Origin of the sequence: Shewanella atlantica (genome assembly GCF_003966265.1) — a bacterium.
GTDB lineage: Bacteria > Pseudomonadota > Gammaproteobacteria > Enterobacterales > Shewanellaceae > Shewanella > Shewanella atlantica.
Window position 1 is genome coordinate 57672 of the sequence record NZ_RXNV01000005.1, and the last position, 57671, is coordinate 115342.

Consider the following 57671-nt stretch of genomic DNA (forward strand, 5'->3'; position numbering starts at 1 on the left):
CCTTAGCATTCCAAAGCGAGTAGGTGTGTGAACCATAGCCATTCATCTGACGATAGTTAGCCGGGATGCCGCGATCTGACATGAGTACGGTAACTTGATGTAATGCCTCTGGGTTTAATGCCCAAAAGTCCCACATGGCTTGCGGATCTTTAAGGTTTGTCTGAGGATTGCGTTTCTGGGTATGGATAAAGTCAGGAAATTTAATTCCGTCACGAAGGAAAAAAGTTGGCGTGTTATTTCCCACTATGTCGTGATTACCCCGAGCGGTGTAGAAGCGCAGACCGAAGCCCCGGGGATCTCGCTCGGCATCGGCCGATCCCATCTCGCCACCTACGGTAGAGAAGCGCACGAAGGTCTCAGTCTGCTTACCCACTTCATTAAAGTGGTCGGCAATCGTGTACTCACTCAAATCTTTTGTCAGAGTGAAGGTGCCATAAACCCCAGTACCTTTCGCATGAACCACTCGCTCAGGAATACGTTCGCGGTTGAAGTGAGCAAGTTTTTCTAACAGGTGAAAATCTTGCAACAGTACTGGTCCACGCTCTCCCGCCGTCATTGAGTTTTGATCATCGGCAACCGGCGCACCATTTTGGCTGGTCAGATAGTTGGTTTGCTCTGTCATACTTTGACTATTCATGTTCTTCTCCAAAATCAAATTTGTTCGTTATGGCTTGTTTCAATCAACCAATTTTCAATCAGGTCGTAGATGGTAGGCATAGCCACAGCTCCGTAAATTAATCATTAGGGCCATAAACTTAAGAATCATTGCTGAAGCAGCGCTCTTAAGCCGTACCTATGTCGATGGAGTAATGATAGGCAAAACGACAAAAAGAACAAAACGATTAAAACAGATAAACCTAATCGATTTTACACAAAAAGATAACACAAAGTATGTGTGTGGAGCTTGAAGCGCACGAGGAGAAACAATGAATATACCGTCAATAGAGTCGTGGGAAATACCGCTAGGTGTTGCTGAGAATTAGAGTGAACACTAAAATTAAAGACTGGATGAAAAACTGGATGAAAACTGGATGAAAACTGGATGAAGAAATAAGATTAAGAGGCAGCCAAGGCCTGCGCAGACCTTGACTGTTATTAACAGCTATTAAAATTAAGCTAGTCCGATTTGTGCTCGTATTTGTACAGTCTTACTAAATAGTAAATATCGATAAGTACAATAAAGAAGTTGACCAAGGCTACGGGAATTGCACTGATCGCCATACCGTAGGCTACAAACAGCGCCGCACCGACAAGATTCCACCAACGCAATTTCTTAATATTCGACATCATGAGTGAGATGGCGACCACGACCGAAGCCAGATAACCCACCCATTCCCAAATTGCTGCGTTATCCATACGCTCTCCAGTGTTTTATTTAAATACTAGTGTTTCTATTATGAACAAAAGCCTGCAATTCCGACAGTTTATTTAAATAAAAATCTGACATAGGTAGCTGAGATTTAAAGCTGGCAAACCAGAGATGATGACTAACGCGCCACTACTGCGGCAGTCATCCTCGAAATACAGCACAACTGACCGGCACCATTATGGATTAACACCTCCCACACAGAGCTTCTCTTACCCAGGTGGACCGGTTTTGCCGTCGCCGTTAAGATACCATTACGGGAGGCTTTAAGGTGATTAGCGTTGATCTCCTGACCTACACAATAGAACTGCTCATAGTCGACAACAAAATTAGCCGCATAGCTGGCGACGGTTTCGGCGAGTACAACATTGGCTCCACCATGAACGATACCCAGAGGGTTATGAACGTCTGGAGATGCCGGCATCGTTGCCTTCATATAATCATCGCCAATCTCTGAAATCTGAATGCCCAGGGTCTTCATTAAGGTGCCTTTACCATGCATGCCCTCATCCATCTTCGCGCAATCTTCCAAGGTTACCGCTCTGAACCAAATCGACATTTTACATCCATCCCTTTTTAATAATGCTCCACAGTCTACTGTGTCATAAGCAAAATTTAAACAGGTGTTCGGGATTGAGGAAAAACGGTAAGTGGTAAGTGGTAAGTGGTAAGTGGTAAGTGGTAAGTCGTAAGTGGTAAGTGGTAAGTGGTAAGTGGTAAGTGGTAAGTGGTAAGTGGTAAGTGGTAAGTAAAGATAAAAGGAAATATTGTCTGCAATACTTATCCAATAGCTTTCTTCAACCTTGAGCTTACGAATAACTCACTATTTTAAGATGGCTCTCGAATACTCTTATTTTTTGCGCCGATTCGTTCGAGACGACCGACATTAGGTGAATATTCGAGAACCGTAGGGCAACTTTTATATTAGGGAGCTCTTGTCCGAAATGAGTACAGCCAACCGATCTGGCAGCATCGAAAACAAACTGATGAAAACTTCCATACATTTTTCATCGATGAAACTTTAAGATGGAGGCAGTGTATACAGACTTATATCAGGAGCAAGGGATCTGCATCACTTTGTCAGAGATAAATAACTTTTTTAAAGGGAATAACTATTTTTTCAACTCAAGTGTTCAAAAGAGGTTATCAAACGCAAAAACAACAAAACAAAACCATTTACAAAAAGACACATAAACAACAAAAACAAAAAGATGCACAAACAACTTTTACTTACATAAGCCTTTCAATAATTATCTTTTCTACCGGGAACACCCCACAAACAGATCAAAAAACCACAAAACAGTAATTAAATAACAAACGAAAACTCCCCATTCATCCTGATTTACAGGAATAGCCCTCATTCATACAAGTTTAAAAAACAAGGTGTGCTAATGCTAGCAATGAAAAAGGTGTTATTAAATTATGCTCACATAATGCAGTTGTGAACATAATTCCATTTATGTGTACGTCTGAATAAGCGTAAAAACTGGCTGTTTGCCAATATCGCAAAGGGGGCTCGTGCCAGTGCTATGCTGTACAGCATGATAGAAAGTGCTAAGGCCAATGGACTCACGCCATTTGATTATCTAATGCATTGTCTACAGCAGCTATCACTCAAGCCTGAGAGTCTAGAAAAGTTATTACCTTGGAATGTACAACTAGGCTAGGTGTAGTTTTCCGGACGCATACCTTAAAAAAATAAAGCCCAACCGAAAGGCTGGGCTCTGTTTCGAGAGCTAAGGTATCAGCTGATTAACCTTATTAAATGATTAGATTAACTGCCGCAGCCATCAGAACTTCTGGAGTTGATATAGCGAACATCTTTCGCTCTGTCATAGTTTACAGGATCGAGCGTGTCATGCTTTTTGATGAATTGATAAAGCATATCTGCATCAATAAAGCCTGTGTCTCTCGCCTTTTCCTTCAACTTGGGATACTTATTACCGCCCGCAGCGTTATAGCTAGGGAGGGTAAATCGATATTTATCCGTTAGCTTGAAGGGCTTGTCACCAACAACTCTGATATCGACATCTTTAGCTTTACAGTCAACGGTCATCTTGATACCGCTGAAGTGGGCAAAGCCTCCAGAACCTCGAGTCTTAAGCGCAACCCTAGACAAATACTTCTTCAGTTCGGCCCCATTCATCTCAGTCACAGTCACACTGTTGGAAAAAGGCTGCACCTTAAGCACATCACGATAGCGAATAGGCCCTTTCTTTATGGTGGCACGAATACCGCCAGAGTTCATGATGCCGAAATCTGCTGGCACAGGGAGCTGAGTCTGAGCATGGGCTATCATCATCCCTAGGGGCGTAGCTTGGTAACGAACAACCTTACGCTTACCAATGAAATCCGCCTTTGCAACACCAATCTGCTCTCTCAACTTCAGCTGCCCATTACGCTGATAAGGGCGAAGCAGTTCAAGAGTTTCCTTATCCTTAGGAGTCAGCATATGAGGCGGATAGTAGGAACCAAACTTGGTTTCTGTATTCACAGGTACCAACTCGTAGTTTGCCAAGTGTAGCTTACCACCATAGTATTCAAAATCGGCGCGACCAACAAACTTGCCCCACTCGTAGGCTTGCATGATCCAAGTGCCATTTTGACGATCCGGCTTACAAGGCTCGTCTCGACCATAATCTTCTACGTACTCACCAGTATCCCCTTCCATACAAACAGGCAACTGTGAATGTCCGCCAATGATTGCTTGGACCTGGCCAGGCTTTAGGCTTTTAGCAAGAGCAACATCACCGGGCGCATTACTACCATGTCTACCATTTTCATAGTGACCCATATGGGTGAGCCCAAACACAAGATCCGGTTGATGCTTCTCTTCAAGCTCTGCCAAAACATCTTTCGCCTCAGCTTGAGCTGAAGTGAATTTAAGATCTTCAACAAACTCTGGATTACCTATCTCAGCGGTATGTTCGGTAGTCAGGCCGACTACGGCTAGCTTCAAGCCCTGAACCTCGAATAGCTTGTAGGGCTCAAAATAGCGTTGCCATTCACCATCGACTTGGCGATAGATGTTGGCCGACAACCAAGGAAATTTTGACCAGCCTCTCTGCTTATCCATCACCGTCGATGGATTATCAAACTCATGGTTACCCACGGCCATGGCGTCATAGCCAAGGTGGTTCATGCCGATAAAATCTGGCTCGGCGTCTTGAAGATCAGACTCAGGAACACCAGTGTTAATATCGCCACCTGAGAGCAGTAAAGTCTCCCCACCTTGTTCGGTGACCTCTTTGCGGATTTGGTCAAGTATGGTTTTTCGTGCAGCCATACCATACTCGCCTCTTGAGCCTTGCCAAAAACGGCCGTGGTGATCATTGGTATGGAGCAAGGTGAAGCGCTTACAGTCATCACCAGCGGCTTGACAGGCGATAGATGCTGTCACCTTAGGCGCCTCTTCCACCTTTTTCTTACCACAACCGCTCAATGCTATCGCTAGAGCGATGGCTGAGCCAGTAAGAAGCAGGCAAGAAGGACGGAGTGAAGTATTCATAATAATCCTTCAATATTATTCAAATAAACGTTGTCACTTGCCTTAATGGCTGATTTCCCATGGAGAGAACAAAGCGCACAAGGCGAGGTTTAGACAACGTCTGTACAGTTAAAAAAAGCAGCACCCAGAGCGATCCCGGTGCTGCTTTTTATAGGCTTAACTGATGATTAGCCTTCGCGGCGACGCCACCACATTAGAGGTAGCAGCAGAGTCATAAGACCACCTAAACTACCAGCCCCATCAGGCTTAGTCCAACCAGCTTCTTCGGTGTTTGTCACCTCAATGCTAACAGACTTACTGAAGCTTTCTTCGCCAACAGTTGCCGTGAGTTCGAACACAAGAACTTGATCGATACTTACGCTAGGTGAAGTCACATCAAGTGTCAGACCTGTAGCGGTAAACACTGCCGTGTTTCCAGATACCTGCTTCCAGCTGTAGCTAGTACCTTCTGGAGCATCAGCAACAGTCGCTGTGATAGCAGTACTTTCGCCTTCGGTCAGCTTGGTGTTACCAGCAAACGTCACATCCAGAGTCAGAGGAACATTGGTCACAGGCAGGCTAACTGCTTTAGTGGTTTCCAGAGAGCCATCACTGATGGTCAGAGTGAAATTCAGAGTTGTGTCGGCTTTAACCATTGGCGCAGTCAAAGACAATACAGCCTCATTGCCAACAACCGTCTTCTCTTCACCAACAATCTGCTCCCACTTGTAAGTAAGAGTAACACCTTCGCCAGCTTTGATTGCAGAGGCATCTATGGTATATGCAGCCCCTTCAGTTACACTCTCAGGAGTAACAATATCACCTTCGACTTCCAAAGCAGGGTTTGGATCGTCACCACAGACTGCACCATACACTTCCTGTACTAACTCAGGGCGGTCAATGAAGGGGTTACGGTTGCCCTGGTATTTGTATACCTGGTTGTTACGATTCTGCTCATAGGTATCAACAGCATCTAACTTGTTCCACGCATACAGAGTACAAAGCGTACCAATTAACGGCTTGCTATCCTCGTCCGTAGTCGTTAGGCGATCAACTACAACTAGATCAGGCATATTAGTTGTAGCTGTATCAGTACCTTGATAACGAGTATCCATATACATGATCATACGGGCTACATCGCCTTTCACCTCATCGCGAGGCTCCCAGCAGTCTGTAGTTTTGTTCAGGTAGTTACCAGTACCAACACCGTTGAACTGAACCTCTTCACCTGTATCGCTACACGCACCAAAGTCATTGTTGCTTCGTGCAGTATTGATACCTGGATCTGCAGGACGCAGGTGATGGGCATCGGTATAGCCCCATTGAGAGTCGCTTGGGAAGCCATGGCTCTTGGCCCATACGTGCTCACGGTTCCACTTGCCCGCACCACTACCACTGGTTTGGTTGTCGTACTTGGAGATGGAAGCCCCCGTGTAGATCTCAATAACATTTTTATCGTTAGCGGGATCTTGGTCAGCGTGGGTCAGTGTGCTCCAAACCTGCTTATAGGTCAGATACTTGTGATCTTTGGCAATAATGGCTGATAAGGTATTCTTAAGCTCATCTGCATTGGCAAAATCGCCACTCAATACATCTGAATAATAGATATCACCATTGAACGTAGTAGGATCGGCAACCGGAGTCAGCGTCTCACAACCAGTACAAGGACCTGTTTCTGGCTCTGGTTCTGGAGGCGTTACTGAACCATCGCAGGCAGCTTCACCAGCACAACCAAGGCCATCAGAGGTATCGACATCGAGTACGACCCACTGGTTGTTGGTACCAGGGAAATCTGCTTCGGCAACTGTGTCACCAGCTGTGACACTGTCTTTACGACGAAGGGTCTTATTCGCGGTGGAGAAATTTGCGTCGTTTGGATCAGTCCAAGCGGAGCCCGGATCCTCACCACGCTTACCGAAGCGATCGATAACTACATCGTCTTTGGTCAATACCAGGGCATCGTCACCGTTGAAGTATGTTACGGTAGAAGCATTGCCTACTTTAAACTCATCAGCGGCACCAGCATTGTGGAAAACGAGGCTATTTCCAGGCTCCAGAGTGCCAGTCAGCGTCTCGGTATTACCAGGGTCCGTTTTACCATTGCCAAATAGAGTCAACTTATAAACGTTAGCATCCAGATCGATGGCAGTGCCACCTACGTTGGAAATCTCAATAGCTTTATTGTTGCTACTGCCTTCGATGTACTCGGTAAGCAACAGTAAGCCTGGAGTGGCTTCAGAGCTACAAGCGCTTTCACCTACGCAGCCAAGGCCATCAGAAGTGTCTGTATCAAACACTACCCACTGATCACCACTTGGGAAGGCTGCTGCAGCATCGGTATCACCAGTGGTAACACTGGCTTTGCGACGTAAAGTTTTATTAGCACTGGAGAAGTCTGCGTTATTGGGATCTGTCCAAGCAGAACCAGGGTCCTCGCCCAATTTACCAAAGCGGTCAATAACGACATCATCCTTGGTCAGTACCAGCGCGTCATCACCGTTGAAGTAGGTAATGGTAGACTCTATTCCCTTTTTAAATTCATCTGCTGCGCCGCCGTTGTGGAAGATAATGCTCTTGCCAACGGCTAGGGTGCCAGTCAGAGTTTCAGTTGCGCCAGCGTCTGTACCACCGTTGTTGTAACGGAGTAATTTGTAGTCAGCAGCATCTAGGTCGATGGAGCTGCTACCAACATTAGAAATCTCAAGGGCCTTGTTGTTGCTGCTACCTTCGATGTACTCAGTAATAACTAAATTAGCATTGGCGGCAGTGGACAGGGTGCCCAAAACCATAGCAGTAGCCGCAGCAACTGCGTTCATTTTAATTCTCATAATCGTATCTCTTTTGAATCTTTGATGGGAAGCGCACTGCCCGAAAGCAGGCGCTTCATTGTCGAGATCAACGCTTATTTGCGAAGACGACGGCGCATAGCTGCTAGTCCGAACAGGGATAACAAGCTGATAAAGCCGGCGCTACCAGCACTACCATCACCGCCAGTGTGATCGATTTCTTCTTCTACAATGTCAGCAATCAAGGTGTCGCGGTTAGATACCTTCGCCACGAACTTCTGCTGAGATCCTTCTACAAGTTGACCATCACGCTGTAGGCTTACGGTAACGTTGTAGATAGCAGATGGCGCACCAAATACCTCGAAATTCACCATAGCTGTCGTGTCATTAGAAATGACAACATTAGGAAGCACCATTTGAGTCAAATCTAAACGCTGTTCATCATCCTCAGGACTCATACTTACGGTCGCTACATCCCCAACTTGAGCAGAAATACCCGTTGGGATCTGGTAAGGAACCTTGATCAGCTTTCTCAGTTTTGGCAGGTTCAGAGGCACGTTAGCATCCGCATCACCAGGCTTATAGCTAAGGGTTATTAGTGCAGGATCGTGATCCGACGCGCGATAGATGTCTCCTTTGTAGAACTTATGCGTTCCAGTACCGTCGATGTTACCTTTAAAGCGGTTTTGGTAATCATACAAACCAGTCTCTGCAGCATTAACATGCCAGTCAGTGGCATCAATCACGCGATCTTTTAGAGACGGTGAGATCAAGATGTGATCAAGCGAACCGATTTCGTCACTGAACGAGTAACTCCAAGGTGTTTTGCCCTTCTCCTTGAACTTTTCACCGACGATATCGATGTAGCCATAAGTCTTAGTGATGATGGCTGGAGAGCCATCTTCGTTAAACTGAGGCTTAGGTCCAAGGAAAGTGTGGCTAGCGGTAACGATCGTCTTGTTGCGTGGGTTCTCGGTAAGAACCAGCACAGGATCTTCTTTACCATAGGCGTTCAAATCACCAAGGATGATCTTATCCCCAAGAACGTCTTCCATCTCTTCACCTAAGTGCACTGCACCGGCTACGCGGAACTCGGCACAAGACCCTTGGTAGTCCAGATCTGGTGCTGTACGGTTGTTCCAAGTCGTAGCTTCACCAAACTCAACACCTTGCCATTCTTCCCAACAAGTAGAGCCTTTTGACTTAAGGTGATTTACAGCTAGCGTCAAGCGCTTGCCTGTTTGGTTAACGATAAAGGTTACAACCAAGGCGTCACGATGGTAGTTCTGACCGTTCTCTAGAATTTCCTGGTTCTGATCTTTGATCACCTCACCTAAGTCGTTCACAGTGGTAGGTGCTTTCTGCTGAGGCATTGGGATAACGCGAGTGCGCTCAATGCTCATCTTGCTTGGGCGATATATGATACCTGTAGCAATGGCGTCAGAACCAATGGCATCTAGGTTATCCAACATTTGATTGCCGTTGTTGTCAAAACCAACAAACACATAACGGTTTTCAGTGGAGTTAGGGCCATTGTAATCTTGGGCTCGCTCATCCACATACTGGATATTGACCTGGTTCACAATCTCAGCAATAGCACTGTCATCGCCAAAACCGTTGTTTTCAATCTCCATCAGGGCCATTACATCGGCATCCTGAGCACGAATAATTTCTACCAGCTTGGTTCTCTGGTTAATGTATTCATCGTAGCTATCAGCGCCTCGGCTCTGACCAAAGTTGTTGTTGTCGCCACCGAAAGGAGAGTTAAAGAAGTTAAACAGGTTCTGACTAGAAATGCGGATAGCAAAATCATCGTCTGCCACTGTGTCTTTCAGATCTGGCTTATCAGTACGCGGCAAGTTATGAATAAAGTTATCGCTAGTCAACTGGTTGGTTATAGTCAGGCTGTAGTCCTGATCAAACTTATCAGTTCCTGGGATCAACTCAGTTTCATATTGACTGATCACACCTTGCGCATTAACGAGACTATCGTCGATACGGATATAGTTAGTGTGTGGGTCACTGTTAAAACCAGCGTAATACGGCAACTCGGTGCCGTTAGATCTAGGTGAGCTTTCAATCACTAAACGATAATCATTGTTTTGCTCATAAGCCGCTTTAGACTCCGGGCTTCCAGCAACATACAAGTGGTTCGGCTGTAAATTAGGACGCTTATAAGCCGCAACCATGTTGTTACGATTATGACCTTTGCTACTTAACAGGTAGTTGTAGCTGAAGCTGCGAGTAATACGCATATCTTCTTTGGCTTCATCGCTAGGAGTACTAGGATCTAAATCCTCAGGCAGGTTAACCAACATACCTTCGTAGCGCTCTAGGGTCTTATCAAAAGAACCATTATCAGAGCTCAATACCTGAATATCAGTTGGCTCGGTTACGATATTAGTATCAGTAACGTTCCAGCTAAATGCAGTATCGGCTGACAGCTGTGTCTGACCTTCAAACTCAGCCACTTTACTACCGATACAGACCGTTTGACCAACCTTAAGACCACCAGCTGCACTTGAGCTAACGAAGATGCCATCGGAAGTTTCAGGGTCGTTGTCAGAGGCAAAATTGCGAAGATAGAACCCCTCATTAGGGATAGACACCTTGGCTGAAATGATACCTTCTACGGCAACTTTTTCAGCTGATTCGGTTTCACCAGCAGCAACCAGAGGCGAGGTAAAGCCCGAGCCCTGAACTTCGCTAGGAGACATGATTTCATTCTTATCAGTTGGACAAGTGAAGATGTCCATGATGTCTTCAGCATCAGCAGCGGGTAGCTCTGATTTACCTAAATCATCAAATCTCATTGGCAAGATGTTCTGCCACTTCGTCGCGTCGAAGGTGCCTGACTGGGCAGGATTGTTGCCATCCGCGGCTTTCTTACGACGCAAAGTAGTATTGGGAGCCCACTTGCTAGTGTCATTCGCGGCTCCAACACGATCGATAACGGTATCACCATTTTTCAGGAAGAAGCCGTCATCGCTGGTCATAAACAAGTTGTTGTACTTGTTACTGCTGTCATATGTTGAGATAACAACTGTGCCACCTTGAGTCGCAATAGCATCACGAAACTCTTCAGAAGCTCTGCTATTTACAACCACGATAGAAGCACTAGGAGCAAGCGTATAACCACTTAACAGCGGCTTAGCTTCGGCATTTAGCAATTGGTTGTCGTACTTACCACCTGAGCGCTGATATGCAGCAACCTCATCGGTGAAGGTGAAGGCATCAGGGCCTGTATTAGTGATCTCAACCGTGCCCACATTGGCATCGGAACTTTGGGTCATTTCGGTGATCAGCAGGTCTTCAACGCCAGCGAAGGCGCCCATGCTGATGGTGCTGGCAATGGCCAGCGATAAGAAACTTTTCTTCATAGTAAACTCTATAAAAGTTGAATTCAATTCGGACTAAAAGTACATACGCGCGTAAGCGTAGGCAGCTTCAGGTGCTTCGCCTACTCGGCCTTCTAGAGACAGCACGATGTCACGGGCAGGACGATAGTTGAAACCTAAACTGGCCCAACGACGCTCTTTTCCGTACTCAGCGGGTAGCTCAGAGTAGTCGTAGTTAGGACCGATCAGATCCCAGCCCTCGTATTCTTCGTGGTTTACGGAGCTGATTAATTCCCAACGTTCAGTTAGATCATACTTAGCGCTAACAGTCATACCTATGTTGCGGAAGGTCTGATAATCTAGGTGTACGTCACCGCTCTTACGTGTAGACAAGTCTTCATCTTCTAAAAAGCCATTGAAACCAATAGATAATTCTGGCATCAGTTTCAGGCGAACGCCCAAACCTATCTGTTCCTGCTCACCATATTTACTGACGCCGTTAGAGCCGCCGCGAGTTTCTAAGCCAACCACAACAGATAGCAGATCTGACATCCAGCCTACATATCCGTTAATGATGTCACCTTGTAGTGCACCACTCTTGTGCTCACCGTCATATGAGTAGGAAGTACCAAAGATAAGATTTTCAAACTCGGCTTGGTACTTAACTGTGTTCTCTTGGTCGCCCGCTTCACCGGTTTCAACAGACTTGTTGAAAGTGAAGTCACCAAAGTGGTCGTAATCGTCGAATGCAGTATCGGTCAAGCCTAGCTCGATCCACTGCTGATCGGTTAAGCGATAACCTACATACAATTTGTCGATAGCCAGCTCAAACTCACCGTCGCCGCCAAGCCAGTTACGACGTTGGTAGTCTAGCTCTAGACGATAAGTGAACTGTTCACGTTGACCCTCTACGCCCATAGTCGCAAAGCTATCATCTACATAGCCCTTGGTATCGTAGAACTCATCGTGGTTGTAATCTGGATGAGTATCAAAATGCCCACCTACGCCCACTTCGCCATATAAGCGAACGTGGTCACCTTGACTGTCACCATCTAGCATTACAGCACTCACTGAACCAGCACTAAACATAGTGACGATAGCGATTGCAATTGTTGATTTATTTAACATTGCCGTTACTTCCGATTAGTAATTTGTCAGCCTATAATTGAAGGCCAAACTCAAAATTAAAAATGTTTATTAGTAATATCTTAAACTGCTAGCTGCTCAGGTCGGTGGAGAGTTCGATGGCGAAATCGCCGGTAATTTTATTACATATTTCATATATTCAACCCCATTTTTATAATAATCCCGCTAATTTCTATTAACGTGCGTTACTGATTGTTGCAGAGTTTCATGACAAAAAAAAGAAGGGTTAATCACATTTGGCAAGCATAAGCACTTGTTAAAAAACGAAAAACAGAGCAGGACTGACCACGTGAGAGAACAGGCTGCCAGCTCGATAATTTTAGGTAGTACAAATCATGCACTTAAGCAAGAACAGAGATATGTTTTTTCCGTGTGAAATGATGTGATCATCCTGGAGATTTTTTTACGAAAAACTAAATTTAAATCACTAATCTGCTACTACAGGCTGAAAATAGTCTCCCCCCCCTATTAAAAAGCTTTAAAAAGGCTTTTTCAGATATAAAAGTCGGCCGTTGATTGGCATAACAGAGAAAGATTAGGAGCCCTTTCTAGTAACATAGCTCGAACTACCTTATGGGCGAGAGTCTGGTAAGTTTGTGCCCTCAATACAGCCGACACGTGTGTTGATGATTGAGTCTTTCTGAAGACGCCAGGCTAAGAACAGAGTTCAAAATGACTCTGATAGGTTTGTACCCATTGCAGCTCTTCAATACAGCCGAGACGAGTATTGCTGATTGAGTCTTTCAAGAGACGGTTTCCATAAGCACCGTGCTAAAAGCTCCACCTCTTTTCTACGAACACGTTTCTATGAACACTGTTCAAAATGGCTCTGGTAGGTTTGAGCTCAGCGCAGCTCTTCAATACAGCCGACACGCGTGTTGATGATTGAGTCTTTCTGAAGGCGCCAGGCTAAGAACAGAGTTCAAAATGACTCTGGTAGGTTTGTGCCCATCGCAGCTCTTCAATACAGCCGACACGCGTGTTGATGATTGAGTCTTTCTGAAGGCGCCAGGCTAAGAATAGAGTTCAAAATGACTCTGGTAGGTTTGTGCCCATCGAAGCAACTCTACACGCGTGTTGATGATTGAGTCTTTCTGAAGACGCTAGGCTAAGAACAGAGTTCAAAATGACTCTGGTAGGTTTGAGCCCAGCGAAGCAGTTCTACACGAGTATTGCTGATTGAGTCTTTCAAGAGACGCTAGGCTAAGAACAAAGTTCAAAATGACTCTGGTAGGTTTGAGCCCAGCGGAGTAATTCTACACGGTTACGTGATTGAGTCTTTCTGAAGATAGATGAGATATGTGCCTTCACCGTATGCTCACTGATGCAAAGGTTATCGGCGATCTCTTTATTGCGGGCTCCACTGGAGACTAACTGAATAATGGTACGTTCTCTTTTCGTGAGCATCTCCAGCATAGCCACCGTCTCTTGAGAATAGTCGTTGGCACTGTCTAATCGCTTCACAAGGTGACGAAACATCTTGCTGATCAAGGTCCTGTCATACCATAACTCATCGGCGACCATCTTCCTCAAACCCGTTAAGAGCAGATCCATACGCTGATCAGCATAGAGGAGTCCACGGATCCCGAGCAGCAGCGCAGTTTCGGGCTCCAGCTTATCGCGATCGACTTGATATAGAGCGACGGGGACATGAGACACCAGACGAGAAGCCAGTAAAGGGATCCCTTTACTGTCGAGTGCTGCACCTTCTTGTGAAATAAGGTAGAAACTATTACCATCTCTTTCAGGCTCTAGATCAGACACCTGCTTTACGATACGAGTCTTTAACCCGATAGATTCAGCCAGGATGGCTAGATGGCATGGGGCTGCAACCTGATGCAAAAACACTAACCCATCAATTTTACTCATTCACTTCTCTCCCTGAAAAGTTACCTCTGTACTGTGAAGTACGTTTCCCTACCAATCTCTATGGGAACCATTTTGAACAGTTTTAGTAAGTTTGACCAGCCCAACTTGTAACAAAAAAGCAAGAGTGGTTAAACTTTCGTTAATTCACATAAAAAACGCTATGAAGCTCTCTGTGTCAGTTGATTTATTTGTCTGTCGTGAAGGCGTGACAATAATAGAATACTCAAAATAGCGCCCAGTAGCGCCATTCCCATATCTGAATTTCGTATGTACCAGATATAACCACGTCTTCTTGAATATCTCTATAGAGTACTTTTTGTCAGTTGATTGATCTGTCTGTCGTGAAGGCGTGACAATAATAGAATACTCAAAGTAGCGCCCAGTAGCGCCATTCCCATATCAGATTGGGTATCCCATATATAACCCTGAGTACCAAGAAATGCTTCGGCATCTTCACCGGTCAGCAGTGCGACCCACCACTCGATCAGTTCATAGAAAGCCGAGAATGCGAGGGCGAAACAGACTGCTAAGAAGTTGCACCAGTGACCCGGTTTCACCACCGCCCTTCTGATAAATATCTCTCTGGCTAATATAACCGGAACAAAACCTTGAGCTAAGTGGCCTACTTTATCGTAATTATTTCTATCGCCATCAACAAGTTGTGATATTAAATCAAAAAGTGGAACCTCAGCATAGGTATAATGACCGCCTACCATCAGGATGACACAATGGATCAATATAAGCAGGTAAGCCAAAGGGCTCATCGGGAAGCGATTGCGGGTTAAAAAAAGCACAGGTAGAGCGATTAACGCCGGTAAGACCTCAAGGAACCAGGTGAACTGATCCTTCGGCCCTATAGCCGACCAGATCAGTACAGAGAAAAAAACGATTAGCCAAATAACGCGTTTATTCAAAATTGGAACCTCTTAGTACAAATTAATCATATTGTTTCACCATCAGAATAATGACTTTAGCCATCTAGCCCTCCACACTGAACAAAAAAAGTGCTATTTTGGTTGAGCATTGACAGATCATAGCCAAACTCCACCATTATGCAGGGTTCTGCAAGTGGACGTTGTTTGGTGAAAAACAAATAATATAATACCAATAACCGAAGAGGGTACCTAAATCATGGCGAAACATTCGCTGGACAAGGATAAGATCAAGATCCTGCTGTTGGAAGGCGTCCACCAATCTGCGGTAGATGTATTCGAACGTGCGGGCTATACCAACATTGAATACCACAAGGCATCCCTCGGGGAGGAGGCACTCATAGCCTCCATAAAGGATGCACACTTTGTCGGTCTTCGTTCCCGTACACAGCTTACGGAAGCGGTATTGAGTCAGGCAGACAAATTGGTCGGTATTGGTTGTTTCTGCATAGGCACCAATCAGGTAAACCTTAAGGTTGCAGAGAAGTTGGGCATACCAGTATTTAATGCACCGTTTTCTAACACCCGAAGTGTTGCAGAGTTGGTATTGGGCGAGATAATCATGCTCCTTCGTGGCATCCCTCAGCGTAATGCCATGGCACACAGAGGTGGATGGTTAAAGAGTGCCAGTGGTAGCTTCGAAGCACGTGGAAAAACCTTAGGCGTTATTGGCTACGGTCATATTGGTACCCAGCTTGGTATTTTGGCTGAAACCTTAGGCATGAGAGTGATCTTCTTCGATATCGAAGATAAATTGCCACTCGGTAATGCCCAACAGATCCACTCAATGCAGGAGTTGATTACTCTTGCTGACGTGGTTAGTTTGCATGTGCCTGAGACGCCACAAACGAAAAATATGATCGGCGAAGCCGAACTTGCCTGCATGAAGAGGGGCAGTATCTTGATCAATGCCTCTCGCGGAACCGTTGTCGATATAGAGGCTCTGGCATCTGTACTTGAAGCAGACAAGATTGCCGGTGCGGCAATCGATGTGTTCCCTGTCGAGCCGAAATCCAATAATGATGAGTTTATCAGCCCACTTCGCGGCTTAGACAATGTCATCTTGACGCCGCACGTCGGCGGGAGCACACAGGAAGCTCAGGAAAATATCGGCATCGAAGTGGCCGGGAAGCTGGCAAAATACTCAGATAATGGCTCGACCATGACTGCGGTTAACTTCCCCGAGGTATCACTGGCACAACATAGAGATACCTCCCGTCTGCTGCATATTCACCATAACCAACCAGGTGTGTTAATTCAGATTAACCAAGCCTTTGCAGAGAAAGGGATCAACATCGCAGCCCAGTACCTGCAGACGACTAACGAAATCGGTTATGTTGTGATGGAAGTTGACTCAGACCAAGCCGAGGAAGCTCTGGAGCAGATGAAGACCATCGATGGCACTATCCGTACTCGCTTGCTTCATTCGCACTAAGGGCTCCCTCACCAAGGGCTCCCCCAAAGCAGAGCTTTGGGTTTAATAAGACTGATATGGCGCGCTCAATTGAAAAATTGTGCGCGCCATTTATTTCCGTAGCCTCCTTTAGACGTTACAATCACCCTCTCTCAATGCCTAACATTCCAGGAAAATGATATGACGACTTCAGTTTCTCAGCTCGATTGGAACTTGAATGATCCGCTTCCATCGCTTATTTTTTCAGATCTGACTCACCTTGGTCTCATGAGCATTACCGGTGAGCAAGGCCGTAGCTTCATTCACGGGCAGGTAACAACAGATATCACGTCACTCGAAAAAGAGCAGTGGCGTTGGGGTGCTCATTGCGATCCTAAAGGCAAGATGTGGGCCAGCTTCAGAACGTTTGCTATCGAAGATACGCTCTTCATGATGATGCCCTCAGATACACTCGAGATTGACCTACCTCAGCTGGCTAAATATGCTGTATTCAGCAAGGCTGAGCTAACGAATGTCAGCGATGACTGGTTGATTCTTGGCGTCGCCGGCGAGCAGGCGCAAGAGTGGGTAAATAGCTACTTCGGTGAAATAGACAAGGCAGTGACTGAGATCCCAGGTGGCACCTTGCTGAAAGACGGCTCACGCTTCATCATCGTCATCGAGAAGACGCCATCTCAGGCACTACTCGGTTCGCTAAATGCCCCTATCTATGGCAACAAAGTCTGGCAGGCACTCGAGATCCAGTCGGGTTACCCTAACCTTGCCGCCGCCCATCAGGGACAGTTTGTACCTCAGATGTGTAACCTGCAGGCCATCGGTGGGATCAGTTTCGAAAAAGGCTGTTACATGGGCCAGGAAACCGTAGCCAGAATGAAGTACCGTGGCGGCAATAAACGCGCCCTCTATATCTTATCGGGCAACGCCTCTGACACTGTGGCTTTGGAGAGTAAATTAGAGCTGGCACTGGAAGATGGGTTCAAGACCACAGGTACTATCATAGAAGTGGTACAATCGGGCGAACAGGTACTGCTCACGGCAGTACTTCCAAACGATACCGAGAACTCGGCAAAGCTTAGACTTGCTGGCGATGAGAGCTCTTCACTAACCATTCAGCCTCTGCCCTATTCTCTTGAAGAAGAGGCGTAAGCTGTAGCGAGTTACAAGTTACGAGTTAATGAGTAAATGATAGGCGCACTAAATCATACTTAGTGCGCTTTTTTTATCCCGACTTAACAGCTCTTCTTAGCGTTCGATAACTTTACTTCCTTGATATGGCAGGCTAACTTAGTCATTCACGCATCCATGATGGACCGATACGATTTGAAGCAAACTGAGCTAACTCCCCCACAAAAACAACAGTTACGGACCCGACTCGAAAACCAGCTTACCGAACTTGAGCAGCAGGTCTGCGCAATTCACATTCGTGGCGTACCGGTACAACTGGATCAACAAGCCGTCGGGCGGGTGTCACGCATCGATGCCATACAGCAGCAACAGATGGCCCAAGCCAATGAGGCTCAGACGAGTCGGCAACTCCAGCGTATCAGGCAAATCCTTCTCGACCCCGATGAATATGGTTTTTGCCATGAATGTGGAGAGAGTATCGGCATAGGCAGACTCACTATTCATCCCACAGCAGAGCTCTGTATTCAATGCCAGGGGGAGCTGGAAAATCTTTAAGAGGTAAAACTTTCATCTCCAATAACCCTGTTCTGACCAAGGATTACCTGCCCTTTAACTCCTCCCATGACAAAGAGGTTTATTGTTCTCTTATGAGATTATTTTTCTTAATCATCAAGTAACTAGCTCCAAATATTAGACTTTATTCAGACCCACAACTATTCTCATATTAGTCAAGCAGAGAATCGGTTCTACAGATGCGCTTCCTTTATTTAGTTCTTGTCTTGTTGGTGACGACTCGAATATTTGCCGTGATCGCCAAACGCCTAAAGCTACCGCCCATCGTTGGTGAATTGGTGTCAGGGATAGCGCTTGGTTATTTTCTTTACCACTTTCAAGACGTGTTTCCACTGCTATGGGAGGTAACCCAAGGAGAAGCATTTGAGGCCCTTGCCGATCTCGGCATGTTTTTTCTGATGCTATTAGCGGGTGTACGCATGAGTCCGCTGGACTTTAAGAAGACCTCCAGCTCGGCGCCTGCTGTAGCCTTTGGGGGCATGCTGGTGCCCATCATCTCCGGTACATTAATAGGCTTGATGTTCTTCCCTGAATCCCCCTTTAAGATGGTTCAGAGCTGGTTTTTAGGCACAGCCTTGGCGATCACAGCAGTACCGGTAACGATTCGTATGCTGATGGAGTTTAACAAACTGGATACGGCTGAGGGTAAAACCATTGTCGCGGCAGCACTTTGGGACGATCTGTTAAGCCTGTTTATTCTGGCACTCCTGCTAGCCACCATTAACAATGGCGGCACTCTATCTTTTACTCCGGCTCTGTGGCTGCCATTGCTGGGCAAAGTGCTCCTCTTCTTCGCTATCACCATACCAGTCGGACACTACCTGTTCCCACTTATCGGTAGTCATCTCAAGGCCACAGAAATTCCTGACATCGATTTCAGTATGCTGTTGATCGCCGCACTGGCATATGCGGTACTCGCAGAGATGCTGGATCTACACTTTATTATCGGCGCGTTTGTCGCGGGCATGTTTTTCCACCCGGCAGTTGTGGAACAAAAAGTTTATGATCGTGTAGATAAGCAAACCTCCGGTATTACGTCCGGTTTCCTTGCGCCAATTTTTTTCGTGTCGATAGGCTTTCATCTGGACCTGACAGCACTGGCATCGATACCAGGCTTCGTTACCCTGCTCATCATAGTTGCCTTGCTAAGTAAGTTAGTCGGAGCCGGAGTATGTGCACGTGCCACCGGCCATGATACTCAAGAGTCACTGCGCATAGGAGTGGCAATGAGTGGCCGTGGTGCGGTCGAGATAGTATTGGCCGGCGTCGCCTTACGAGCCGGATTATTCAACCACCCAGACCCTACGCCATCGATTATCACCGGACTATTTTCCGCTATCGTCATCATGGCGATAGTGACCAGTATCGTGACTCCGCTGATATTAGCCTTTCTGATCCGCTATCAGGAGAGGAGTGAAGCATAACGGGCTGTGCTTTCACCTCAACCGAAGGATAAAGCCTATAAGCTGCTGGATTCCTGGTTCACCTTATTCAGCAGTTGCTTCATTTCATCACTTTCCCAGTCATATTCTCCCACAACTCGGGCGGCGATATATCCCTTCTGATCTATGATGTAGCTTATGGGGACAGCAAATACCCCCCAGTCATCACTGGCAGCTTTATCTTCATCGGCCAACATAGGAATATCGAAACCGGAAGTCTGCTGGAAGGCTTTTACATCATGCAGCGATTCTCCAACGGCAACAGCCACGACCTGAAGTCCATCTCCTTTAAACTCCTTGTGAAGACCGGATAAGGATGGCATCTCTTTAATACAGGGTCCGCACCAACTGGACCAAAAATTAACGATACGCACCTCCCCCTCATGACTATTCAGAGAGTAGGTTTCCCCCTGAAGATCATTGAGATGCAGCTTAGGCGCCATCTGTCTGGACTTGGGCTCATAGAGCTTTATCTTCTTTGTCGATGCCACTGCATGACCGGCATGTCCCATAGACATCATCATAAATGCTGCGGAAGCGATAAAAGGCCTGTTTTTGATAAACTTTTTAATACGTCGTCTCATAAACACACCTTATTCAGCCAACGCCAACATCGAGAATATTAACAAATCTACACACGCCGACCTCATCTTCAGAGTGGAGGCGGGTAGCTAATTTACCTGGGTCTAATTTTACCCGTCGGCGTTATGCATCGATTCCCATTCCCTAATGGCCTCATCAACCATAGCAGGAGACCAAATGACCTTACCATCGATCAGCAGCTCATCGACCAAAATGACTCTCAACTTGTTATTGACGTTGCCCTTCACCGTCGCCATCTGCAGGGCATAGCGAGCGGCTGTAATGCGGGGGACATTAGATAAGAAGTAATAGCTTCCATCTCGTTGTTGCAGTACAAATGCAGATTCTAATTGAAGGTGGGGGTCCAACTTGCTGAGCGGACAGGTATGTCCTGAATGTGCACATGTATGACCATTTATCTTTCCAGTAACAGTATCCATTTTTGCCATAGCAACTGCTGAAGCCGACGACAATGCTATGGCCAGCAAGCCTGTCATAAGCCCTTTAGTAATCGTGAACATAATATTTACCTCTGATTAAAAGAACCCGACTAAACAAGCAACTTAAACAGGCTCCCATACTTAAATGTAGCAGTGTAAATGATAATCAACCACATTTAGAGCTAAGACTATTCACCGCCAAACAGGCATATTAGCAATTGGATTATTAGCCTTTTATTGATTGACTGCTTCTATCTTTAAAGAATACTCAGCGACTCAATGACATATTACTTCGCCTAGCTTTTGAGACGATTTTCTGTGGTTAAAATAAGAGGAACCTGCCCCTTTAATTACAAGCCGAGAATGACACATCAAGGATTAACTTCCTCTCTCATAATAAATGATCCAAACTGTAAATAAATCAGTATAGATAGGACCTATAATCAAAAACTGAGTTATGCTAAACCAGCCTTAGTACAAGGGAATAAGAATGACCGAACAGATTGTTCAGCTCAAAAGGATCACTAAAGAGTTTATCGATGGCGGACAAAGTCATCGGGTGCTCGACGACTTGGACCTGGCGCTACATAGGGGAGAGACAGTCGCCCTAACGGGAGCCAGCGGCAGCGGCAAGAGCACCCTGCTCAACCTGATCGCAGGTTTCGAATATCCCAACTCGGGTGAGCTGTTCCTGCTTGGTGACAATACGACGACATGGAAAGACCATCGCTGGAGTCAGTTTCGTTACCAACAACTAGGGGTCGTATTCCAGCAATTCAACCTGCTGACGCCACTTAACGTTAAAGATAACATCGCCTTTCCCTTAAGGATGAACCGCAAACCCTGGAGTTCTTGGTGCGATACCCTCGTCGAGAGCATGGGGTTAAGCCCCCTGCTCAATCGCCACGTCGATGCCCTCTCTGGTGGACAACAGCAACGGGTTGCCATTGCCAGAGCTCTGGCCCACCAGCCCGCCCTACTGCTTGCCGATGAACCGACGGGGAATCTGGATCAAAGCGCCAGCTTAGAGGTCATGTCACTGTTAAAAACTTTAGCGGCCGAGCATCAGACCACAGTGCTTATGGTCACCCACTCTCTCGAGTCTGCAGGTTTCATGGACAGGCGCTGGCACCTGGAGCAAGGGCGTATCCATGAGTAGGCAACTACTATTGAGTTGCAGGCTGTGTTTATCTACTTTTGGGGCTCACTATCGTCAGTCCCCGCTACAGGCTGGTTCCATATTAATCGGCATTGTTCTCGCGGTTACGCTTCTCACTGGTGTTCGCGCCACCAATGAAAGTGCAATCGCCAGTTATGGCGATGTCACAGAGCTCCTGAGTCAACAGGCTCATTACTCCATCGTTCCTAGCGTTGGCAGTAAACGGCTCGATGAATCTCTCTATTTTGATCTGCGAACTCAGGGGCTCAATAATGCCCTTGCCGTCGTTCAGGGGATATTGACCGATCAGAATAATCGCCGCTGGCAGGTCCAAGGCAGCGATCTGATTGCGGCGCTGACGGCACTATCAACTAATGGTAACGCCAATAACACTGAGTCGACTCACACTGAAGCCAACCATCGACCTTCACTGTTGAAAAACGATATTCCACTTGCAGCCCTGATAAGCGGCGCCCCCATAGTGCTGATGAGTCAGAGCCAGGCTAAGCAATTCACCACTGGCAAGAGTTTTACGCTCAACGACGTGAAACTTGAGATCATTGGCGTCGACGATTCGATGAATTTGGGCAACCGCCTGCTGATGGATATCTCTCTGGCTCAAACGCTATTAGGCCGCCAGGGAAAGCTGAATTACATTGCACTGTTTGGTGATATATCCAAACAGAGAGCGTTGATAGAAACAATCATTGAAGACAGAGGGGAGTTGAACGAACGCGATGGAGGAGAAAGCATGACGGCCCTGACCGACAGCTTTCATCTTAACCTCAGTGCCATGAGTCTGTTAGCCTTTGTGGTTGGCCTGTTTATCGCCTATAACGGTGTACGTTACAGCCTGTTAAAAAGACAGAGACTGCTTACTCAGCTGCAGCAACAGGGCGTCGCCAAGACGCCGCTGATGCTGGCTCTCTGTTTCGAGCTGCTGCTACTGGTGATAGTGGGCTCGGTAGTGGGATTTATCTTGGGGCTACAGCTTAGCCACTGGTTACAACCTATGGTATCTGTCACCCTGGAGCAGCTATATGGCGCCAACATCTTACCGGGCAGGTGGCAATGGATCTGGCTACTGCAAGCTATGGTATTGACCTTTATCGCCGCTCTGCTCGCCTGTGCTTCATTACTTTTCGAGCTCATCAGGCAACCCTTGGGACGTAACAGCAACTCGCTCAGCCAGGTAAGAAGCGCCGAAAAGACGCGGAAGGTCCAGATCATCGCCGCACTCTTATTCGCTGTTTTTGCGGCGATATTTATGCCACTTAGCCAGAATTATCAATTGACCATGTCCCTGCTGGGCCTGGTGATTATCGCTATCCCTCTGGCGCTACCTTGGTGTTTATCAAGGCTGATCACTGGGCTTAACCTGATAGCCCCCAAGGGGCTTGTCGGCTATCAGATTGCCGAAACAAAAGAGCTACTTCCGCCGCTTTCCCTCGCCATGATGGCCATGTTGCTGGCCTTAACGGCCAACATTTCAATGAACACCTTAGTGGGTAGTTTCGAACTCACCCTCAAAAATTGGCTCGATGCCAGACTCCACGCCGAACTCTACCTACGTCCCGGCGATACACAGATGCAAGAGGTGGTCGCCAAGCTTGAAAACAATCCCAAAATCGACGCAGTCTACAAGCAATGGAACCTGATGAGTGAGGTATCAGACCATCCCACCTTCCTGCTGACCCGTGATCCGGTATCGATAAAAGCCACCACAGTGCTAAAAAGCACAATCGATGGTCTATGGCCGGAGTTTTTTGCCGGTAAACACCTGCTGATGAGCGAGCCTCTGGCACTCAAACTTGGGCTGGAATTAGGGGATTTAGTCACCATTAAAGCACTGAATAATGCCAGCTTAACTCTGGGAGGAGTCTATTTCGATTACGGCAACCCCTATGGCGAGATAATCCTGCCTCCACAGGTATGGCAAAGTTCAGATTTTAGCGACATTCCTACAAGCCTTGGGTTAGCGACCAGTGAAAATATCGATACGTTGAAACTCGAGCTACAGCAAAAGTTCTCCCTCAGTGATAGCCAGATCTACAGTCAAACGGGAATTAAACGGCAGGCGATCGCCATGTTCAAGCGCACCTTCTCCATCACTCAGGTGCTCAACACCCTCACCTTACTCGTTGCCGCCGTAGGCCTGTTCAGTGCCTGCTTCTTACTTACCCAGGCGCGCATGGCTCCAATGGCGAGACTGTACTGCCTGGGGGTGTCCAGACGCCAATTAGGTTTTATGGTCTTCAGCCAGATGTGGCTCATCGTGCTGCTAACTTGTCTGGTTGCCTTACCAACAGGAGCGATACTCGGTTATCTGCTTATTCATAAGGTCACTCTGCAGGCATTTGGTTGGACTATCCATATGGTGTGGGATTGGCATGCCTATGGCCAGGTGGTACTGCTGGCGCTATTGGCTACAACCATTGCCATCACCCTTCCACTCCTTAAGCTGATCCGTAAACCTCTGATCTCGAGCCTGCAGAGTGACCTCTTATGAAATATCTACATAAACGATCGATATTAACCATCTCGGCGATCCTCAGCTTGGCTCTTTTGCTGACGGCATGCTCAGAGTCAAAATTACCAGACAGAGAAGGGATCGATGCGGGGTCGATGGGAAAGCTGCTGGGCAACAAGAGTGGAGGGTTTACCCCTGTACTACCGGGCAAAAATATTACTTTCCCCGCCGATCATCAGGCCCACGAGGGATTCCGGCAGGAGTGGTGGTATCTGACCGCAAACCTGACCACAGAACAAGGGAACTCATTGGGACTGCAATGGACTCAATTCAGAATCGCGCTCAGTCCTGCCGATAATAGTTCAAAACAACGAGATGAGAACAGGGACTGGGCTACAGATCAGCTCTATATGGCTCATAGTGCCGTCACCACCGAATCAAGCCATCTCGCCAGTGAGCGCTGGTCCAGATCCCACCCGCAACTTGCAGGGGTGAATACCGCTCCCTTTAGCGTAAAGCTCGATAACTGGAAATGGCAGTCTCAGGGAGAAGCGCTCTTTCCTGCCAGTCTGACAGTAAGTGATAATCGCTTTGCTTATCAGCTCAATCTGTCCAGCGACTCCCCCTATCAGCTTCAGGGCGAAAAAGGTTTTAGTATCAAGAGCCTTGATGGTTCGGTGGCATCTTACTACTACAGCCAGCCGTTTATTGAGGTTGAAGGTTGGGTCACTCCCGAAAAGAGCCCTGATAACGGGGGAGTGAGTGAGAGGCAAAAAGTCAGTGGCAAGGCGTGGCTGGACAGGGAGTGGAGTTCACAGTTTCTCAATCGCTCTCAACAAGGTTGGGACTGGTTCTCCCTCAGACTAAACGATGGCTCGGCGTTAATGCTATTCCAACTCAGAGGTGAACAAAACTTTTATAGTGCCAGACGTATGTTCGCCGACGGAAGTGGCCATAATGTTGAGTCCGGGATGATACAGATGAGCGCCATCGACTGGCATCAGATTGGCGATAACCGTTACCCCGTTAGCTGGAAGATAGCGATCCCGTCCGAGCAGATTGAGATCACCACTCACTCGTTAAATCCCAATGCGAATATGGCCCTCAGCGTCAACTACTGGGAGGGACCCATTAACATTCAGGGTAGCCACAGTGGTGAGGGTTACATGGAGCTCACCGGCTATTAATCCCATGATTAAAATAGTGCCAGGCTGAAGGTAAAGATAGAAGATTCATCTTTATCGACTTCAAACTTATACCACAGTAGAGGTAGCGTGCCCAACACTCAAGTGAGAATCGTTATCAATACGTTTTATTCTTCCCTGCCAATGAGTTAATAGTCGTTACTGGTTATATATCCCAGCCTAAATAAGGCCTTTCTGAAACAAATGTCGATTATTAAATCTGTGATATCTATCACACATAAAAAGATGATCTCGATCTACTAATACTCCTAATACCTCTTGTTGGGTATACCCACATTTTTTATGAGGTCTAGACTCGATACTAACTTTGGCAGGTAGCTCTCCTAAAGCTTTCCCCCCCTAATAGCGCTACCTGCCACTTCTTCGATTGAGGTAAAGCAAGAGATGAATCAGGAATACCATGTCACCAGCTTAGTCGTGCATGCCGTACCGAAAGCGGTTTCACAGGTTGAAACCAATATTCGAGCGCTTGCCGGGGCCGATATCCATGCCGTTACCGATGAAGGTAAGTTTGTCGTTACTCTCGAAGGTGAAACACAAGCCGCTATACTGGATAACGTCGAAGCCATTAATGCCCTCGAAGGGATATTAAATACGAGTCTGATTTACCACCAAGTCGAGCCAACAGAAGAAAGTTAAAACAAGTACCGAGTACCTAAAATAAGATTGATTTATCAATAATTTGCAACAATATAAAAAAGAGTGAGGAACACCATGAGCATTAGCCGTCGCGAGTTTCTGAAAGCCAACGCTGCAGTTGCCGCTGCAACCACAGTTGGTGTCACTCTGCCAGTGAAGATAGTCGAAGCCGCTGAGCAGAAAGACAACATCAAGTGGGATAAAGCACCTTGCCGTTTTTGTGGCGTAGGGTGTAGCGTTCTGGTTGGCACCAATAATGGCAAAGTCGTTGCCACTAAAGGTGACCCGGAAAGCCCAGTCAACAAAGGCCTGAACTGTATTAAAGGCTACTTCCTGTCTAAAATTATGTACGGAAAGGATCGTCTGACGACTCCGCTTTTACGTATGAAAGATGGTAAGTACGATAAAGAAGGTGAGTTTACCCCAATCAGCTGGGATACCGCGTTCGATACCATGGCCGAAAAGTGGAAACACACACTAAAGACTAAAGGCCCGACAGCCGTTGGTATGTTTGGTTCAGGTCAATGGACAGTGTGGGAAGGCTACGCGGCATCTAAGCTACATAAAGCAGGTTTCCTTACTAACAACATAGATCCTAATGCTCGCCACTGTATGGCATCTGCCGTGGGTGGTTTCATGCGTACCTTCGGTATCGATGAGCCTATGGGTTGTTACGACGACTTAGAAGCAGCTGACCACTTTGTATTGTGGGGCGCGAATATGGCTGAGATGCACCCAATCCTATGGGCTCGCCTATCAGATCGCCGTTTGAGCAGCCCGGATAGCCGTGTACATGTGCTCTCTACCTTCGAGAACCGCAGCTTCGACCTGGCCGATAACCCAATGGTTTTCCGCCCGCAATCTGACTTAGTTATTCTTAACTACATTGCTAACTACATCATTGAAAACGATGCAGTTAACAAAGATTTTGTCAGCAAGCACACTAAATTTGTACTGGGTACGACAGATATCGGTTATGGTCTGCGTCCTGAGCATCCGTTAGAGCAAAAAGCGAAGAATCCGGGTAAGGGCTCATCCACGCCTATCAGCTTCGATGAATACGCTAAATTCGTCAGCACTTACACGCTTGAGTATGCCGCTAAGATGAGTGGTGTAGAGCCAGAAAAGCTTGAGCTGATGGCTAAGGCTTATGCCGATCCAAAGATCAAGGTGATGAGTCTATGGACCATGGGAATTAACCAGCACACTCGTGGTGTCTGGGCTAATAACATGCTCTATAACATCCACTTGCTCACAGGTAAGATTGCCACTCCGGGTAACAGCCCATTCTCATTGACGGGTCAGCCATCGGCTTGTGGTACCGCGCGTGAAGTAGGTACTTTCGCTCACCGTCTGCCTGCCGATATGGTTGTGAAGAATCCTAAGCACAGAGCTATCTCCGAAAAGCTGTGGCAACTTCCAGAAGGAACGATTCCACCTAAGCCTGGCTACCACGCCGTCCTACAGAGTCGTATGCTCAAAGATGGCAAGCTGAACTGTTACTGGACCATGTGTACCAACAATGTTCAGGCTGGTCCTAACATCAACGAAGAGATCTTACCTGGATTCCGAAATCCAGAGAACTTCATCGTGGTATCTGATCCATACCCAACGGTTTCAGCCATGGCTGCCGACCTTATTCTTCCAACAGCGATGTGGGTAGAAAAAGAGGGCGCTTACGGTAACGCCGAGCGTCGTACACATATGTGGCATCAGCAAGTGAAAGCCCCGCAAGGCGCTAAGTCTGACCTATGGCAACTGGTTGAATTTTCTAAACGCTTTAAGGTTGCTGATGTATGGCCTGCCGAGCTAATAGCTAAGAAACCTGAATACGCAGATAAGACACTTTATGATGTACTTTATGCCAACGGTGAGGTGAACAAGTTCCCGACATCTGATTGTAAAGGTGCCATGAATGAAGAATCCGAGCACTTCGGTTTCTACCTGCAAAAGGGACTGTTCGAAGAGTACGCGCAGTTTGGTCGTGGCCACGCTCACGATCTGGCTGACTTCGATACCTACCATGAGACTCGTGGCCTGCGCTGGCCGGTTGTCGATGGTAAGGAGACCCTACGTCGCTTCTCTGCCGGAGATCCCTACCTCAAGGCAGGTGAAGAGTTTAATTTCTACGGTAAGCCGGATGGCAAAGCGGTTATCTTCGCACTGCCATATGAGCCTGCTGCAGAAGAGCCAAATGCCGAATACGATCTCTGGTTATCGACCGGTCGTGTTCTTGAGCACTGGCATACAGGTTCGATGACGGCTCGTGTACCTGAGCTTTATCGCGCTTACCCTGATGCACAGATCTTCCTTCACCCTGAAGATGCTAAGGCCCGTGGCCTTAAGCGTGGTGATGAAGTCGTTGTCGCCTCACCTCGCGGTGAAGTGAAGACTCGTGTTGAAACCAAAGGCCGGAACAAGCCGCCAAGAGGCGTGGCATTTATGCCATTCTTCGACGCACGCCAACTGGTCAACAAGTTGTTACTGGACGCCACCGATCCTCTCTCGAAAGAGACAGATTTCAAGAAGTGCCCAGTCAAAGTAATGAAGGCTTAACTCTTTTAACTGAAAGATTATTAAGCAAAATTGCTTGAGCTAAGACATTGATAAGAAGGTTGTAAAAGGTCATGAGTAAGGTGAAGCACACTAAATCAAATCCACGGGACGTAAACCGTCGCCGGTTCTTAGCCTCTACGGCTAAGGCGGGTTGTGTGATGGGTTTAGTGGGGCTGGGGATCACAGCAACGGCGACACAATCGCGACAGCTGGATCCTTTAGCGATCCGACCTCCTGGCGCCTTAGGCGAGGATGATTTTCTCTCGGCTTGTGTTCGTTGTGGTTTATGTGTCGAGGCTTGCCCCTACGACACCCTGAAACTGGCGCGCTGGTTCGACGGTGCAGCAACGGGCACTCCCTATTTTACGGCTCGTAACATCCCCTGTGAGATGTGCGAAGACATTCCCTGTGTGAAGGTGTGCCCATCGGGCTCACTCGATCATGGTCTCGAGAAGATCGAAGAGGCCAGGATGGGAATTGCCGTATTAATCGATGAGAAAAACTGCCTTAACTTCAAAGGGCTTAGATGCGACGTCTGTTACCGGGTTTGTCCGTTAATTGACGATGCTATCACCCTGGAGCGGCAACATAACCAACGCAGCGACCATCACGCCATGTTTCTGCCCACGGTCAACAGTGACACCTGTACCGGCTGTGGTAAATGTGAACATGTGTGTGTACTCGAAGAATCTGCGATTAGGGTATTGCCGGCACATATCGCCTTAGGAAAAACGGCTGAACACGATACTTATATCAACACAGAAGAGACCACGCTCGAGATGTTAAACAAGGGCCTATCACTATGACCAAAAGCACAGTGAAGAAAGAGGCTATAACCGATGCAATGGACGACTCCTCTAAAACGGGATTCGCTCAGGCGGCGATTGATGAACTGGGATGGTGGCGTGCTCACAAATTCCTGTTTCTCAGACGTGCCAGCCAGCTGAGTGTATTGACCTTGTTTGCCATTGGCCCCTGGTTTGGCTTATGGCTCCTGAAAGGAAACCTCTCGTCCAGCGAGTTACTCGGTACTGTGCCATTGTCGGATCCACTTGTGACACTGCAAGTCTTGATGACGGGACATATTCCCGATTTAACCCTGATTCTCGGTGCCCTCTTTATCACAGTGTTTTATGTGATAGCGGGTGGCCGGGTGTTCTGTAGCTGGGTGTGCCCTGTCAATCTGGTCACCGACAGCGCGAGTTGGTTAAGACGTAAACTGAATTTGCCTCGCACCAGCGAGATGCCAAGAAATTTACGTTATTACCTGCTGGGTCTGGTTATTGTGTTACCTCTGCTGACAGGCATCACCGTTTGGGAATGGGTCAACCCAGTCCCGATACTCTACCGCGCAGTGTTATTCGGTGCCGGTAGCGGACTGTGGATCTTGTTGGCCATCTTCCTGCTCGACCTGTTTATCAGCGAGAGTGGATGGTGTGGGCACCTGTGCCCCACCGGCGCCCTGTTTGCCCTGTTTGGCAAACTCAGCCCGGTAAAAGTATCGGCCGTTAATGCCAAGGCCTGTGATAACTGTATGGATTGTTTTGTCGTTTGCCCCGAGAGACAGGTACTGAAACCTGCGCTTAAGGGAAAACAGAAGATGATCACCGACAGTGGTTGCACTCAATGTGGCCGCTGTATCGATGTCTGCGCCCAACGCGTTTTCCAGTATCAAAATCGAATTGCCCTAAAGGCGGAGAACAACCAATGAAGAAAGTACTCACTATAGCCGCGCTCGTCATGGCGCTTAGTGCCTGCTCTGGCCAGCAAGCAAACACTCAAGATGAGCCGGTAAATGTCAGCTCACTGGGTAAATCTGAGATCACCGATGTTCGAGTGGCCGATGCAATGCCTACCTATCCAAAGCGTGGTGCATCGATCGAACGTGGCTTTGTCCACCAGCCACCTCTGATCCCACATAAGGCTGAATACGCTATCACAACCAAGAAGAATAAGTGTTTAAGCTGTCACTTCCCGGCTAAGATGAAAGCGACACCAATCGATAAGTCGCACGTATTGGCTACGGGTAAGCTAAATAACATCTATTACAACTGCTCTCAGTGTCACGTACCACAAGCCGAGAACAAGCAGCAACTGGTTGAGAACGACTTCTCGAATAAGTAAGCCTTGAGCTTCTAGTTGCGAGTTAGAAGCCTTAAGCTATAAGAGAAGGCTGCAGAAGAAGTAAAACCACCTCAATCGAGGTGGTTTTTTATTAAGATGATTCAAACACTACACAGTTTCTTCCCCGTTCTTTCGCCTTATAAAGACAGCGATCGGCCGAGCGGTAAAGTGTCTGTATCAAGGTGCCGGACCCGGGCCACCGAGCAATACCTATACTGACCGTTGCCGATACCTCATGCTCATCCACATTCACAACAGAACCTTCGATTGCCTGCTGTAATCTCTGCGCGACGTCATGGGCAGATGCTTGATTGCTATCGGCCAGGAGTAGACAGAACTCCTCCCCTCCGACCCTAAAGCCCCAGTCATTCTCTCCAATCGTCTGCTTTATCAATTCGGCCACCAACACCAGTACCTTATCCCCTACTTCATGGCCATAGTTATCGTTGATACTCTTAAAATGATCCAGATCGATAAGCAACATAAACAGAGAGGAGTCGGAGCGACTTTCACTCTGGGTTACCTGCTCAAACACAGACTCTAAATGTAAACGGTTATAGAGCCCGGTTAAGGGATCTTTTGCGGCCATATTCTGCAGGCGCTCTACCACTTGCTCTCGTTTAGACTCATACACATGTGCCACGCCCCAGATGGCCGCGACACACATACCATAGTTAGCCATGGCTATGGTATGTACGTCAGGATCCTTTATCCACAATCGCCAGCCCAATATAGCGAGACCTAATGACACATAAGTAAAAGTGACAACTTGACCTGTACGCCTACCCAGCAGGAGATAGGAGAGGATCGGGAAAACAAAAATCCAGGCAAACAGGCCCGAACGAAAACTGGCGAATGAAATACCTAGTAAGATGACCCCATAGAAAACAAACAGAAATACCAGGGTCCAGTTGTGAAGATACTGAGTCCTTCGAACAAAACTTAATATCCCCAATGAAAGTAGCGCAAGCACTAACTCGATCAGAGCATAAGATTTCAGGCCGATAGACCAGTTAAAGACGGTAAAAACAGTGGCCGCAACAGCAATAACGATGAGTGTAAATCTAAATGCTGAACGTCGATATTCAACCTCTTCAGACCATAGTTTTAGCACTTCCATATACCCTTAATTCACGAATTTAATAACTCTATCAGAATGGTATCACTCAAGGTACATCGGTCGGTAAAATTATTTATCTAATAATTACTTACCTGATGACTCACTCGTCAGGAACAAGAAAAACCATCTAACCTTTGACGCGGGTCAATTATTATTCAAACCAGATATCTTTATCTATAATTATTGACTATAGATCAAGAGATAAAGGCTTAAACCAATCGGTAGCAATATATCTTTCTTATACCAATTGGTATCAAATCCAGTTCAAAGGGAGAGGATGTGACAGCGCAGGGACTCAGCAGTGAACAGGCACAAGCTCTATTGACAGAGTATGGCGAAAATTGTCTGCCAAAACCGTCAAGAAACAGCTTTATCCGACTCTTTATCATCCAGTTTCGTAGCGCGTTTATCTATGTCCTGCTGGTGGCTGTTGTCGTGTGCCTGATACTCGGCCAGCTTATCAATGCCTTTTTTATCTCTGTAGTGCTATTGCTCAACGCCCTTATTGGCACGATTCAGGAGTACTCTGCCCAACAAGCTGCCGATGCCCTCGCCAATATGGTGCCCCAACAGAGCCGGGTTATTCGCGATGGCCATCCGGTTATCGTCGATAGTCGCACTCTGGTGCCGGGCGATTGGGTTATGCTCAGTAGTGGAGACCGGATAGGGGCCGACATTGATCTGAGACAATCCAGCCAATTTCAAGTCGATGAATCAGCCCTCACGGGTGAGTCCATTTCAGTCAGTAATAAAGAGCAAGCCTTTGCCGGTACTCTGGTAACCCACGGTCGTGCAGAGGGTGAAGTGATCGCTACCGGAATCAATACTCAGATTGGACAGATAGCCAAATTAGTCCATCAGGGAGTAGATACTAAACCTCCGTTAATGCAGAGAATCGATCAGTTTACCCTGCGTATCGCCATTGCCATAGTGATCATCATAGCGCTGATATTCAGCCTGACACTCTTACGGGGCGCCGATCTGTCCGATGTGTTCTTGCTAGGGGTCGCATTAGCCGTCTCAGCCATTCCCGAAGGTTTACCTGCGGCGATTACCGTTGCACTAGCCATTGGCATGAAACGAATGGCCAAGGCCAACGTGATAGTACGAAAGCTGGTTGCCGTTGAATCTCTGGGGTCCTGCACATTTATCGCATCAGATAAAACCGGCACCTTGACGGTCAATGAGATGACCATAGGTCAGATCTGGCTTGCCAACGAACATAAATACCATGTGGCAGGAGAAGGCTTAGCCCAAAATGGCCTAGTGCATCGTCACGGACATGGAGTCCCTGTCACAATTGAGGAGGAGTTAGGGCTGAAGCAATTAGCCCTGGTAGGGCTGCTTGCCAATGAGGCACATCTGGCTTACGAAAATGATCAGGTTCACGCAGATGGAGATGGCGTAGATCTGGCCTTCCTGGTACTGGGCCACAAGCTCAAGCTAACAGCCGAAGTTGAAAATCATACACAGCTAGCCCTCTTTCCCTATGAATCTGAAAAAGGGTTTAGTGCCAGTGTCAACGACAGCCAACAAGGGCCATTCATTGCCGTCAAGGGGGCGGTTGAGAAGGTCATGACCATGTGTCACCTGACCGAAGAGATGGAGCAGAAGATCCTGGACCAGACTAACTGGATGGCCAGACATGGATACCGGGTACTCGCATTGGCTCAAGGGAGGGGGACCGCAGAAAGTGACGAGTTCTCCAAGCTCGAATTTCTAGGTCTGGTTGCCATGAGCGACCCTCTCAGACACGACGCCATAGAAGCCGTTGCATCGTGTCGGCAAGCACAAATTAAGGTCGCGATGATAACCGGCGATCACCCGGTCACAGCGCTGACTCTGTCACAACAACTTCAAATAGTCAGTGAACATGATAAGGCAGTAACGGGCAATGAACTCAGCCAGGCTATGGCCCTCAATGAAAGTGAATTCGATAGACTCGTGGCGAGTCACAGAGTGTTTGCCAGGGTCAAACCAGAACAGAAGATGGAGATCACTCAGTCACTTATCAGGCAAGGTGAATTTGTTGCCATGACCGGAGACGGAGTCAATGATGCCCCGGCATTGAAACATGCCCATGTCGGTATTTCGATGGGATTGAGGGGAACCGACGTGGCGAGAGAGAGTGCCTCACTCGTGCTCACCGATGATAACTTCAGTTCCATCGTTAAGGGAGTCATCGAAGGACGGGTGGTATACAACAACATCCGTAAGGTTATTTTCCTGCTGGTCAGTACCGGCGCTGCTGAGATCTTCCTCTTCATACTGAGCGTGCTATTTGCCCTGCCCATCCCCCTGTTTCCACTGCAAATCCTCTGGCTTAACCTAGTGACTAACGGGGTTCAGGATGTGGCGTTGGCCTTCGAGCCCGCCGAGGGAAATGAGTCTTCTCAGCCACCAAGGGCCCCCAAAGAGCCGATCTTCGATAGACTCATGCTGGAAAGGGTCTGCATCAGCGCACTGGTCATGGGATTGGTCGCCTTCGGCCTGTTTGCAATGTCACTGGAGGTGGGGATGAGTGAGGAGGCAGCACGCAACCTCACCTTAATGCTGATGGTGTTATTTGAAAATGTACATGCCCTCAACAGCCGCTCTGAACACAGGTCGCTACTGGTCGTCCCCTTCTTCAGCAACCCAATATTACTGGTTGGTATTTTAATCGCTCAGGGGATCCATATCGGTGCCATGTATATGCCCGGGCTAAGCGATGCGTTGCAACTCAGTCCCATCAGCTTTTCCCATTGGTTGATTTTATTGGCCACCGCCTCTGTACTCTTCATCGTAGATGAGGTGCACAAGAAGCGCTGGCGAATGAGAACTAATCTAAACTTAGGGGAGCCAATAACTGATCGTCGGCCGGAATAATCAAGACATTGCTCCGGGTTCGACAGAGTATAGACTCGGCCATATTACCGATAACATAGCCTAAAATGCCCTGACGCTGGCGTGCCCCAAGGACCAGATAACGAGCTTTCAGACGACAGGAGAGCTCATAAAGACAGATATCGGGGTCGCCGGCGATGATATGGATACAGTCCGGATCCATATTCAATTTGGACAACTGTTTCTGATGTTCCTGATAGGCGTCTTTAACTATTGTGCTGGTATTGATCAGGTCCATATCACGCAGCACTCTGGGAACTCTGATCACAAAAGCGAGGTGCAGTTTACTGCCTGTCGCTTTTGCCAGTGCCTTGCCATGACTGATAACGGCCTGATTGAGCTGCTGCTTAAGGACATTATCACTACCGAGATCGACGGCCATCAATACGGCATTTCCTCGATGAAGAGGGTTATCAGTCAGCAGCATGAGTGGAATTTTTACATGGCGGATCAAATTCCAATCGACAGGAAGATAGTGATCCGCATGGTGTACCGCTTTAACCATGAGATCGAAGCCATGACGAATAGAGTGATGACAGGCATGTTCATGCAGATCTTTACTCCATACTGTGTGTACGGGCACATCGGCTGCCTTGAGCTCCTTCAACTCTTCCTCAATTTTAGCCGCGCGGTCTTTCATTATTTTCTGCTGGGCTGCTGCACCGAGGCGTGGGTTATAATATTCCGCACCACTGAAATATTCGAAGCTGTATGCGAAAACTTCGGCGCACTTATCCATTGCCTTGGCCAGGTCGACACCCACTGCAACTGCATCCGTATGCGCTTCCTCTCTTTGCGAAATAATAAACACCTTATCCATTGCTATCTCCAGCCATTATTACCTAGTTTTAGCTTAGACAAGCAAGTGCATTTACGCCTTAGAATGGTCGTAAAAAATGATCGAGATCAAACGGGTTGGCCATTGAAAATGAGGAGAAAACATTGCCAATAGATAGCTTTGTCATCTCAATATTTATCATGCTCACTTTAGGGCGTTTGCTAAGTGAACTCTGCTGCCGTGTGGGAGTCCCTGGAGTGGTTGGCGAGATGTTGGCGGGGCTCATTATCGGCCCCTCGATTCTGGGATGGGTTCATCCCCACAACACCCTCTCTGTGTTGGCGGAGCTTGGAGTTATTCTGCTGCTGTTCGATATTGGCTGTGAAACCTCAGTAAAGCGCCTCTACCACGCCAGTGGCAGGTCTATCTGGGTTGCACTGGGTGGAATAATATTCCCCGTAGTCGTAGGAGGCGCTTCGGCCGCCTACTGGCTTAACTTACCTCCATTTACGGCCCTTTTCTTTGGCTGCGCCTTAACGGCAACCAGTATCGGCATCTCGATAAGGGTGATGACTCAGGCTAATCAAGGTCAAACACTTGCCGGCCAGGTTATTCTCGGTGCCGCGGTGGTCGATGATATTGTTGGTGTGGTATTGCTGAGCATACTATTAAACTTTAACGCTTCAGGAACCCTGAGCCTGGTATCAGTGTTGATACTGGTCTTGAAAGTCGTTGGCTTTATGTTTCTGGCACCTCCTATGGCCAGAGCCCTTATCTACCTATTCAGAAGCTGGTATCCTCACACTAAGGGGAGCGGCTTTGAGGTTTTTGTGGTGATAACCTTAATCTGCCTGTTTGCCTGGCTGGCACACTGGTTTGGTGCGCCGGCATTGCTCGGAGGCTTCGCTGCCGGAATGGCACTATCCCGCCAGTTTGTCTCCCCGACAAACCGATATTTGCCTAACCCCTTTCCCTTTACCCACAAGTTAGAAGTATCGGCCAAACCGCTCGTGGAGCTCTTCTCCCCCATATTTTTTGTTTACGTGGGGATCAGTGTCGACCTTAGCCAGTTGGATCTGACCCTATCGGGCCTGCTAGTGCTTCTTTGGCTGGCACTTATTGCCATCGTCACTAAGCTGGCCTCGGGGATGGCCGCAAAGGGTCCCTTACGGAGAAAAGTTATCATAGGCAGTGCGATGATCCCACGGGGAGAGGTCGGATTAGTATTTGCCGAAATGGGACTACAGTTGAACATCATTCAACCTAAGCTATTTACTGAGATGGTATTGATTATCGCCATAACGAGCATAGTCGGACCCTTGCTCCTTAAATGGTCACTCAAGGGGCAGACGGTATTACGTAAAAGGTGATTGAGTTAATGAGGTCTCAGCCCTATCAAAGCAATATATGTTTTATTAAAAAACTCAAGAAGCTATCACCGTTTTAATTTATGATGGGTTGGCACACAATCACGCCATATAGCGCCTCAGCTATAAGAGGTGTTTGTTTATACGGCTGAAGTTGTTTAACGTTTTTATTCAACCTGAGTTCAGCGACTGAGCATAGAAAAAAGTATAGGCCGCTGATTTCAGGCTCAAAGAGAGTGACCGATGAAACATCAAAAACATGAAGCACAGTTATTAAAGCTAGCAATGGAGATCGGCGTTGGTTACGCAAAGAAGCGTGGCTTTGCCGATTTTGATAAAGGGATATCACCCAAAGATAAAGTCGAGTGCATCTACCGTTTACTGGTTACCGATAAATTAATCCAACCTTTGGCAAAAGATAAGGAAGATGGGCCTAATATGAAGCACAAACTCATACTGTGGATTAGCCGCCAGCTTCCTGAAGACCATGAACTACTAAACTAATACTAATAGGTATAAATAAAAGTTTAATTACAGCCTCTTAATAAAAGCAGCTAAGCCTCCACTTGAGGATTAGCTGCTAAAATAAGGTTCACCAATTACAACCGGAATCAGATGACTTAAGTTACTTTTTCCAGCCTAGCTTCTTCTCGATAGAATCGATCATGGCTGCGGCGACATCGATTCCCGTTGCAGCTTCAATTCCTTCCAATCCCGGCGACGAGTTTATCTCTAATAGTAAGGGTCCCTTACCGGAACGAATAATATCGACACCCGCAACCTGCAGCCCCATGGTTTTAGCCGCCTTAATGGCCAACTTTTTCTCTTCCGGGGTTACCTGCACAATAGAAGCCGTTCCCCCCTGATGAATATTAGCTCTGAACTCACCCGGAGCAGCCGTACGCTCTATCGAAGCAACAATCTTACCGTCAATAACAAAACAGCGTAGGTCTTTGCCTTGCGCTTCCTTGATAAACTCCTGCACTAATAAGTTCGCTTTTAGCGACTTAAATGCATTGATCACACTCTCGGCGGCCTTTCTGGTTTCAGCCAGTACAACCCCCTTTCCCTGTGTCCCTTCAAGCAACTTAACAATCAGAGGCGCACCACCAACCATATCGATAAGATCGGTTGTATCGGCCGGTGAATTAGCAAAACCGCTCGTCGGAATATCCAGGTTATTCTTCTGCAATAACTGTAGAGAAAACAGCTTATCCCGGGATTGAGTGATCGCTTCCGAGTTATTGAGCGCCATCACCCCCAGGCTTTCAAAGTGGCGAGTCAGAGCGCAACCATAAAAGGTCATACTGGGACGAATTCTGGGGATCACGGCATCGAGATCATTCAAAATACGTCCACCACGGTAATGCACCTCAGGTTCAGACGCATCCAGCTTCATATAGCACTGTTTCACATTGAGAAAATACATCTCATGACCGCGCTGCTGACCCGCTTCCATAATGCGTTTATTACTATATAAGTCCGGGTTACTTGCCAGCAAACCTATCTTCAAGCCGCTACTCGGAACAACAAGCTTACCGTAGACTTGGTCCACCTCTTCAGCTGACATCTCACCTAAACAGCAAGTGGCAGAAGGATCCACTAAGATCTTTTGCCCCATAGCTTCACGGCCCAGCAGCATGCGATAACCCATGTTGGCGCGATTTGTCAGTGTCAGCTCAATCTCCCAGGATTGCTCCCCCAAATGGAGCACCTCACTCACAACAAAGCGCTTCTCGGTTTCGCCGTTAGAACTCTTGATCACTCGTCTGTCGATAAGCTTAGATTCACACTGCAGAGCCACTTTTCGGCTGCCTTGCAGCGGATGGACTTCATAGCTGACCCAAGTACCATCTTCACGTTTAAACGTAGAGATATTGATTGCGTGAAGCGATGATGTCTTGGCTCCTGAATCGACACGAGCCTTGACAGCCTTGATGCCTAAACCAGGTAAAACGCACCACTCTTCACTACCGACAATAATTTTGTTGCTCATTTTTTTGCTACATAAATAGGTTAATTAAAGCGCAAAAATACACCTCTTTTTTTACTTAGCAAAGATATAAAAACTAATATAACTATATTATTTAAAATCAAAAGGTTAAATAGGAATAAACAAAAACAATAGAAAGGATGCATTACTTTTTGTATTGCATAGGTTTCACAGTAGGAGTCGTATAAAAAAATACCCGTCACAAGTGACGGGTATTTTTACAATCAAGCCAAAGCGAGTTAATAGTTAAGTAACAACCTATTTTACTCATTCTTCATTTCGGCGTATCACTCAACTGGTGAAACAACAAACAGTAAGTCACCTTGAGAGACCTGCTGGCCATTGCTGTTTAGCACTCGCTCGATACGATACTTCTTATCTTCAGGATACAAGATTGCATCTTGACGGTTATACCCGGCTAAAGTTAGCTGAGAGAACATCTTCATAGCCTCTGTAAGCGCTAAAGTCTGATCTGCAGTAACTATGTCGCCTTCTTTAACAAAGTCGGCTTCACCAGGCGCTGGAGATGTATAGAAGATACCCGCTCCCTGTGCCATCACCTTAAGCTCGTTACTCTCGCCAACGCGCAGTGACGCAGTATCGACACCGACAGTTTCCGCAGCGGCTTCCATCTCGGCGATAAGCTCTGGTACATCAAGCTCTGCCATGAAGCGCGGTAGATAGTTAGTATCATAAACCCCTTCGTTGAAGGTACCGTCTTTCAGGATACGAGTCAGCAGTGGAATGTTGGTCGCAATACCTTTAATAACGACACTATCGGCAAGGTAATCATGTAGCTTGTTGATCACATCTTCACGGCTTTCACCACGACAGATAATCTGAGCAATCAGGCTGTCATAGTATGGCGATACCTCTTTACCTTCACCGGCAATAGAGATGATCTCGATATCATCACGTTCCGGCATCTTATACTCAGTGATCACGCCAGGATGTGGTAATAGTTGTAGAACGCCATTGCTATCTAATGCGGCTTTCTCGGCAGTAACACGCACTTCGATGGCATAACCGATTGACTGAGGCTCAAGCTTTTCAATTGAGCGACCCGCTGCGATATCAAAACCGGCACTCACAATATCGATACCCGATGTGGCTTCCGTTACCGGATGCTCTACCTGAAGACGTGTGTTCATCTCCATAAAGTAGACTTCATTAGCATCTAAGTTATAGATGAACTCAACCGTACCTGCACCCATATAATCGGTCGCATCACCAAGAGCACGAGTATACTCAAGTACCTTCTCTTGAAGTTCGGCCGGTAACATGGTCGAACCGGACTCTTCGACAACCTTCTGGTTGTTACGCTGCACCGAACAATCACGAAGACCCAGTACCTTAGTGTGGCCGAACTTATCACGCAGTAACTGCACTTCGATGTGACGCAGTGAAGTGACATATTTCTCGAGATAGAGATCACCATTACCAAATGCGGCAGCCGCTTCGGTAGACGTTTGCTGGAACAAGCTGATCATATCGGCAGAACGTTCAACGACCTGAATTCCCTTACCGCCACCACCTTGCACCGCTTTAAGCAGTACAGGGTAACCAATTTCGTTGGCAACGTTCACCGCTTGCTCAGCGTTGGTTAAGATACCGTGGCTGCCGGGAACGACAGGTACATTCTGCGCCTGAGAAGTCTTAATCGCGTTAGACTTATTACCCATAGTTGTCATGCTGTGTACGCTTGGTCCAACGAAGTTAACCCCGTTGTTGACACAAAGTGCAGCAAACTGCGGGCTTTCAGATAGGAAACCAATACCCGGGTGAAGTGCATCGACGTTTTCATACTCGGCAACTTTCAATACCGAGTAGGCATTGAGGTAACTTTCATCAGAAGTATTACCACCGATACAAACTAGTTTATCGTTGCCTTTCAACATGTCCGCGGGCACAGAGGTCATATCCGGGTCGGATGCAACCAATACCACATCAATATCATTGTCATGGGCCTTGCGGATCAATTTAACCGCAGTACAACCACGAGCATGAACCAAGACCTTATTGATCGGTTTCATCAACTCACGAGGATCGTCCTGAACGATCTCTTCGTCCGCGACCATCATCTCAGGTACTAAGGTAGACAGTGCATTGGCAATAACTTCCTCAATCTCGGCCGTTGGCTTAGGCATAAGTGGATCGATACTGCCTAACTGATCGTCGATGGTGTTACTGAATGGGTTCGTTACCAGTGCATTCATCGCACCCGGTACTTTCGACAGGTAGTTAGACAGCGTCGCCGTCGATGGCAAATATGCAGGCACAACCATTTGACCGGCAAACGGCATATTTGTACCCGACAGGTAGTAAGTCTGAACCAGAGGGTGAGTCACGAAACTAGCCTGAGCACCACCGGTACAGTCACCATAACCAAACATCAATACAGGTAGCTCATTATCACGGATGAAACGTGTTATACGGTCGTTCACTACCGCCATTGAGAATAATGCTGCAGCACCTTCTTTTGTCTGCATACCACCTGAACTGATGAAACAGATAACAGGAAGTTTACGCTTAGCACACTCGATTAATAGCGCGCTGAACTTCTCTGCACTCGCCATATCGAAGGCACCGGCCTGGAATGCGGTATTAGAAACGGCGACACCGACTCGCATCTGCTGACCAGCATGCTCGAAATCCGCCATACCAGTGATCAAGCCACAAGGACGGATGCCTTTATCCAGTGCATCTTCGATAGACAGACGGAAACCAGGGAAGTTAAGCAAGTTGGCAGACATCTTATCGCCGTTCACTTCCTCGAAGTCGGTAAAGAACTTCTCGGTAATATTTTCCCACGTCATCTTACCTGCACGCTTCTCATCACGAAGCACTTTCTGGATTAAGAGGTCCTGATAACCCATGGTGAGACGGTTCCAGAAGTCTTTGCGACGACCGATGCGTACAGGGTTGATAGAACCCGTATATTCACTGCTCTCTTCTTCACTATCGAAATACTCAGGTAGCAGACGCTCGAAGAAGTAAGTCAGGATAACGAAAAGACTGTCATTCAACTGAGGGAAACCGACACTCTTCCACTGCTCAGTTTTAGTCAGAAGTTCGGCGCGGTTTGACTGAGACATAAAGAACTTCAGCCACTTATAGAACTTGCTCTTATCATTCGCGGTATCTTGGGTCGAAATGGCGCGGTCGATAGAGTCATGCAACAGATTATCAACCGATGCACGAGACAGACTCTTAGACATCATGGCTTCTTTAGCAATAGAGGCTAAGTTACCCACTACATTGTCATACAGCGCATTGAAGATAAGAATGTTGTAGCACTGCCAGATGAAGTCTTCACGCAGTTCGTCGTGGATCACAACATCGAGAACGGTTAACTTGTTCAGCTCAGGCCAATCTGCTTGAGTCACTTCCGATGGGAGGGTCTCAAGGTAACGGATCAATCCCTTAAAGTTATTTTCGGCATTGCCTTTCCAGCGATGGTACAGAGACCAACCGATATTAAATAGCAGCGCCTTACGCGCTTTCTTATAATTTTCTTTTGGCTCACCTAAGATCAGACGAGTCAGCATGTTACGTTCGGTAGAAACATCATCACGTTTAGAGACGAAGTTGCCCCAAAGTTTATTGAGTTCTTCATCATAGACCAGCTTATCCGGGCTCGATAACCAGGACTGGAAGACTCTGTCTTGCTCTTGCTGAATACGAGCCAGCAGATCACCTTCCGGAACACTGACCTTAGAGAGGCGACCATATTGCTCTTGAGAGATAGAGTGAATACGGCTGCGAAGCGTCAAGTAACGCAAATAACGATAGGCACTACCAAACAGGTTAAGGTGCATCGTTGGGTTATTTGCAACCGCAAGCTCGGCATGATGCTCAAGGGCTGCCAGATTCTTAGACGGGTTAAGGAAACGGGTCAAACTGCGATCATAGTGCTCACGCAGATCACCGGATTCACGAACAAATTGAACTGCAGCTTGCTCGACCGCCTCGACGCTACTGATGATAGCGCGTCGCAGGTTATGCTGGCGCTCATCTTTATCAGATGGAGAGAAGTCGACTATGCCGTCGATACAACCTGAGGTGTATAGCTCTTCCGGCGATACACCCACAGATTTGGCACATTCCTGCCAAGACAGGTTGTACTTACGTGCGATGCTCTGCAGACCCTGAGGCTGAATGGTATTAAAAATACCATCACGCAGTGACAACAGGATGTTAGCCGCAGCTAATGGAATCGCGCCACCGGAGTAGCCGGCACCAATCACGATACCCACTGTAGGGACATCAACATTGGCACTCTCGGCAATCGCCTTAGAGATGGTGTGCGCCTGGTTCTGACTGTTTGCAATCTCACCGGCATCGGCACCGGGGGTGTCGATAAGATAGATAATAGGCATCGCCATTTCGGCGAACTTACGAATGGCTTTACATGCCTCAAGGTGATGCTCAGGCATCCAGGCACCATTACCGGTTGTACGCTCTTGAGCGATAAAGCCCAGACGACGGGTACGGGTACCGAAGTTGAGTTCGATCTCTGCGCTATAAAAAGCGCCTATGTGAGTTTCGGCAATTAACTTACCTTTAAGATCCGCGATGACGCGCTTTGCGCCCGGACGGTTTTTATCTAATGTAGGCTGAATAACCTTAGTGACGTAGCCATCTACGTCCAGCAGCTCTAACTCTTTCAAGTTCGACTGGATAGCGTCATCGTCTAAGAGACCTTTAATCTCTTCGGCCAGGCTCTGTTTACTGTGCTCAGGAAACAGTGAAAAATCTTGTGCCAAATGCTCTGCTTTTAAAAAAAGCGGATCGGCAGATTGAGCTTGAGTCATGTTTGTGGGCTTATTGTTGCTGGTCATCAATTGATCCTCTGCTTAGCCTCTAGAATTTTTTAGCCAGTAAATATAACTTTGTTATGGTGTCAAATACCATTAAACTGCATTAGACGCTTTGTTCCATTTTTGAGACAGTGATAAAAACATGCCTGATCTGAATGGTATGATGCTGTTTGCAGCGGTAGTCAGAGCCAAAGGGTTCTCACAAGCCGCACGCGAAATAGGCATGCCAAAATCAACCATAAGTCGTAAAGTCGCTCAGCTCGAAGAGCAACTTGGCGTACGGCTATTACAACGTGATACTCGAAATTTGAGCCTCACTCAGGTCGGTGCGCTTTTTTATCAGCACTGCACCAGTATTAGCGATGAAATCGAAGCTGCCAAGGCGACAATTGAAAATACTCATAATGATGTATCCGGCTCACTGCGTATAGCTATCCCCGTCTCTTTTAGCCAGGAGATCATCGCCAACCTTTGCAGCAGTTTCATGCGCCTCTACCCTAATGTTGAGCTGGACGTGCAATTTACCGATAGTGAAGTTGGCCTTGTCGGCGAAGGCTATGATATAGCCATAAAGTATGGGCCGTTACAATCATCCGATCTGGTTGCGCGTTTACTCTTCGAGCGTCAGCCAATCTTAGTCGCCAGCCCCGGCTACCTGAAAGCCAACGGGACCCCCGCGACCCCGCAAGATCTTATTAATCATAGCGGCATATTGCTCGGCACCTCCCGCTCTGCGCCAATATGGCCGCTGGGCAAAGGCGCCAGAAAGACTATGGTTAACTTTAAGCGTAAAGTCAGAGTCAATAGCGCTGTCATGGTCAAGCAACTGGTCCAGGATGACTTTGGCATCGCCATGTTATCTAATTCGGTATGTAAAAATGAGCTTGCCAGCGGCTCGCTGGTACCCATTCTGCAGGAGTGGCCGATAGAAGCCTTTAAGGTCTATGGTGTCTATTCGAGCAGAAGACAACTCGCCACCAATATCAGCGTCTTTCTGGACTTCTTCACCAAACGTTTCAGCAGCCATGAGTCACTGCAATCTTTAATGGTGTAAGTTTTTATATTCATTTTATAGACCATATCGATAAAACCTGACCTCGATCATATACCCGAGTAATTCACTCAAGTACTATCGAGCCTAGAAATTGTTCATTTATTGATTGAGGGTATAATTATGAGTTGTTGCGGCGCATGTGGCGGTCAAGATACAGAGAAAAAAACTGAAGAGTCGAAACAAGAGCAAAGCTCAGGTGTTCAGCAGCACACACCTGAAAAGAGTGAGACCGAATAAGAGTCAATATGATTGACATACCCGGTGGTGTTTAAACACCACCGTCCCCCTTTCCTCTCTCTTTAGAGTAAATAGCCTTTCCCCATCTTTTTCCTCTGTTTCACTACGAAGGTTACCCCTGTTCCTCAATACTTTATTTGCATATAGCACTCGTGCATACTGCTATAATAAACTCATGTAATAACAGCTGGTAGCGAACCTATTACGCGCCAAATCGATGGCGCTAATACTCAGTACCGAAACCAGACACCTTCACTAACAATAATTACGCTCCATAGAAAGGAATGAAGTCATGACTAAATCCGTGATGGCGATTGCAGCTGTAGGCGCTCTGGCCTTTAGCATCGCCTGTTCAGCCACCCCTGATGCTATGACCCCCCTGAATATTGAAGAGCTGAGACTCCAAGCTGCGAACCAGACGCTCCCCGATGTTGTCACTCGCTATCAGGCCTTAGTTGAAAGTCTTGACAGCAAGTACCGGCAGCAAACAGACGAGCTAGAGATGACCAAGATGGTCGCACGTCAAGGTGAAAGGTTATGGCAACAAGCCGTTAGAGACGTGCAATCAGGTAGTATCGATGACAGGCCGCTATACTGGAGTCGCCTCGCCATGCATCGTCAATTGAAGCGCAGTCGTCCCGCATTTAACATGGCCCCCTGGCAGCAAGGTATTCTATTGAACGCCGTTGAAAAATCATCCAGAGGGTTTAGCAATGTGCAGTTTGCTAATGACACTCAGGTCAAAATACTGCTGACAGGTTTCGATCCCTTCTTTCTCGATCGTAATATCGGCCAGAGTAACCCCTCGGGCCTGGTCGCCTTGTCCTTAGATGGTTTTACATTTTCCGCTAACGGCAAAAAAGCGCAGATTGAGACTGTGATGATACCGGTTCGTTTTGCCGATTTTGATAAGGGAATCGTAGAATCGCTGCTAACCCCTATATACCGTGAAAACAGTGTCGATATGATTATTACTGTCAGTATGGGCCGTGATGATTTCGATCTGGAGCGCTTCCCTGGTCGAAACCGAAGTGCTGCCGCTCCCGATAATTTGAATCTGCTCACTGGTGCAAATAAGCAAAAGCCAATGGCGCCCCTGTTTAATGGTAAAACATTAAATGGGCCTGAATTTGTTGAGTTTTCTCTCCCAGCGGCGGCGATGCAATCGGTAAGCGGTAATTGGAAGGTAAATGATAACCATAAGGTTACTTCGGTTGCTAAAGGTGAGTTTACCGCTTCATCCGTAGCTGAGCTTCATAGCGAAACTTCTGTTGAAGGGTCGGGAGGAGGCTACCTTTCCAATGAAATATCTTACCGCGCAGTGTTACTGGGACAACAGTTTAATAGCAGTATTGCAGTCGGACACATACATACCCCCAAAGTTGCCGGTCACGACCCGAAAGTAGAAGCTGAAATCATGACGCAGGTTAAAGCTATGGTCATAGCAGGCACAGCTGCTCTATAATAGCTCAGTGGTAATACACTTGTGGTGCTCGGTTGTCCACCGAGCACCTTTCAATATAGAGAATCGATGTTTAAGTTATTCAAATCTGTGACCAGTACCTGTCCGTCTCCCGATAGCGTTTCTACTCCCAAGTCGCAAACACCAGCTTGCTATGAATTTGATACTGAACTTCACACTCGTGTGGCCCAGCAAGTGCTTGAGTGCTATCAAATAGCCGAAAAGCACCTAAACCTTCATTTTCCGCGTCCGGAGATCAACTTCAAGCTAAGAGGAAGAAGCGCCGGAACGGCCCACCTGCAACTCAATAAACTCAGGTTTAATCCGGTTTTACTCGCTGAGAACTGTGATATCTTTCTTGAAGAGGTGATCCCACATGAGATCTGCCACCTGCTCGCATATCGACTCTATGGCAAGGTAAAACCCCATGGCAAGGAGTGGCAGTCTCTGATGATAAGTGTCTTCGGACTTGAGCCAAGCACAACCCATAGCTTAGATACTCAATCAGTCGACGGGAAAAAATTCGAATACCACTGTGGATGCGGCCCCGTAAAACTAAGTATCAGACGACACAACAAGGTCATGCGGGGCGAGACTCAATATAGGTGCAGGCGTTGTAAGAGAGAATTAACCAGGGCAGCTCAGTAGCACTGGTGACGAATAGCTCTGAATTGAACACCGACAACCGATAAACTACATTAACCGGATGACAAGTAACCATGCTCCAAAACAGAAGTTCGCGCTCCGCAATATTCTTTCATAGCCATCTTGCTTAGTCTCCCTTTCATCCCGTAAAATCCCGCCCAAGAGCAGAACACTGCCATCAATATGATAAAGCAACGCTTAATACCCATCGGTATATAGCGCATTAAGGGAAAGATAATTGAAATTGTTTGATAAATTTGGCTCAGCCTTTCTATTTGGCTTAGGGCTGACTCTACTATTTTCCACACCCTCAACAGCTTCTCCTTCTCACCCCAGCAGTTTCAGCCAAGCCAAGAGACTGGCAAAAGAGATCTATGCTGACTCTCTCCCTGCCACCAGCTTCTATTGTGGCTGCGATATCAAGATCTCAGGCAAGAAGTGGCAGACCGATTTCTCCCGTTGTGGCTATCAGGTGAGAAAGCAGCAAAAGCGCGCGGCGCGGATCGAGTGGGAACACATAGTGCCTGCATGGGAACTTGGACACCAGCGACAATGCTGGCAGCAAGGTGGTCGTAAAAACTGTGGTAAGAATGATAAACTGTTCAGGAAAATGGAGTCGGATCTACATAATCTGGTGCCCGCCATCGGCGAAGTCAATGGCGACCGAAGCAACTATCGATTTAGCCAATGGAACGGCCAGGCAGGTCAATGTGATATGGTTATCGACTTCAAGTCGAGAAAGGCTGAACCACCCGGCTATACGCGAGGAAAAATTGCCCGCACTTACCTCTATATGCAAAAGAGATATGGTTTCAGAATAGCCAAAAGCCAATTAAAACTGTTCAAGGCATGGGATAAAACTTATCCAGTTGATACTATCGAATGCAAAAGAGATAACGCCATAGCCATGACTCAGGGAAATCATAACCCCTTTGTTAAAAACCAATGTGACGCAATAGCCAAAGAACAGCGGGTTGCGGAGTAGGAAATAGATGAGAATCCCAAGAATATACCAAGCATCCACCTTTACGGTAGGTATGTCAGTTGCGCTCGACGATGAAGCAGCCTCTCATGTTGGTCGTGTACTGCGCATGTCCAACGGTGAACAGGTGAGCCTGTTTAATGGCGACGGTAATGAGTACCTTGCTCAAATTGAGTCCGCCAGTAAGAAAAATGTTCAAGTCACCATCCTTTCATCTGTAACTAATGATAGTGAGTCTCCGCTACACCTGCACTTAGGTCAGGTGATATCTCGTGGCGACCGTATGGACTTCACCATTCAAAAGTCTGTTGAGCTGGGAGTGAACACCATTACACCTCTCTTCTCTGAACGCTGCGGCGTAAAGCTATCGGGCGAGCGATTGGAAAAGAAAATTCATCAATGGCAAAAGATCGTTATTGGGGCCTGTGAGCAATCGGGTCGTAGTCTTGTTCCTCAGGTAAGGCCCGCGATGTCTTTAGAGGCCTGGAGCGCCGAACAGACAGACTCGCTTAAATTGAATCTTCACCCTAGAGCGGCACACGGTATTGGAGGATTAACCCTTTCGGAGCCAAGAGTCAGGCTGTTGATCGGGCCAGAAGGTGGCCTGTCTGAAACCGAAATATCGATGACAGAACAACATGCCTTTACCGATGTATTATTAGGCCCCCGGGTTTTGAGAACCGAAACGGCAGCCTTAACGGCAATAAGTGCACTGCAACTGAAATTTGGTGATCTGGGTTAACGCCCCCATATCCAATATTAACCTAATTTAAGACCATCAAAAATGGGTGGTACAAGGAAGCGACTTCATGATCAAGCTCGGCATAGTGATGGATCCCATCAGCGATATCAACATCAAGAAAGACTCAAGTTTCGCCATGTTATTGGCCGCTCAAAGCCGTGGCTATCAACTCTTCTACATGGAGATGCAAGATCTTGCCATGGTCAATGGTGAGGCGATGGCCAACATGCGTGAACTGTCGGTAAAGCAAGATCCCGACAATTGGTTCGAGTTAGGCGAGCCCGTCGATACCCCACTTTCGGCTCTCGATGTCGTCTTGATGCGTAAGGATCCTCCATTCGACACCGAGTTTATCTACGCGACCTATATGCTTGAAAGAGCTGAAGAAGAGGGAGTGCTTATTGTCAATAAGCCTCAGAGCCTGCGCGACGCCAACGAGAAACTTTTCACCGCCTGGTTCTCTGAATTCACTCCTGAGACTATGGTCACCCGCGATGCAAAGCGCATCCGTGAATTCTATAAGCAAAAAGGCGATATCATCCTCAAACCACTGGATGGAATGGGCGGCACACTGATTTTCAGAATTAAGGCCGGCGATCCCAATGTGGGCGTGATCATCGAAACCTTGACCGAATACGGCCAGCGCTATGCGATGGCTCAGGCATTTATTCCGGATATCACCTCAGGCGATAAGCGTATTTTGGTCGTCGACGGCGAGCCGGTTCCTTACTCCCTTGCACGCATCCCTCAAAAAGGTGAAACACGAGGCAACCTGGCCGCTGGCGGCAGAGGCGTTGCTCAACCACTATCTGAAAGCGATTGGGCCATAGCACGAGCGATTGGACCAGAATTGAAGAAACGTGGCCTCATCTTCGTAGGATTAGATGTTATTGGTGACAAACTCACCGAGATAAATGTGACCAGCCCTACCTGTATCAAAGAGATCGAAGCCGCCTTCGATGTCGATATCACTGGTATGTTGATGGACTCGATCGAAGCAAGATTAAAGGCAAGTTAGGACCAGATTAATGAGACCTACATCATTCAGTTTAAAACGTTCTCTACTCACCGTGGCGGTATTGTTCACCACCACGGTGTCGGCTTTTGTGTATGCCGATACCCCAATTCATCCCATGATGGGCGACGCTCCCAGCGTCCCTAAAAATATCGTTATCTTAATTGGTGACGGTATGGGGCCGGCCTACACCAGCGCGTATAGATACTATAAAGACAACCCTGAAACACAAGAGATTGAGCAGACGGTATTCGACCGACTCCTAGTCGGAACGGCCAGCACCTATCCGGCCCGCGTCAGCGGTTACGTGACAGATTCCGCGGCATCGGCAACGGCCTTGGCGACGGGAGTAAAATCTTACAATGGGGCGATATCGGTCGATACCGACAAACAAACCCTACCCACTATCATGGAGGTGGCAAAAAAACAGGGGCTGTCTACCGGAGTCGCGGTGACTTCTCAGATAAACCATGCCACTCCCGCTGCATTTCTTACCCATAATGAGAGCCGCAAAAATTATGATGAGATAGCCAACAGCTACCTGAATACCGATGCGGATGTCATGTTAGGCGGGGGACAAAAGTTCTTCCCGGCTAAACTTATCAGCCAATTTGAGGCTAAGGGTTACCGGTACCTGTCAGATTTCTCTCAATTGGATTCTGTCACTGAGCCCAAGGTAATTGGCCTGTTTGCCGAAGTGCAACTGCCCTGGGCCATCGATGAAGTTGGTGCCCACAAACTCAGTAAGATGACGGCTAAGGCACTGAAGTTACTTTCTCAGAATGAGAAGGGCTTCGTATTATTGGTCGAGGGCAGCTTAATCGATTGGGCCGGACACAATAATGATATCGCAACCGCAATGGCCGAGATGGACGAATTTGCCAATACTTTAGAGGTCGTTGAGCAGTACGTTAGACAAAACAATGATACCTTGATGATCGCCACTGCCGATCACAACACAGGAGGCCTGAGCATAGGTGCCAATGGTGAGTACAGCTGGAAGACCGACATTATCAGGGCTGTAAAATCTAGCCCGGCAAACATTGCCGCTAACGCACTCGCCGATAGTAGCTGGAAAGATAAGCTGGTATCTAAGTTGGGATTTGAACTCAGCACTGATGAACTCACACAGCTGTCCCGCGCACGCATGCAGGGACTGGAAGTGATGGCAACAGCTATCAAGAAGCTTATCGACAACCGCTCAAATACAGGCTGGACTACAGGCGGACATACAGGAATGGATGTACAGGTCTTTGCATCGGGCCCGGCATCTAAACTCTTTGGCGGCTATCAGGACAATACCGATATTGCACTGAAGATTATGAGTTTGCTTCCTAAGAAAGCCAAGGTTGCAGCGGCAACTGTGCCGGTGGAAAGCAAAAATTAATCAATATTAAAACGCTCTGACTTTAACCAAGCTCAGCTCCCTAGCTTACCCAGTTGGGGGGCGGCCTCTATCGGCCAGACTCGGTCTCGCTCTATCTGAGTTAATATTCCAAACACTTTATCCTCTTCTAAGGGCTTTGAAAAAAGGTACCCTTGAGCGAGTTCACACTCGGCATCAGCCAGGAATTCACACTGCTGAGGAGTCTCTATCCCTTCTGCGACCACTGTTCGCCCTAAGTTATGGGCTAACTCGATAACCGTAGTCACAATATGTGTATCGGCGCTCCCCTCGAGTACTCCGGCAGTGAAACATCTGTCTATCTTGAGGACATCGAAAGGCAACTGTTTAAGATAGCTTAGGGAGGAATATCCCGTTCCAAAATCATCAATCGCTATCCTGACCCCCAGACGCTTGAGAGATTTCATTGCCGACAGAGCCAAATCAACCTGTTCAATCACGCTTTCCTCAGTCACCTCCAATAGCAGGCTTTCAGGAGGAAGGTCATATTTAGACAAAATATGCTGAACGAGAGGAATCAATCCGGGATCCATATAATGTTTGGCAGATAGATTGACCGCCATATACAGGTCTTCCCACCCCTGCTTTCTTAATCGGGATAACATTGCCCCCGCCTCTTCCAGTACATAATTTCCAACCCGAATGATCGCCTCACTGTGTTCAATATCGGGAATAAAATCTCCCGGCATAATGAGCCCCAGTTCAGGGTGAAACCATCGTATCAATGCCTCGAAGCCTTTTAGTTTACTATCGGGTAAAGCTACAATGGGTTGTAGGAACAAGCTTAACTGTTTCTCGGCAATCGCAGCACCAATGTCTTGCTCAATCATTAAGCGGTTATTGGCTTTATGCAGCATCTCCTCGGTAAATACCCGATAGTTACTCCGACCCGCGTCTTTAGCCTGATACATGGCTAAATCGGCATATTTAATTAACTCTTCGGCCCTGACATTCATACTTTTACAATAGGCGACGCCTATGCTTGTCGTCACGATCAACTTATGATGTCCGAGAACGACAGGCTGCTGTAGCGAGGCAAATATTTTATGGATCACTTTACGTACATCCTGATCAGATCGGATCCCTCGCAGTAAAATAAGAAACTCGTCTCCACCTTGCCGAAATACCGTATCCATAGCACGAACACTATTATTTAACCGGACTGCCACTATCTTCAACAGCTCATCACCTTGTGTATGGCCTAAGGTGTCATTGATACGCTTGAACTCGTCGAGATCCAGATACATCAAGGCAACTTGATCATGAATACGTCCCACACACGCTATGGTCTTTTTGAGCTCATGCATCAACATGGCCTTATTTGGTAGGCCCGTCAGCGTGTCGAGCATGGCTAGCCGCTTGAGTTCACTGGTGTACTCATCGACCTCCAACTCTAAATTCTGCAATCTTTCCGCAAGTTGATTGGTAGCCGTATTGATAAGATCGACCTCATCGACAATCAAGGATGATGATTTAGGCGATAACTTTTTTAAGGTTTCAAAATCATGCTCTGCAAGCAGGGGAAGCAGATTGGCATGCCGACTCAAACTCACCACGGGCGCCCAGGCAACAAGAATGACAAGACAGCCGGATAAAACCAGGGCAAACAGAAGCGTTCCCAGCATACTCTCCTGAAACTCATTGAGTATTGCCTGCCAATCACTGATGTTGTTGATCACTAAGATTGCCGGAGAGTTAGCCCCTTCAGCCAGAGGGAAAATCCAGATAGCCGAATATTCACCGTTGACTTCATATATCCCCCCCTTACTGGCAATCTGCTCCCAACTAAAATTATCGGCGATTTTATTCAGCCTGGGCAGACTCATACGTTTATTACTTATACTGTATAGCTCTCTGGCCCAATAGTTACGGCCTACCGGATGCACGATTTTTGGACCGAGCACGGCTAATTCAAATGTTCCGTTTACCCGAAATCGAGCCAGGATATCGGTCAGTCCCGACTCTAAAAACAGAAGGTGGGGCTCTCCTTGCAGTAAATTAGGAACCAGCACTTGAATCACACATTCACGATGACACACGATGCGCCAATGTGGTTCGATACTCACAGAGCTGCTTTCAAACCATTGCCTGTCTTCGACATCTACCCGATTGCCGGCATGCGCCAGTACCTCCCCAGAGAGTGACATCAGGTGAATAGTGTTCAACTCCCAGTACAGCTGAATATCCGGCCAACGTTTATCCAACATCTCCTGATAATTACCCACATCAAACTTCACATCATCATTGCTTCCATCATTGACCAGCAGGGATATCTGTTGAGCTGCCAGCAAAGACTGATCAACAGTTAATGAGATTGAACTTTGAAGGTTTTGAGCCAATTGATTTTGCTGTGAAGCGAGTTGATAGCTTTGTTGATTAATCAATTGGCGAAAGGTAAAGCCACCTAATATCCCCCCTAATATCGTCAACATAACCATGACAGCAATAAGCAGCTTCCACTTCAAGCTGATAAAAATACTCTTGGTATCGGGCGACGTCATAGAGTCACCACTGGAAGCGATATGAGAGTTGCAGGGCAAACAGAGACCAGTGCTTCGCCTGATTGACTGGATCCGGAGCGACAATTGGTGTCACCCAGGAAGCGCCTTCAACGTCATGATACTCAACTGCGAGTAGCCAATCATTGCTTGGGAACCAGCGAACACCGAAAGTCCAGTCTTTCGTATAACCATAGTATGCAGGCGAACCGTATACAGCTTCGGAATTTGTACCGTCGGGGTCATCAGTATTATCGATATGCTTGTCATATCGAACAAACAACTCCACATCGTGAGGAAGATAAGTCCTCACATCTACATAGTACCCTTCACTGGGATCAGTCAGCTCTTCAGCTGCTAACGGCTGTACCAGTCCATTGGTTACCCTGTCCCCCCTTAAGTACTCGGCCGTTATTTCGAATCGTTCATATCTGAATTGTCCGGAAAAAACCCAATTACTTAACTGTATCTCTCCTGGGTAGTAGTAACCGGGAATGAAGGGGTCGAAACTAACCTCTGCATCATAATAGCTGACACCTAAACGTAAGTAGTCATTTTGAAACTCTATATCCCCGGAGTAATACCCTTCGGAATCGAACTCGCCAAAATCTGCACTCCCCATTACGTTGCGATCTAAATCTTCAGTCACATTGACCTGGCCGACCGACAGGTGCCAATCGACGGCACCATCGAGCAGCTGATGCATACCAAAGAGATCCCCTCCTTCGATATGAAGCTGTGCATCACGAAAGTAATCACTATAAATTGACTGAGGAAGCATGATACTCGGGCGAGTGAAGGGCACATCGCGGGTACTGGAATAGAAACCGGTTTCATTTTTAAAACGTCCGGCGCGTATGCCGAGCATCCCCTCCCCAAGCTGATGGGTATACTCAGCAAACAGATAATCAAACATGACACCCGGGTCAGAAAGTGTTCCCCACTGCCTGAAAGTCAGCGCACTGGCCAGGCGAATGTTCTCAACGGGCGTCCACGACAAGGCTAAAGTGGCTTCGGTGATATCAAATGTATTACTGTCATCTCCAACAATAAATTGAGTATCCTCTGCAGCAACAAAACCTTGGCCGACAAACCCACTTAATTGCCATTCTGACGCGGTAGCAACTGATGAGGTAAGTAACAGCAAGGGACACAAGGACAATGAGTATCGATTAATGGTTGTAAACATACAGGCCTCCCGCTACAGATACTGAATCGCTGACATAACCGATTGCACCGGGAGTGTTCGATATTTGCTCTCTCATTTCAACTTCAGATTTTAAAATAACAGGCCTTTCACCGGTACCGGAAAAGACCAGCCGGTCCCATCTGCGCTGAAGCATATAAGGCATCATATCGAGTTTCTGAAAACAAAATTCTTTATGTAGATCTGAACTTGGAGCGAGGATAAATACTTTTATTTTATGTCCGTCCGGCCAATAGACTTTCTGCATCGAAAAAATCAGACGTAGCTCTTGGGCAGGAAGAGGGAAATCGATGGCCGAATCATTCACGATGACCTGAGCCGCACTCGAGTGAGCGCAGAAAAGATAAAAAACTAACATCCATGTAGCCAGCAGGCGCATTCTCCAGTCTCCTTACTATCCCTAAGATAACCTTATATATCCATATTGTTTGAGAACATTTGATACTTGCTTAGCTCATCGAAAAGTTATCACTTTGCAGGCTAACGGCCCAAATGATAAATGACTAAGCCCACGACTTACCTCAAATGTTCATCTCCCCTGAAATGCTTGGATATAAGCTCATATGAAGCCAAACTGCAAAAAGCGACACTAAAACTCCACTCATCTACAGCTTAGGCAAAAATTCCTCTTATCGCCCGATAATGGGTTAATAAATCCAGTAATTTTAAGTGTAAAAATAGATCACAAATCCTGAACCTAAAACTTTAAGTTATAAAAACTACTATCAACTAACTATAAAATAAGCGGTTTCCAAAATTCGCTAATTTACACTCCTCTAATAAATTAACCGCACTCACCTTGAAAAGCATCAAACGAATCGGGCGCATATATTGACCTTTTCAGCAAATACCACCGGAAGCAGATAGACGAATAAATCCAGCTATTTTTAAGCTATAATGGCGGTCAAATTTTCAGACTCTGGCCAGTTGTGTTAACTAATCCATCTCAACTCATTCTTAGAAATAGCGATCTATTTACAGATCAAAATGTATTAGTGCTTAACTATGAAGGCGATCTGCTACCCAAGCAATTATTGGAAACGGCTCAAAAAGTCACGGCGCTATCGCTCGATTATCATCATCACCTGATCATGAGCCCATATGCTGAGCCAAACCTGGCACTTCATTTTGGACACATGCTGCCCGATGAAGAACTATTCGATACGGTGATTATCTATTACCCCAAAGCGAAGCCACTTGCATCATACCTGCTAAACTTGGCTGGAGTTCATCTCAAGCATAATGGGCAACTTCTGGTTGTCGGTGAAAATAAGGGGGGGATCCGCTCCATCGTTAAACAGGTGCCTGATTACTTCGATAACCCTTTTAAGCAAGACAGCGCAAGGCACTGTTTACTCTATGTGAGTCAACTCATAGAGAAAGCCCCTCAAATTAACCTCTCGGACTGGGTACGTAATTATCAACTTGAAACACCTCAGGGAGAAATTACTATTTGTAACCTTGTTGGGGTTTTTAGTGAAAAGCGTTTAGATGAAGGGACAAAACTGCTCCTGTCTCACTTACCCAACTTGTCTGGCCGAGTGTTAGATTTTGGGTGTGGGGCCGGCGTTATAGCGGCAGCCCTACTCAAGGCACAGCCTGAGCTAAAGATTGAATGCGTCGATATTAATGCAATGGCCATCGAGTCTTGCAAACTCACCTTAGCAGCCAATAACTTTACTGCCGTCACCTATCCCTCAGATGGACTGACTCAAACTAAGGGGCTTTTTAATGGCATCATATCTAACCCTCCATTTCATGATGGCTTGAGAAGTACCACTGACATTGCCAAGAATTTTGTAAAAGATAGTGTGCAAAAGCTAGAAAAAGGGGGGGTTTGGCATATTGTTGCCAATAGACACCTTCCATATAGTGATTCAATTTCGACTCATTTCAAACAGGTAAATGTCTCTGCACAGAACAACAAATATAAAGTTTACTCAAATAAAATCAGCAACTAAAGCAAAACAAAGCGAACAAATACAGCGGTATTAAATTTCGATGCCGCTCCACCTCAAAAGTATAAAAAGAATGCTCTACTTCAAACCTTACAAACTCCGTTAAATTTTCAGACAGTTAGGGCTTCATAGGTCAAACTTTATGCTGTTATACTCGAGTAGTAAAAAAGAAAAAAAATAATAACTATTCATTGCATTGGAATTGGCTATGTTGGATCCAGAACTCGTTGAACTAAGTGCTGACAATGTTTTTGTCGAATTAAGAATTATCCCTAATACCCATGGTCCGGTCACCGAGGAAGCCATTCTTGCGCTTCTGTCACTCCCCGAATTCGAGCAGCTTCTTCCTTTAGAAAATATTATCCAGAAGGCTGTTATCGAAATTAACCAACTTTGTGGTCAGGACGATGGTCAGTTCGAACTGTTTTTTAAAATTGCGGAGCGCCGCAATGGAACAATAGAGCTAGAAGTCAGCGAAGATAAGATGGAGTCGGAGATGCAACTTACCGCTGCTTGGGGCGGTGAGGAGGTCAGCATTCAGGATATATTGAAGGCATTGAAGGCGAATAATGTTTGCATGGGACTCAGCAAAGTTAAAATTCAGACACTTCTCAAGCAGCTATCTCAACTCGAACCGGGAAAAACCTGCCGTAGCGTTATTGCAACAGGAAAGCCTGCTGTAAACGGAGACAACGCTCTCATTGAAAGAAAAGTTCCACTTGCCAGGGAACGCCTGCTCCAACCCCAGGAGAATGAAGACGGCACTGTCGATATGCGTAACCTAGGCGCTGTCATCATGGTCAAACCCGGCGATCTACTCATTGAGAAAATACCAGCCACGCTGGGCGT

At 47.1% G+C, this 57671-nt stretch carries 43 protein-coding genes and 1 pseudogene (2 of these 44 cut by a window edge); 25 read left to right on the top strand and 19 right to left on the bottom strand.

Annotation, left to right across the window (positions count from 1 at the left end; all coding sequences use genetic code 11):
- The 3 genes from katB to EKG39_RS12850 form a co-directional block, all read right to left on the bottom strand.
- Positions 1-622, bottom strand: the beginning of a protein-coding gene (gene katB, locus EKG39_RS12840; protein ID WP_126506349.1) for a catalase KatB. 845 nt of this gene lie to the left of the window's left edge; 622 of the gene's 1467 nt are visible here — the first part of the coding sequence; its start codon is at positions 620-622; its stop codon lies off the left edge, out of view.
- A gap of 494 nt (positions 623-1116) precedes the next feature.
- Positions 1117-1356 (bottom strand): YgjV family protein, encoded by a 240-nt coding sequence (locus tag EKG39_RS12845; protein ID WP_126506148.1) that lies wholly within the window; start codon positions 1354-1356, stop codon positions 1117-1119.
- Between the two features lie 131 nt (positions 1357-1487).
- Positions 1488-1925, bottom strand: a complete 438-nt coding sequence (locus tag EKG39_RS12850) for a PaaI family thioesterase (protein WP_012144276.1) — start codon at positions 1923-1925, stop codon at positions 1488-1490.
- A gap of 982 nt (positions 1926-2907) precedes the next feature.
- On the opposite strand from EKG39_RS12850, the gene EKG39_RS23745 reads away from it, so the two are divergent.
- Positions 2908-3033, top strand: a complete 126-nt coding sequence (locus EKG39_RS23745; protein WP_185817594.1) for a transposase domain-containing protein — start codon at positions 2908-2910, stop codon at positions 3031-3033.
- 107 nt (positions 3034-3140) lie between these two features.
- Here the strand turns inward: EKG39_RS23745 and ushA are convergent, their stop codons facing one another.
- The 6 genes from ushA to EKG39_RS12890 form a co-directional block, all read right to left on the bottom strand.
- Entirely contained in the window at positions 3141-4874 is a 1734-nt protein-coding gene (gene ushA, locus EKG39_RS12860) for a bifunctional UDP-sugar hydrolase/5'-nucleotidase UshA (protein WP_126506150.1), read from the bottom strand.
- Positions 4875-5041: 167 nt separating this feature from the next.
- Complete coding sequence (locus EKG39_RS12865) at positions 5042-7681, bottom strand: endonuclease (protein ID WP_126506151.1); 2640 nt, start codon at positions 7679-7681, stop codon at positions 5042-5044.
- A 74-nt stretch (positions 7682-7755) separates the two neighbouring features.
- Positions 7756-11019, bottom strand: a complete 3264-nt coding sequence (locus tag EKG39_RS12870; RefSeq protein ID WP_126506152.1) for an ExeM/NucH family extracellular endonuclease — start codon at positions 11017-11019, stop codon at positions 7756-7758.
- Positions 11020-11052: 33 nt separating this feature from the next.
- Entirely contained in the window at positions 11053-12105 is a 1053-nt protein-coding gene (locus EKG39_RS12875) for a porin (protein ID WP_126506153.1), read from the bottom strand.
- A 1221-nt stretch (positions 12106-13326) separates the two neighbouring features.
- A complete protein-coding gene (locus tag EKG39_RS12880; RefSeq protein WP_126506154.1) occupies positions 13327-13992 on the bottom strand; it encodes a helix-turn-helix transcriptional regulator in 666 nt (221 codons plus the stop codon).
- 302 nt (positions 13993-14294) lie between these two features.
- Entirely contained in the window at positions 14295-14906 is a 612-nt protein-coding gene (locus EKG39_RS12890; protein WP_126506155.1) for a DUF2238 domain-containing protein, read from the bottom strand.
- A gap of 217 nt (positions 14907-15123) precedes the next feature.
- Between EKG39_RS12890 and serA the strand changes: the two genes are divergently transcribed.
- The 4 genes from serA (at position 15124) to EKG39_RS12910 (ending at position 19460) form a co-directional block, all read left to right on the top strand.
- Complete coding sequence (gene serA, locus EKG39_RS12895; RefSeq protein WP_126506156.1) at positions 15124-16359, top strand: phosphoglycerate dehydrogenase; 1236 nt, start codon at positions 15124-15126, stop codon at positions 16357-16359.
- A 159-nt stretch (positions 16360-16518) separates the two neighbouring features.
- Positions 16519-17484 carry a tRNA-modifying protein YgfZ gene (gene ygfZ / locus EKG39_RS12900; RefSeq protein ID WP_126506157.1) on the top strand — a complete coding sequence of 322 codons (966 nt, stop codon included), beginning with the start codon at positions 16519-16521 and terminating at the stop codon, positions 17482-17484.
- Between the two features lie 174 nt (positions 17485-17658).
- Complete coding sequence (locus EKG39_RS12905; protein ID WP_126506158.1) at positions 17659-18018, top strand: TraR/DksA family transcriptional regulator; 360 nt, start codon at positions 17659-17661, stop codon at positions 18016-18018.
- Between the two features lie 197 nt (positions 18019-18215).
- Positions 18216-19460: a cation:proton antiporter gene (locus EKG39_RS12910; RefSeq protein ID WP_126506159.1), complete on the top strand. Its 1245-nt coding sequence runs from the start codon at positions 18216-18218 to the stop codon at positions 19458-19460.
- Positions 19461-19495: 35 nt separating this feature from the next.
- Here EKG39_RS12910 and EKG39_RS12915 read toward each other — a convergent pair whose 3' ends face one another.
- On the bottom strand, positions 19496-20062 hold the full coding sequence (locus EKG39_RS12915; RefSeq protein WP_126506160.1) for a TlpA family protein disulfide reductase: 567 nt from the start codon (positions 20060-20062) through the stop codon (positions 19496-19498).
- A 108-nt stretch (positions 20063-20170) separates the two neighbouring features.
- Positions 20171-20581 (bottom strand): hypothetical protein, encoded by a 411-nt coding sequence (locus EKG39_RS12920; RefSeq protein WP_126506161.1) that lies wholly within the window; start codon positions 20579-20581, stop codon positions 20171-20173.
- A 409-nt stretch (positions 20582-20990) separates the two neighbouring features.
- On the opposite strand from EKG39_RS12920, the gene EKG39_RS12925 reads away from it, so the two are divergent.
- The 8 genes from EKG39_RS12925 to EKG39_RS12960 all read left to right on the top strand — a co-directional run bounded on the left by EKG39_RS12925 (position 20991) and on the right by EKG39_RS12960 (position 30653).
- Complete coding sequence (locus EKG39_RS12925; protein ID WP_126506162.1) at positions 20991-21659, top strand: ABC transporter ATP-binding protein; 669 nt, start codon at positions 20991-20993, stop codon at positions 21657-21659.
- A complete protein-coding gene (locus EKG39_RS12930) occupies positions 21652-24168 on the top strand; it encodes an ABC transporter permease (protein WP_126506163.1) in 2517 nt (838 codons plus the stop codon). The genes EKG39_RS12925 and EKG39_RS12930 overlap by 8 nt, the downstream gene beginning before the upstream one ends.
- Positions 24165-25316, top strand: coding sequence for a lipocalin-like domain-containing protein (locus EKG39_RS12935; protein WP_126506164.1), 1152 nt, complete (start codon positions 24165-24167; stop codon positions 25314-25316). The genes EKG39_RS12930 and EKG39_RS12935 overlap by 4 nt, the downstream gene beginning before the upstream one ends.
- 402 nt (positions 25317-25718) lie before the next feature.
- Complete coding sequence (locus EKG39_RS12940; protein WP_126506165.1) at positions 25719-25973, top strand: chaperone NapD; 255 nt, start codon at positions 25719-25721, stop codon at positions 25971-25973.
- Positions 25974-26048: 75 nt separating this feature from the next.
- Positions 26049-28529 carry a nitrate reductase catalytic subunit NapA gene (gene napA / locus EKG39_RS12945; RefSeq protein ID WP_126506166.1) on the top strand — a complete coding sequence of 827 codons (2481 nt, stop codon included), beginning with the start codon at positions 26049-26051 and terminating at the stop codon, positions 28527-28529.
- A gap of 71 nt (positions 28530-28600) precedes the next feature.
- Positions 28601-29335: a ferredoxin-type protein NapG gene (gene napG, locus EKG39_RS12950; protein ID WP_126506167.1), complete on the top strand. Its 735-nt coding sequence runs from the start codon at positions 28601-28603 to the stop codon at positions 29333-29335.
- Positions 29336-29373: 38 nt separating this feature from the next.
- Positions 29374-30240 carry a quinol dehydrogenase ferredoxin subunit NapH gene (gene napH / locus EKG39_RS12955; RefSeq protein WP_126506350.1) on the top strand — a complete coding sequence of 289 codons (867 nt, stop codon included), beginning with the start codon at positions 29374-29376 and terminating at the stop codon, positions 30238-30240.
- Positions 30237-30653: a nitrate reductase cytochrome c-type subunit gene (locus EKG39_RS12960; protein WP_126506168.1), complete on the top strand. Its 417-nt coding sequence runs from the start codon at positions 30237-30239 to the stop codon at positions 30651-30653. The genes napH and EKG39_RS12960 overlap by 4 nt, the downstream gene beginning before the upstream one ends.
- 91 nt (positions 30654-30744) lie before the next feature.
- On the opposite strand, the gene EKG39_RS12965 is transcribed toward EKG39_RS12960, so the two are convergent.
- Entirely contained in the window at positions 30745-31773 is a 1029-nt protein-coding gene (locus EKG39_RS12965) for a GGDEF domain-containing protein (RefSeq protein WP_126506169.1), read from the bottom strand.
- A 279-nt stretch (positions 31774-32052) separates the two neighbouring features.
- Here EKG39_RS12965 and EKG39_RS12970 point away from each other — a divergent pair, with 279 nt between their 5' ends.
- Positions 32053-34641 (top strand): cation-translocating P-type ATPase, encoded by a 2589-nt coding sequence (locus tag EKG39_RS12970; RefSeq protein WP_126506170.1) that lies wholly within the window; start codon positions 32053-32055, stop codon positions 34639-34641.
- On the opposite strand, the gene EKG39_RS12975 is transcribed toward EKG39_RS12970, so the two are convergent.
- Positions 34595-35479 (bottom strand): universal stress protein, encoded by an 885-nt coding sequence (locus EKG39_RS12975; RefSeq protein WP_126506171.1) that lies wholly within the window; start codon positions 35477-35479, stop codon positions 34595-34597. The genes EKG39_RS12970 and EKG39_RS12975 overlap by 47 nt on opposite strands.
- A 122-nt stretch (positions 35480-35601) precedes the next feature.
- Between EKG39_RS12975 and EKG39_RS12980 the strand changes: the two genes are divergently transcribed.
- Both EKG39_RS12980 and EKG39_RS12985 read left to right on the top strand, forming a co-directional pair.
- Positions 35602-36807, top strand: a complete 1206-nt coding sequence (locus EKG39_RS12980) for a cation:proton antiporter (protein ID WP_126506172.1) — start codon at positions 35602-35604, stop codon at positions 36805-36807.
- Positions 36808-37047: 240 nt separating this feature from the next.
- A complete protein-coding gene (locus EKG39_RS12985; protein WP_126506173.1) occupies positions 37048-37308 on the top strand; it encodes a DUF5062 family protein in 261 nt (86 codons plus the stop codon).
- Between the two features lie 121 nt (positions 37309-37429).
- Here the strand turns inward: EKG39_RS12985 and rimK are convergent, their stop codons facing one another.
- From rimK to EKG39_RS12995, 3 genes and pseudogenes are all read right to left on the bottom strand, one after another.
- Entirely contained in the window at positions 37430-38317 is an 888-nt protein-coding gene (gene rimK, locus EKG39_RS23640; protein WP_246028500.1) for a 30S ribosomal protein S6--L-glutamate ligase, read from the bottom strand.
- 84 nt (positions 38318-38401) lie between these two features.
- Positions 38402-38800: pseudogene (locus EKG39_RS23645) on the bottom strand (ATP-dependent zinc protease family protein); the annotation flags it as partial.
- A gap of 284 nt (positions 38801-39084) precedes the next feature.
- A complete protein-coding gene (locus EKG39_RS12995) occupies positions 39085-43638 on the bottom strand; it encodes an ATP-binding protein (RefSeq protein WP_126506175.1) in 4554 nt (1517 codons plus the stop codon).
- A gap of 121 nt (positions 43639-43759) precedes the next feature.
- On the opposite strand from EKG39_RS12995, the gene EKG39_RS13000 reads away from it, so the two are divergent.
- From EKG39_RS13000 to EKG39_RS13030, 7 genes are all read left to right on the top strand, one after another.
- Positions 43760-44671 (top strand): LysR family transcriptional regulator, encoded by a 912-nt coding sequence (locus tag EKG39_RS13000; RefSeq protein ID WP_126506176.1) that lies wholly within the window; start codon positions 43760-43762, stop codon positions 44669-44671.
- 529 nt (positions 44672-45200) lie between these two features.
- Positions 45201-46373, top strand: coding sequence for a C15 family peptidase (locus EKG39_RS13005; RefSeq protein ID WP_126506177.1), 1173 nt, complete (start codon positions 45201-45203; stop codon positions 46371-46373).
- 66 nt (positions 46374-46439) lie between these two features.
- A complete protein-coding gene (locus EKG39_RS13010; RefSeq protein WP_126506178.1) occupies positions 46440-47018 on the top strand; it encodes a SprT family zinc-dependent metalloprotease in 579 nt (192 codons plus the stop codon).
- A gap of 241 nt (positions 47019-47259) precedes the next feature.
- Complete coding sequence (locus EKG39_RS13015) at positions 47260-48000, top strand: endonuclease (protein WP_425470175.1); 741 nt, start codon at positions 47260-47262, stop codon at positions 47998-48000.
- A gap of 7 nt (positions 48001-48007) precedes the next feature.
- Positions 48008-48739 (top strand): 16S rRNA (uracil(1498)-N(3))-methyltransferase, encoded by a 732-nt coding sequence (gene rsmE, locus EKG39_RS13020; RefSeq protein ID WP_126506179.1) that lies wholly within the window; start codon positions 48008-48010, stop codon positions 48737-48739.
- A 67-nt stretch (positions 48740-48806) separates the two neighbouring features.
- Positions 48807-49757, top strand: a complete 951-nt coding sequence (gshB, locus tag EKG39_RS13025) for a glutathione synthase (RefSeq protein ID WP_126506180.1) — start codon at positions 48807-48809, stop codon at positions 49755-49757.
- A 10-nt stretch (positions 49758-49767) separates the two neighbouring features.
- A complete protein-coding gene (locus EKG39_RS13030; RefSeq protein ID WP_126506181.1) occupies positions 49768-51141 on the top strand; it encodes an alkaline phosphatase in 1374 nt (457 codons plus the stop codon).
- Between the two features lie 32 nt (positions 51142-51173).
- Here EKG39_RS13030 and EKG39_RS13035 read toward each other — a convergent pair whose 3' ends face one another.
- Genes EKG39_RS13035 through EKG39_RS13045 form a run of 3 tightly spaced genes read right to left on the bottom strand, consistent with a single transcriptional unit; the run spans position 51174 to position 55243 of the window.
- Complete coding sequence (locus EKG39_RS13035) at positions 51174-53660, bottom strand: putative bifunctional diguanylate cyclase/phosphodiesterase (RefSeq protein ID WP_126506182.1); 2487 nt, start codon at positions 53658-53660, stop codon at positions 51174-51176.
- A 4-nt stretch (positions 53661-53664) separates the two neighbouring features.
- A complete protein-coding gene (locus EKG39_RS13040) occupies positions 53665-54846 on the bottom strand; it encodes a hypothetical protein (protein ID WP_126506183.1) in 1182 nt (393 codons plus the stop codon).
- Positions 54830-55243 carry a hypothetical protein gene (locus EKG39_RS13045; protein ID WP_126506184.1) on the bottom strand — a complete coding sequence of 138 codons (414 nt, stop codon included), beginning with the start codon at positions 55241-55243 and terminating at the stop codon, positions 54830-54832. The genes EKG39_RS13040 and EKG39_RS13045 overlap by 17 nt, the downstream gene beginning before the upstream one ends.
- Positions 55244-55793: 550 nt before the next feature.
- Here EKG39_RS13045 and EKG39_RS13050 point away from each other — a divergent pair.
- Together EKG39_RS13050 and EKG39_RS13055 are read left to right on the top strand one after the other, a co-directional pair.
- Positions 55794-56825 carry a methyltransferase gene (locus tag EKG39_RS13050; protein WP_126506185.1) on the top strand — a complete coding sequence of 344 codons (1032 nt, stop codon included), beginning with the start codon at positions 55794-55796 and terminating at the stop codon, positions 56823-56825.
- A gap of 205 nt (positions 56826-57030) precedes the next feature.
- Positions 57031-57671, top strand: partial view of a flagellar assembly protein A gene (locus EKG39_RS13055; protein WP_126506186.1) — the 5' portion only. Its footprint extends 1030 nt past the window's final position; the window shows 641 of its 1671 coding nt (coding positions 1-641); it begins with the start codon at positions 57031-57033; its stop codon lies off the right edge, out of view.

Excerpts from the sequence above, each read along its gene's own strand:
- EKG39_RS12865 (WP_126506151.1), bottom strand. The coding sequence starts at position 7,681 with ATGAGAATTAAAATGAACGCAGTTGCTGCGGCTACTGCTATGGTTTTG.
- EKG39_RS12995 (WP_126506175.1), bottom strand. The coding sequence starts at position 43,638 with ATGACCAGCAACAATAAGCCCACAAACATGACTCAAGCTCAATCTGCC.
- EKG39_RS13035 (WP_126506182.1), bottom strand. The coding sequence starts at position 53,660 with ATGACGTCGCCCGATACCAAGAGTATTTTTATCAGCTTGAAGTGGAAG.
- napG (WP_126506167.1), top strand. The coding sequence starts at position 28,601 with ATGAGTAAGGTGAAGCACACTAAATCAAATCCACGGGACGTAAACCGT.
- EKG39_RS12920 (WP_126506161.1), bottom strand. The coding sequence starts at position 20,581 with ATGTTCACGATTACTAAAGGGCTTATGACAGGCTTGCTGGCCATAGCA.
- EKG39_RS13040 (WP_126506183.1), bottom strand. The coding sequence starts at position 54,846 with ATGTTTACAACCATTAATCGATACTCATTGTCCTTGTGTCCCTTGCTG.
- EKG39_RS12875 (WP_126506153.1), bottom strand. The coding sequence starts at position 12,105 with ATGTTAAATAAATCAACAATTGCAATCGCTATCGTCACTATGTTTAGT.
- ygfZ (WP_126506157.1), top strand. The coding sequence starts at position 16,519 with ATGACGACTTCAGTTTCTCAGCTCGATTGGAACTTGAATGATCCGCTT.
- rsmE (WP_126506179.1), top strand. The coding sequence starts at position 48,008 with ATGAGAATCCCAAGAATATACCAAGCATCCACCTTTACGGTAGGTATG.
- EKG39_RS13005 (WP_126506177.1), top strand. The coding sequence starts at position 45,201 with ATGACTAAATCCGTGATGGCGATTGCAGCTGTAGGCGCTCTGGCCTTT.
- EKG39_RS12930 (WP_126506163.1), top strand. The coding sequence starts at position 21,652 with ATGAGTAGGCAACTACTATTGAGTTGCAGGCTGTGTTTATCTACTTTT.
- EKG39_RS13045 (WP_126506184.1), bottom strand. The coding sequence starts at position 55,243 with ATGCGCCTGCTGGCTACATGGATGTTAGTTTTTTATCTTTTCTGCGCT.
- EKG39_RS12935 (WP_126506164.1), top strand. The coding sequence starts at position 24,165 with ATGAAATATCTACATAAACGATCGATATTAACCATCTCGGCGATCCTC.
- EKG39_RS12915 (WP_126506160.1), bottom strand. The coding sequence starts at position 20,062 with ATGAGACGACGTATTAAAAAGTTTATCAAAAACAGGCCTTTTATCGCT.
- EKG39_RS12850 (WP_012144276.1), bottom strand. The coding sequence starts at position 1,925 with ATGTCGATTTGGTTCAGAGCGGTAACCTTGGAAGATTGCGCGAAGATG.
- EKG39_RS13030 (WP_126506181.1), top strand. The coding sequence starts at position 49,768 with ATGAGACCTACATCATTCAGTTTAAAACGTTCTCTACTCACCGTGGCG.
- EKG39_RS12870 (WP_126506152.1), bottom strand. The coding sequence starts at position 11,019 with ATGAAGAAAAGTTTCTTATCGCTGGCCATTGCCAGCACCATCAGCATG.
- EKG39_RS12975 (WP_126506171.1), bottom strand. The coding sequence starts at position 35,479 with ATGGATAAGGTGTTTATTATTTCGCAAAGAGAGGAAGCGCATACGGAT.
- EKG39_RS12845 (WP_126506148.1), bottom strand. The coding sequence starts at position 1,356 with ATGGATAACGCAGCAATTTGGGAATGGGTGGGTTATCTGGCTTCGGTC.
- EKG39_RS12880 (WP_126506154.1), bottom strand. The coding sequence starts at position 13,992 with ATGAGTAAAATTGATGGGTTAGTGTTTTTGCATCAGGTTGCAGCCCCA.
- napH (WP_126506350.1), top strand. The coding sequence starts at position 29,374 with ATGGACGACTCCTCTAAAACGGGATTCGCTCAGGCGGCGATTGATGAA.
- gshB (WP_126506180.1), top strand. The coding sequence starts at position 48,807 with ATGATCAAGCTCGGCATAGTGATGGATCCCATCAGCGATATCAACATC.
- napA (WP_126506166.1), top strand. The coding sequence starts at position 26,049 with ATGAGCATTAGCCGTCGCGAGTTTCTGAAAGCCAACGCTGCAGTTGCC.
- EKG39_RS12960 (WP_126506168.1), top strand. The coding sequence starts at position 30,237 with ATGAAGAAAGTACTCACTATAGCCGCGCTCGTCATGGCGCTTAGTGCC.
- EKG39_RS13000 (WP_126506176.1), top strand. The coding sequence starts at position 43,760 with ATGCCTGATCTGAATGGTATGATGCTGTTTGCAGCGGTAGTCAGAGCC.
- EKG39_RS13010 (WP_126506178.1), top strand. The coding sequence starts at position 46,440 with ATGTTTAAGTTATTCAAATCTGTGACCAGTACCTGTCCGTCTCCCGAT.
- EKG39_RS12925 (WP_126506162.1), top strand. The coding sequence starts at position 20,991 with ATGACCGAACAGATTGTTCAGCTCAAAAGGATCACTAAAGAGTTTATC.
- EKG39_RS12965 (WP_126506169.1), bottom strand. The coding sequence starts at position 31,773 with ATGGAAGTGCTAAAACTATGGTCTGAAGAGGTTGAATATCGACGTTCA.
- serA (WP_126506156.1), top strand. The coding sequence starts at position 15,124 with ATGGCGAAACATTCGCTGGACAAGGATAAGATCAAGATCCTGCTGTTG.
- EKG39_RS23745 (WP_185817594.1), top strand. The coding sequence starts at position 2,908 with ATGATAGAAAGTGCTAAGGCCAATGGACTCACGCCATTTGATTATCTA.
- EKG39_RS12910 (WP_126506159.1), top strand. The coding sequence starts at position 18,216 with ATGCGCTTCCTTTATTTAGTTCTTGTCTTGTTGGTGACGACTCGAATA.
- EKG39_RS12940 (WP_126506165.1), top strand. The coding sequence starts at position 25,719 with ATGAATCAGGAATACCATGTCACCAGCTTAGTCGTGCATGCCGTACCG.
- ushA (WP_126506150.1), bottom strand. The coding sequence starts at position 4,874 with ATGAATACTTCACTCCGTCCTTCTTGCCTGCTTCTTACTGGCTCAGCC.
- EKG39_RS12985 (WP_126506173.1), top strand. The coding sequence starts at position 37,048 with ATGAAACATCAAAAACATGAAGCACAGTTATTAAAGCTAGCAATGGAG.